A 57,671-nucleotide genomic window follows, 5' to 3' on the forward strand; every position below is an offset into this window, starting at 1 on the left:
AGGGAACGCTGCTTCGTTGCACAAGAGATCAGTGAATGGAGAGTGGACGAACTAGAAGATTGGCAGCGAGATCTTATCGAAAAAATAAGAGTCGGTGTTGAGCTAAAAGACGATGATATTGTTAAAGCAATGGGTTATTAAAATCTAAATCATGAGCCTCTTTAATCGAGGAATTCAACGATTTATGATAACAACAACAAGTTCCAAACTAAATAAAATTCTGATTTTATTTAGACTACTAATCGTCTGAAACAAGCAAATATTGCTTAAAACAGAGGATAACGATTTTTACGAAAAACAGAAAAATCATGTTTGCGAAAGGATAAGAATGAGTAAAATTTGTTATATTAGTTTACTGTAAAAATATTATGTGAACTAAATAAGAAGAAATCAAAAAGCAGAAGTTTTCTGCTGAAAAAAAAGAGAGATATCTTTGTGGGGCTGTACAGCTACCTTAAAGATATCTCTCTTTTTAAATCACATTACATTGGGTGGGATCTGTTGTTTATATTATCATGAAAAGAAACGAAATACACCAAATACTTTGCCGAGGATCTGCAGATTACCGGTGATGATGATCGGTTCCATATTGTCGTTCTCCGGCTGAAGTCGATAATAACCATTTTCTTTGTAGAAAGTCTTAACTGTTGCAGAATCATCGATCAGAGCAACTACCATGTCGCCGTTTTCTGCTGTTGCCTGCTGCTTTACAAGAACCTGATCTCCATCAAAAATACCTGCATTGATCATACTGTCGCCTTTGACAGTCAGCATGAAACTTTGTTCATTGGGCATATATTCAGCCGGGATCGGAAAGTAAGCATCGATATTTTCCACTGCCAGGATCGGCTGTCCGGCAGCAACAGTGCCTACAAGAGGAACATTGACAACCTCGCGGCGGACCAGATTGAAATTATCATCAATGATCTCGATCGCACGGGGCTTGGTGGCATCTCTGCGGATATATCCGTTTTTTTCCAGAGCTTCCAGATGGGAGTGAACGGAAGATGTGGATTTCAGGTTTACTGCTTCACAGATTTCACGGACGGAGGGCGGAAAACCTCTGTTAAGGATCTCATTTTTCATATAATCCAGTATTTCCTGCTGCTTTTTACTGATTCTGCCATATGTCATGTGTACTTACCTCCCTGGGTTGATTTTATCTGCTGTCGACCATAATATGACAGCATCACGAAATTATATTTTGAATAGTATAACATACTTTTGAAAAAATGGCAAACGGATATTCGGAAAGTATGTTCGCACGTTTTAAAGCTTGTATTCATTTAAATAAAATGTTACAATAAAACGAACTTTAAGAGATGAACGATGTAAAGGAGGCATTCATTTGCCGGATAATAAAGTACATTCCGGAAAAACTCCGGGATTCTTAGCAAAGCTTCGTAAAATTTTTGGTCTGAACATTGGAACTGTAATGTTCGGAGCAATTTTTATCTATATGATCTTTAGTGTGATTCTTTATCTTACAGCTTCTCATATGGAATCTTATCAGGTTCCCTCCGGTCCGTTATCCATGAATGAGACATACACAGGGCTGGCGATCATGACAGAGAACGTAGTGCAGGCAGATGCGGGCGGTTACGTTACATATTACGCAAGGGAAGGTACCAAGATCAATGCCAACGGTGCTGTCTACAGTCTGAACAGTTCAAGATCTGCAGACAATGTAACCTCTCTGAACAGAGAGGAGCTGGCGGATATACGCAGTAATATGCAAAGCTTTTCCAAAGGATTTGATCCCAGCAAATTCAACAGTGCCTATAGTTTTAAATATCAGCTCAATGGAAGCATCCTTCAGTATGCTTCAGACAGTTCGGGAGCTTCTTCTGCAAGCACGACGTCTGAAGATGGAGAGGAAGCCACAGTTACAACAATAGTTTCCAGTGATCCGAATATCCGCCGTGCGCAGACAGACGGGATCATCCTGTATTCTACAGATGGCTACGAAACCAAAACCGTTGATAATGTCACAGCTGCTGATTTTGATCAGAATTCCTATCAGGAAACGGATCTGAAAACAGATGGACAGATAAAGGCCGGAGATGATATTTATACGATCATTACAGATGAACGCTGGAGTCTTTTGATTCCTTTAAGTGAGAAGCAGGCTGCTAATCTGAAGGAGCGTACATCGATCCGTGTCAAGTTCCTGAAAGATGATCTGACGCAGACAGGAGACTTTTCGATCATGGAGATCGATGGGGCTAAATACGGTAAGATTGATTTTAATAAGGGACTGATCCGATATGCGTCAGACCGGTTTCTGGAAATAGAACTTGTCACGAACAATGTGACAGGTTTAAAGATCCCGTTATCTTCTATCGTAACGAAGGAGTTTTATGCAATACCTTCCAAATATCTTACGACGGATGATGAAACACAGCAATCCGGATTTATGCTTTCCGGAAGAAATAAAAAAGGCGACAGTACGACAACCTTTGTCAGTGCCGGTATCTATGGCCGTGATGAGATCACAGACAAAGAAACACAGGAAACAAGCTATATTTATTACGTAGACAAGAATAAATTTAAAGAAGGTGATGCTCTTGTTGAGCCGGATAGTGGAGAGAAGTTTATCATCGGAGATACAGAAGTTTTGGAGGGAGTTTTCTGTGTCAATCAGGGATATGCGGTATTCCGCCGGATCGAGATCCTGGATGAAAATGAGGAATATGCGGTTGTATCAAAGGAAACCTATAATGGGCTTGTCCGATATGACCGTATTGTGAAAAATGCAGATAAAGTAAGTGAACAGGATATACTTTACTAATTAAAGGAGGATTTATATCATGGTAGCGGAAAATTTGGCACAGGTGCAGAAAAATATTAATGAATCCTGCAATAAAATTAACAGAGATCCGAATGAAGTCACACTGATCGCAGTAAGCAAAACCAAACCGGTGGAAATGCTGAAGGAGGCTTATGATGCCGGAGCACGTGTCTTTGGAGAGAACAAAGTGCAGGAGATCGTGGATAAATATGATCAGATGCCTTCAGATGTCAAATGGCATATGATCGGACATCTTCAGCGTAATAAAGTAAAATATATTGTGGATAAAGTTGCAATGATCCATTCTGTAGATTCGCTTCGCTTGGCCGAGACGATTGAAAAAGAAGCAGCGAAAAAAGCGGTTATTGTTCCGATCCTTATAGAAGTAAATGTAGCGCAGGAAGAAAGTAAATTTGGTCTGAAACCGGAAGAAGTTTTACCGCTTATAGAACAGATCGCAGATTTTTCACACATTCGGATAAAGGGGCTCATGACAATTGCTCCCTATGTTGATAATGCAGAGGAAAATCGCGAAATTTTCCGTGAACTTAAGAAATTAAGTGTTGACATTGCTGCTAAAAACATTAATAATGTTACTATGAGTGTTCTGAGTATGGGAATGACCGGAGATTACATGGTTGCCGTGCAGGAGGGCGCTACGATGGTGCGTGTAGGCACTGGTATTTTTGGTGCAAGAAATTACGCATTATAAGACTAATAAGATTGGAGATTTAAAATGGGCGTTTTAGACAAGTTTTTAGATGCCATCAAACTGAACGACGATTATGACGATGACGAATTGTTAGATGATAGCCTTCTTGAGGATGAGGACGATTATGATGACGATTTCCTCGATGAAGATGATGATATGGAAGAGAAACCAAAGAAGAAATTTTTTGAGAAATTTTCCAAGAAAAAAAATGACGAGGAAGAGGATTTTCTGGAGGATGAGCCGGAAGATGAAACGGTTAAGGCACCTGTTGCTAAGTCATCTGCAAAGACAGCTGCAGCCAAGGCCCCGGCAAGGCAGGAACGTATTTCCAGACCGGCACCTTCTTCCAAGATCACCCCAATGCGTACAAGCAAGCGTTCTTCCCAGGCTGCAAATATGGAAGTTTGTGTGATCAAGCCTACAACCATGGAGGAAGCAAGAGAAATTGCGGATACACTGGTCGATAATTCTACCGTGATCCTGAATCTTGAAGGAATCGATGTGGAGCTTGCACAGAGGATCATCGATTTTACTTCCGGTGCATGTTATTCACTTGGAGGAAGCCTTCAGCAGGTATCCAGCTATATTTTTGTACTTGGACCATATAATGTAGATATTACAGGTGATCTTCAGAATATCCTTGGCGGTTCTGTGCCGTCTGTTAGAGTGGGTTATTAACCTCATGGATAAAGAAGAACTTTTTGTTAAGAGAATCCGTGAACTGGCAAATCTGGCCTATCAGAGAGATATTACCACATTTACGGATTTTCTTAATTTAAATGAACGGAATATTTTAAACAGTCAGAATTTTCATAAGCTGGGTGTTACAGCGGAAGGTTTTGGCGGATATGAGAATGCAGAGCGTCAGATGGTAGCCTTTCACCCTGATGCTCTTGCTTTTACATGGGATTATCCCATTGATTGTATCCGGCTTGAGCCAAAAGCAGTGAAATTTTCAGAAGATCTGACACATCGGGATTATTTGGGAGCGATCCTGAATCTTGGGGTTGACAGGAGTGTTGTTGGGGATATTCTTATAGAAGATCATACTGCGAGCTTTTTCTGTCTGCGTCAGATGACAGATTTTTTTCTGGAGAATCTGTGTCGTGTAAGACATACCACAGTTGTGGCGTCGAAGATAGAAGATCCGGGTGATCTTCCGAGGCCGGAACTGAAACCAGTTAGTGGAACCTGTGCGTCCGTACGCCTGGATTCTCTGATCGCACTGGCTTTTGGGACTTCCAGAAGCAGTATTGTGCATTGTATTGAAGAAGGGCTTGTTTTTGTAAATGGAAAACTGATCACATCCAATGGTTATGAGCCCAAAGAGGGAGACATCATATCCGTTCGGAAAAAGGGACGTTTTATTTATGATGGGGTATCCCGTCAGACAAAAAAAGGACGTCTTGGGGTACGGATTCTGCTTTATATCTGAACAGCTAGGAGGAAAACGCAATGACAGCATCAAAATTACTTGTAAAACGAGAAGGTGATTTTCATTATCCCATCTGTTTTGAAGAAGATTTTTCTAATCTGGCACAGGTTATGAAGGAAGAAGGACTTGTTGACAGAAAAATCTGCATTGTAACAGATTCTAATGTGGGACCACTGTATGAAGAATCTGTAAAACAGGTTTTAAGTGAGGTAAGTTCCGATATTTCTGTGTTCACCTTTGAGGCAGGAGAAAAAAACAAAAACCTTAATACCGTTTCGGCATTGTATCAGGCCCTGATCCAAAATGGTCTTGACCGAAAAAGTCTGCTTGTTGCATTAGGCGGTGGTGTGGTAGGCGACCTTACCGGATTTGGCGCGGCAACTTATCTCAGGGGGATTGACTTCATTCAGGTACCGACAACACTGCTTGCACAGGTAGACAGCAGCGTTGGCGGAAAAACCGGCGTAGATTTTCAGCAATACAAAAACATGGTAGGAGCTTTTCACCAGCCACGTCTTGTATATATGAATCTAAGCACTCTTTCTTCGCTTCCGGCAGAACAGTTTGCCTGCGGAATGGGTGAGATTTTAAAAACAGGATTGATCTGTGATGGAGATTTTTTCCGCTATGTATGCTGTGAGCAGAAAGGGATCAAAAAGCTGGATATGGAACGGATTGCCAGAATGGTACGCAGATGCTGTGAGATCAAAGCAGGCGTTGTGGAGCGTGATCCTAAGGAACAGGGAGAGCGTGCGCTTCTTAACCTGGGACATACTGTGGGGCATGCAGTAGAAAAACTTAAGAATTTCACCCTGCTCCACGGACAGTGTGTGGGAGTCGGACTGGTAGCTGCGGCATATCTTTCCATGAAACGAGGACTTCTGACCAAAGAAGAATATCAGGAAATCTGCCAGGGATGTTCGGATTACGATCTTCCGGTGCATGTAGATGGTCTTATCCCGGAAGAAGTTCTTTTCGCAACAAAGAAAGACAAAAAAATGGAACAGGGACATATCAGGTTTATCCTGATGGATGGTATCGGAAAAAGCTTGATCGACAAAACAGTTACCGATGAAGAAATGCTTTCCTGTATTCAGGAGATAACTCTATGATCAGTCGTGTTAACCATCATCAGAAAATGTCTTTTAGTAAGTGTATGTCGGGGGACATTTTTTTGCTGATCTTACTCGTGGCTGCGGATCAGGGAGCAAAATGGCTGTCATATCTGTATCTGAAAGGACAACCATCGGTTTCGCTGATTCCTGGCGTACTTGAACTCCATTATCTCTATCCGGAAAACAGGGGAATTGCGTTTGGAATGTTTCAGGGAAGTGTACTCTTTTTTGCCATTGTGAGTGTACTGTTTCTGGGAGTGATCCTCTATGCATGGATCCGTATTCCGAAAGAGCGGTTTTATCTGCCGTTGCTCACCATTGCTACAGTACTTGCAGCTGGTGCACTGGGAAATTTTATCGATCGTTTTTTCAGAGGGTATGTGATCGATTTTATCTATTTCTCCCTGATCGATTTTCCGGTATTTAATCTTGCGGATGTTTATGTGGTTGTAAGTGGAATTTTTCTGATCCTGTTTGTATGCACGAAATACAGAGATGATGATTTTGCGTTTCTGAATATCAAACAGTGATCCGGGCAGAGATATAATGCATTTGTCTGTTCTTGTAGGAGATATAAATGGAAATATATGATTATACAGTAGAAAAAGAAGAATCAGGTATACGAATCGACCGCTATCTTGCTGAGAAAGACAGCGGTCTTTCCAGGTCTTTCCTTCAGAAACTTCTGAAAGAAGGACAGATTACCGTGGGAGAGAAGGCTGCCAAATCTAATTATAAGGTCCGTGAAAATGACAGGATCCATCTGGAGATCCCGGATTCCAGTGAGCCGGATATCGTTCCGGAGGATATTCCGCTGGATATTCTTTACGAGGATGAAGATGTACTGATCGTTAATAAGCCCAAAGGGATGGTTGTACATCCTGCAGCCGGGCATTATCAGGGAACACTGGTCAATGCAGTTATGGCACATTGTGGTGACAGCCTTTCCGGTATTAACGGAGTGATGCGGCCTGGAATTGTCCACAGAATTGATAAGGATACCACTGGGGCACTATTGGTATGCAAAAATGATATTGCTCACCGGGATCTGGCAGAACAGCTGAAACGTCACAGTATCCGCAGACGCTACCGGGCAGTTGTGCAGGGAAATCTGAAAGAGGATGAGGGAACCATAGAGGGACCTATTGGACGGCATCCGACAGATCGTAAAAAAATGGCCATCAATCATAAAAATGGTAAAGATGCAATAACACATTACAAAGTGCTGGAACGTTTTGGCGAGGCCACGTATGTGGAATGTCGTCTTGAAACAGGACGTACCCACCAGATCCGTGTGCACATGGCCAGTATCGGACATCCGCTTCTTGGGGACACGGTGTATGGTTCATCCAGAAATCCCTATCATCTGGAGGGACAGGCACTTCATGCAATGATCCTTGGATTTGTTCATCCACGTACCGGGGAATATATGGAATTTACAGCCCCACTTCCGGAATATTTTGTTAAATTGCTGACAAAATTGCGAAAATAGCTGGAAAACTTGTGGAATATAGTGTATAATAACTATATTAAAGAGGAAGCGGAGTTAATATTTGCAAATTCGCTGAATCTGAGCAGAAAGGATGTGGCTGTTATGAGTAACAATACAACAAGTTCTATTATTACTATCGGTCGTAAATATGGCAGCGCCGGAAGACAGATCGGCCAGGAAGTTGCTAAATATTTTGGAATCAAATGCTATGATAAAGAGCTGCTGGAGCACGCAGCCAATGACAGTGGGATCTGCAAGGAGCTGTTTGAGCATCATGATGAGAAGCCAACAAACAGTTTTCTTTATTCTCTTGTAATGGATACTTATTCATTTGGGTATTCCTCAGCCGGATTTACAGACATGCCTATGAACCATAAGATTTTTCTTGCACAGTTTGAGGCAATCAAGAAGCTGGCTTCAGAAGGTCCCTGTGTAATGGTCGGCAGATGTGCGGATTATGCACTTGCAGATAATCCGGATTGTTTCAGTGTATTTGTTCATGCAAACCTTGACTGGCGTATCAACCGTATTGCTCAGAAATACAATAAAAATGCCAAAGAGGCCAAGGACATGATCAACAAGACAGACAAAAGCCGTTCCAGCTACTATAATTATTATACCAACAAGAAATGGGGATCTGCGGACAGCTATAATCTTTGTCTGGATAGCAGCAAGCTTGGCATTGATGGAACTGCGAAGGCAATTATCGAAGCCATTCACATTTATGACAGCCTGAAAAAATAAACATCAGATTTTTAGGCACCCTGCCATTTTATGGCGGGGTGTTTTCTGTATCAGCGCGATACCCTGAAGTCGGAATTTATCTTTGCAGGTTATTGGAAAATAATGTTTATGTTTTTTTTAGACACAAACCAGAGATGCTATGTTATAATCACCTGGTGGAGGAAATTACTATGAAAATTCGTTGGAACCATCGCTATGTGCAGTTAGGTGTGACTGCATTTCTGGTTATTGCTGCCAGTATTTTATTTTATTACGGGATTTTCCATATGAAATCTCTGATCACCGGAATTAAAACATTTTTCGGTATTATGGCGCCGATCATTTACGGAGCTGCCATAGCATATCTGCTAACTCCCATTGTTAATTTTTTGGAGAGGAAGATCATTTTTCCGATTTTTGAAAAAAGGAATAAAGCACTTCAGAAAAAGGGGAGGAAAGTAGTACGCTGGATCTGTGTGATCCTTTCTGTATTTCTTATGTTTCTGGTCATTTATGCCCTTGTCATGATGATCCTTCCTCAATTGATTCGAAGCATCATGAATATTATTTACAGTTTTCCTCATTACGTAAGTGTAGTGGAAAACTGGTTAAACTCCGTCGTGGAAAAGGGATGGAAACTGAATCCGGATATGATCAGCCAGATCAATCAATATTCCAGTAGATTACAGGAGTATCTGACAAATACGATCCTTCCCCAGATGCAGTTTATGATGAAAAATATATCCGCAAGCTTTCTGGATCTTCTTGTTTTTCTGAAGAATTTCCTTATTGGAGCGATCGTATCTCTTTATATACTGGCGGATAAAGAGGGATTTGTTGCCAAGGCAAAAATGGCTGTTTATGCAGTTCTTCCAACCAAATGGGCAACCTTTCTTGTTCATTCCATGCGTTTTACGCATAAAACCTTTGGTGGATTTATCAGCGGAAAGATCCTGGATTCCGCAATTATCGGTGTATTGTGTTATGTTGGAACATCGATCATCGGAACCCCATATGCGATTCTGGTCAGTGTGATCGTTGGTGTTACAAATGTTATTCCGTTTTTCGGGCCATATCTGGGAGCAGTTCCATGTATTCTTCTTATTTTGCTGGTAGATCCCATTCAGAGCCTGTATTTCCTGATCTTTATTCTGATCCTTCAGCAGTTTGACGGAAATATCCTTGGACCAAAGATCCTGGGTGAGTCGACCGGACTGTCCAGCTTTATGGTTATTGTTGCAATCATGGTCGGTGGTGGTTTATTTGGAGTTCCGGGAATGATCGTTGGAGTTCCTGTATTTGCTGTGCTGAATGCTGCCGTATGGAAGCTGATCGGACGTAGTCTTGATGAAAAAGATATGTCTGCAGATGCTGAGTTTTATAGAGATATTGATTGTGTAGACCCCGTTTCCGGAAAGGTCCTGCCAATGCCGGTGAAAAAATCCGTATCAAAAGCACAGGAAGTTACAGTAAAAGCGGAAAAAAACAGAATCTGGTCCGGGGCTTGGGATGAAATTAAACGAATGTTTACATTTTTAGTTAAATTTATTCAGGCGAAATATATAGGCTTTCGATTGAAGCAGAAAAACAGACGGAGACGGAGGAAGAACAGGTTATGAAATTTGTAATTCAGCGTGTAAATCATGCAGAAGTCAAAGTAGACGGAGAAATTGTCGGAAAAATTGGAAAAGGGTTTCTTGTTCTGATCGGCGTTGGCCGTGAGGACACCAAAGAGGATGCAGACTGGTATCTGAAAAAGCTTCTGGGACTTCGTATTTTTGAGGATGAAAATGGAAAGACCAATTTGTCCCTGGCGGATGTAAACGGGGAATTGCTTTTGGTTTCACAGTTTACCTTATATGCAAACTGCCGTAAGGGAAACCGTCCAAGCTTTATAGAAGCCGGTGCACCGGATGAAGCAAATAAATTATATGAATATATTATTTCGGAAGCCAGTAAACAGGTTCCGGTTGTGGAACACGGAATTTTTGGTGCAGATATGAAAGTATCTTTGGAAAATGACGGGCCGTTTACCGTTATTTTTGATGAAAATCTACGGAAGTAGCCGTTTGCACTACCCATCTATTTGAAAAACTCGGGTTTGTCGTATAGATATAGATGAGTGTAAAACCACTTCTTTTAACAGATGTTTCAGGTATTTCCTGCAAATTATGTAAAATTTATATATTAAGGAGTTTTTATGGATAACAAAATTACTTACCACGAACAAAATGACATTGACAATACTTTAAAACTCCGTGAGGTTTTAAAAACGCTTCCGCCATTTTGCAGGGATTATTTCCGGGCTATTGATGCAACGACTACAACCAAGACCAGAATTTCCTATGCATATGACATTCGTATATTTTTCCAGTTTTTACTGGAGCAAAATCCAATGTTCAAAGACAAAACCATGTCGGATTTTACAGTTGATGTTCTGGATCAGGTCAAAGCTGTTGATCTTGAGGAATATGAAGAATTTCTCAAAGTTTATAAATCCGCGGACTCTTCCAAAACGGAAACAAATGGTGAACGTGGCGTCAAACGTAAAATTTCTGCTTTAAGAAGTTTTTATGCTTATTATTATAAACATGAAATGATTACCACCAATCCGTCTGTTCTGATCGATGTGCCCAAGATCCATGATAAGAATATTATTCGTCTGGATACAGATGAGGTTGCCATGCTGCTGGATTATATTGAGCATTGCGGAGATACGCTGACCGGGCAGAAACGGATGTACCATGAAAAAACGAAGGACAGAGATCTTGCTATTGTTACTCTCCTTCTTGGTACCGGGATTCGAGTATCGGAATGTGTCGGACTGGATGTTGAGGATGTAGACTTCAAAAACAATGGAATCAAAGTTACCCGAAAAGGCGGAAATGAAATGGTTGTATACTTTGGTCCTGAAGTAGAAAAAGCGTTGAAGAAATATCTGGAAGTCAGGGAGAATATTACGCCTCTGGCAGGCCATGAGCACGCTCTCTTCTATTCTACCCAACGCCGCCGGATCGGTGTTCAGGCTATCGAGAATCTGGTTAAAAAATATGCCAGGGAGATCACAACTACAAAAAAGATCACCCCGCATAAGCTTCGCAGCACCTATGGTACTGCCCTGTACCAGGAAACCGGTGATATTTACCTTGTAGCGGATGTTTTGGGTCATAAGGATGTCAATACTACTAAGAAGCATTATGCGGCTCTGGATGATGCTAGACGGCGTCAGGCGGCCAAGGCGGTACGTCTTCGCGAGGACTGATGAATAATGGGACTGCGGAGCAACTGATTCGTTTGACATGCATTGCATATAAATATAGAGACAGTTAGTTCACATAATATAAATTATGTAAATCAACTGCCTCTATATATTTAATCAGATCAAGAAAATCTCAAATTCCCTGTAGGGTTCAAAAAACCTTAAGCAGTGATTATGGACATCTGTATTATATCCATGACCCAAAATCAAAATCCGTACTTAACTTATTTATCAAAATCTGTCTCGAATACACCCTCCGGAGTACGCATGGTAAGAACACCCAGATTAAATTCACTGTCCATAATTGAGATATGATATTCAAAGATCACATCATCATCAAATTTGGAAAGCAGCACATAGCTTCCATTCTCTTTCCCATCGATCTGATCGCAGATGTCGTCGTAAACGTCCTCTCCGGAAATCTTTCGCGGGTATCCGCTTGCTTTGATCTTCTCTTCGATCGCTTTATATAATTCTTCCATACTTTATCCCATATCCTTTCTGATATTAATTTGCTGATAAACCAGATATGTTTTTATCATACCAGATTTATCGGCAAAAATCAGCAAATATTTGGTTGTTTCTGATAAAGTTTCAGATAGAGATACCGATTATAGGATTTGCTGCATATGAAGGATTTTATTTCTTTTCGTAAAGGAATTCTTCCGGCAAAGTTACTTTGAAATCTTTTGCAAGAGCACGGAAGTCATTCGGTGTGATGGTCTGCAGTTTCTGCGGAGCCATGGATAAGATCTTAACCAGGATCTCTGCGGATTTTTCAACGGTATGAAGAAGTCCGAAGGTCAGGTCGAAATCCTCGCCTGAGCAGAACATACCATGATGCGCCCAGATAACCACATCATATTTTTTCATCAGTTCAGCAGTTTTGATCGCGATTTCTCTTCCGCCTGGAACCATCCATCCGATAACTCCCACACCATCCGGAAATACTACCGGACACTCTGTTGCAGATTCCCAGAGTTCACGGGTGAATACTTTGTCATCCAGAGGAAGAACAAAGGTAAGTGCAATGGTATTGGTGGTATGTGCATGATAAATAACACGATGTCTTCCGTTGGTAAGCTTTTTCTTTACTTCATGGTTCATAAGATGTGTCGGGAGCTCGCTGGTCGGTCTTCCTCCCTCTACAAGACCCCAGCGGATACGGTAATTGGTTCCTGTCTCGTCAAGCTCAATGATCGCAAGACATACTTCCGGGTCAACGATGATATTACGGAAGTATTTTCCACTTCCTGTTACCAGGAAAAACTCTCCTGCCAGTCCCGGAACCTCAACACCGATAGGGGTCCATTCTCCAGGTGCGTTCAGTCGTGGACGGATCATCTCTACTTCTTCTGCTTTCAGACGATAGCTTAAGTTTCCACCGTTTCTCTCGTGCCATCCCTGCTGATATCCATCGTCTGCCATTTTGATAAAACCCTGTACGAATTTAGATTCAAGAATTTTCATAATATATTCCCTCCGTGTTTAAATGTGGTTTGTTGTTGTGTTTACGATTGCTTTAATATGCTTTCTTGTTGTTTGTGACTTCATTATATGCCCGATTGTGTGGATTTGTAAAGGGCTTTTTTGAAAAAATATCAATAAATCCACATATAAAATACGAAAAATCTTGTAAACATTCAATAAACCACATAAAAATAAACACAAAACAACAAAAAACACAATTGGTCAATAGTAATGACATGTACATTGAATGTGGTTTGATGTTGCTTTGTGATATGGGATTTATAGTATGGTAGATAAACTTGGAACGCCGAAGAATTGTAAGAAAAGAAAAAACAGGAACATTTCCGTATTCTGTACCTTAGATACTCACACGAAAATATTCCTGCTGGTTTAAAAAAGATTTTTATTTAATTTTTTTCGGAAGCATACTGAGATAAGAAGTCTGTACAGTGTCCGACATGTGATATCCCAATATGGCAAGCAGATCTTCCATTTTGGATAAAATTTCTTTCCGCTCACTTTCCTGCTCTGTGATCACCTCAAGCTCCAGAAAGTCTCCAAGTCCCTCTACCTGATCCAGACAGGCGGTAAATCTGCCACATTTCATATACTTTCGCATTTTCATGACCGACGCTACCGGAGAAAAATCCAGATGGATGAGAATATTTTTAAGCACTTCTGCATCGGATACTTCTGTTTCCAGTTCCATTCGGGACATGGAGATTTTATCCAGTTTGGGCCCCTTAAAATTAATCTGAGTCTTAGAAATACCGGATCTGCAGTCTGTGCTTGTTCGGATACGCAGTGCTTCATCACGTTTTTTTACATCATGATAGACACTGTTAAAATAGGTATCTTCTTCCTGGATCTGTGCTGTCTCCTGAAATCCCTGCTCTGTCAGAAATTTCAGGGTTTCCTTAAGATTCTTTAATGGAAGCTTGATCTCAATTTCAAACTGGGCCATGTGATTACTTCAGAATTTCTGCTTTTTTGTTCAGAAGTGCTTCGCAGGCTGCACATGCTGGGCAGTCACAGTATTTTGCACCGGAAGCTTTGATCTCCTCAGCATGAGCCAGGATCTTTTTTGCGTCATCTGCGCCAAATACCTGTGCACCCATGTCAGAACCTGCAAAAGAGATCAGTCCGTCGATGGGCATGATATCTGCTTCCAGCTCTTTTACGTAAGCAGTTGCCGCATCTGCTTCTTTCTCAGTTCCTGCCGCATCCAGATAATTCTGTGCCGCTTCTTTTACTTCTTTGCATGCAGATGGTGCCTGAAGAAGATCCTGTGTTAATTCTTTAATTGTTTTTGCCATGATAATTTCTCCCTTCTGATCATAGCACTTCCAGAAATTACTGCATCAAGTTCAGCTGTGCAGAACATGAATGGTTGGAAGTGCTATAATAACAGATAAAATCTGCCTGTTATGTATTGATAACAATATCATACCACAACCCTGGATTATTTGCAGAAAATATTGAGACGTTTTTTATAAAGGCATGCAGGAACATCCGATTCCCAGTCCGTCCGGGCCAATATGGCAGGAAAGTCCAAGGGAAAGATCATCACACATCACATCCATTCCCGGAAAGCTTTCCCGGATCTGTGAGATCCAGTCTGCGGTAATTTCCGCAGTGCTGCTGGAGGCAGCCATAAGATATACTTTTCCAGCATCATATTCTTTTTTGAAAGTTGTTTCCAATTCTCTGTGCATAGCATCGATCATGGCTTTTCTTGATTTTTTCATGCCTCTGCATTTCTGGAAAACATCCAGCTTACCGGTTCCAAATTTCATAACCGGTTTGATATTGAGAAGATTTGCGGCCAGTGCTGTGGTGGTATTGATACGGCCTCCCTTTTTCAGATATTCCAGTGTGCTTAATCCGACATAGATCACGGTTTTTTCACGGGATGCTTCCAGAATATCCTTGATCTGCGGTGCTGTATATCCATCTTCCACAAGGTCTATCGCATCCAGAATGGAACGGTGAAGGGGTGTGGAAACACGCCCGTTGTCTACCACAAACACTTTGTTTTCGTATTTGGGTTCCTGAGACAAGGCGGCAGCAGTCATGCAGGAACCGCTTAAACTACTGCTCAACGGAATGTAGAGGATCTGATCATAAGATAAAAGCATTTCGTCCCACATTTCCATAACTTCCTGTGGGGAAGGCTGTGAAGTTGAAACATCTGCTCCTTCACGCAGCTTCTCATAAAATCCTGTTCTGGAAAAATCCAGGTCTTCATGAAACAGTTCTCCATTCAGATAAAAAGGCATGGGAAGGACATGAATATCCAGTTCCTCTGCTTCTTGTTTTAAAATGCCACTGTGGCTGTCAGCCATGATTCCAATTTTTTTCATTTTCCATTTATCTCCTGCGTAATTTATGAATGTGTTTCGCAACGCGGTTCTTTTTTATAAAGAGCTACACTTTCCCGGAAGCGTTTTTTGTTTAGCTCCCGCATCTGGGAAACCTCGTTTTTCTTTACGAAACCATGACTTTCCATAAAGGTTCTTTGATCCAGCTGGTCCATATATATGGAATAATCCGTATCCTTCTCTGTTGAAATCTGTTTGAGAAGCCCGGTACCGATTCCGTTTCTGCGGTAATCTTTGCTTACATAAAGAAAGAGGATATTTCCGGGAGTCGGTTTCTCCGGGGAAACAGTCAATTGTTTTTTCATATCCTGAAGTTTGTTAAAATGCTCCAGATTCTTCCGGCCTTCCTTAGTAAACTTCAGGCGCAGGAAATGATAGCCTTTTTTCAAACGGAAAACCGGGGCAAAATGGCCATGAGATTCTTTACCGGTAATGAGCACCCCAACTACCTGATCACGGTAGGTTGCCACGGTAACGCTATCTCTGTATATCATATAGGTGTAAAAGAAAAGTCTGGTCAGACGTTTTTCGGTATGTGTTTCCTCAAACTCCCAGCGGTCTTTATAATTTCTTCGGATAAATTCCCGGATTATTGAAAAATCTTCCTTTTCTGCTTTCCGGTAGGCAGGTGCTTTTTTTAATAACATAGTCCATATCTCCTGTATTTTTTCATAAATAACTATCCTATACTTTAAAAGATGATCTGCAACTTAACATCAACTGTTTCTCAACAATTGTTGAAGTTTATGAAAAAGTTTATATAAATAAAAAACAACGGAAGAACCTCATGAAAAATAAGGTGTCCGCTGTTTTTTGGTTTTATGGATATGTGTAAAATATTTGTTTTACAGTATAACAGTAAAACGACAGCCGCTTCCGGGAATATTTTCCACGGAAACGGTTCCCTTACACAGGTTCAGGATCTGTTTTACAAGGGCAAGTCCAAGACCGTTTCCCTCCTGTTTATGGGAACTGTCGCCCTGGTAAAATTTGTCAAAGATATGTTTCATGGAGTATTCACTGATCTGGGGGCCTTCGTTTTCTATGGAAAAACGGATCTTTTCTCCTTCCGGCATCATCCGGATATAGATCGTACCACCACAGGGACTGAATTTGATAGCATTGGAAAGCAGATTGTCCCATACATGACAGATGAGATTTTCGTTTCCAAGATACTCCACATCCATCATGTCCACATCAAATTCAATTTCTTTTTCTGACCATTTCGGTTCCATCATAACAATGGATTGTCGGATCTGCTCATCCAGACGGTACCAGTTCTGACGGGTCTGGATCGACTGGTGTTCGATCTTGGACAGCAACAGGATATTTCCTGCCAGGTGGGAAAGCCTTCTGGTGTTAAAAAGGATTTTGCTGATGTACTGCTCCTGCTCTTCTGATATAGGCATGTCATCATCCTGCAGCAGAGTTGCATAACCCTCAATAGCACTGATGGGAGTTTTGAATTCGTGGGAAACATTGGAAACAAAGTCTGTCTGCAGAATCTCCGTTGCTTCCAGTTCCTGGACCATCAGGTTGAAATTAGAATAAATATCCCGGATTTCCTTCATTTGCTTTTCCGTTTCCAGTCGGACGGAAAAATCGCCTTCAGCAACCTGTTGCATGGCTTTTTTCAGCTTTAGTACAGGACCGAAATACCGGATACTGAGAAAGTTGTTAAGGACACCCCCTGCGGTCACGCTGGCCAGGATGATCCATACGATGTTCGGAACAGCTGAAATATGCAGTACATCCATAACAAGCCAGGATATCAGAGATACACAGACAAGCTCCAACATGATCATAAAGATAAAACGTAAACGAATGCTTAAATTTATGAAGAGTTTCTTTTTCATGCCTTTACCACCTTATATCCAACTCCACGGATCGTCACGATCTTAAAATCCGGATTATCGCGAAAGCGTTCCCGAAGCCTTCCAATGTGGACATCTACTGTGTGGGCATCGCTTGCGGAATCATATCCCCAGATATCATCCATAAGCTGTTGCCGGGTAAAGATTTTTCCCGGAAAAGAAACCATCTTATATAAGAGCATGAATTCTTTCTGAGGAAGTACCATACTTTCCGAGGAGGTGGAGACCGTCAGGGAATCGCACTCCAAAATGGTATCTCCGATTCGCTGTTTCCGCTCATTGATCATCTGTGCTCTGCGGAGAAGTGCACCTACCCGCAAAACCAGTTCATTGATATTGACCGGTTTCACCATATAATCATCGGTACCGGACAGAAATCCCATACGCATATCATCAAAAGCATCTTTGGCAGTGACCATAAGTACAGGAATGGAATCTCCGGCATCTCTGAGTGAGCGGACCAGTTCATAGCCATCCATGTTGGGCATCATTATGTCCGAAATGATCAGATCGTAATAATCTTTTTCCAGGGCATCCAGCGCTTCCTGTCCGTCAGAGACCCCTTTTACTGTATAACCGTTTTTTAAGAGGACATGCCGGAAAAGCTGGCGGAGTTCCAGGTCATCTTCTGCAATGAGAATTTTAAACATTTTTACATCCCTATTCCTTGATCTTTTCAATGTCCATGTTTTCAGGCAGGATACAGCTTAAAACAATGGATATGATAAATACAACAGCAACTACATTTTGCGCAAAAACGGACTGTATGATCGACGGGAAAATATCCCAGATCCCGCTCTCACTTGCTGTGGTGAATCCGATTCCGACAGCAAGTGAAAGAGATAGGCGGCAGCAGTCCGATGTGAAACAAACTACTATTATAAGAAAAATTACGGAATAATCATAACATAGATTCGTTGTGGAAACCAGACGGATTTTGATGAATAAATGTAATAATAGATGAATTAGGTCATATTATGAATATTTATACACGAAAAAAAGAAATACCCTCTTGCATTTTCGAAACTTTTACTGTAGAATTATTAACCAGGTAAACACAAATGTATGCCATACCCGAACACTGATTACAAAGATGTAACCAATCTTAACTGTATCAGTGTTTTTTAATATACAATGGGGAAACGAGGAAAAAATTATGGAAAAAAAGCATGAAATGATGAGTCTGGAGGACTCCGAACAGCTGAAAGGCAGAATGAAATTCTTTGAAAAGGAACTGGTAGAGAATCATCACATCGATCCCAACCTTTATGTGGAATACGATGTAAAAAGAGGACTTCGTGATTCCGCAGGTAAAGGTGTTCTCACAGGTCTTACTGAGATTTCCGATGTTACCGGCTATAAGCTGGTCAATGGCAGACGTATTCCTGCAGACGGTGCATTGTATTACCGGGGAATCGATGTGCAGGATATCGTAAACGGACTGAAGGACAGACGTTTTGGTTTTGAGGAGACGATCTATCTTCTGATTTTCGGTAAGCTTCCCAGCAAGGAAGAGCTTTCCAGATTTCTTGAGCTTCTTTCTGACATGGAGGATCTGGGAGGACGTTTTGTCCGTGACGTTGTCATGAAGGGAACCAATGCCAATATTATGAATGCTATGGAGCGCTGCGTACTTGCTCTCTATACATATGATGATAACCCGGAAGATATTTCTGTGGAGAATGTACTCCGCCAGTCTCTGGAACTGATCGCTAAGCTTCCTGAAATCGCGGTTTACTCCTATCACGCATACCGTCATTTCCGTAAAGACGAGACACTTTTTATCCGCAATCCGCAGAAGGGGCTTTCACTTGCCGAGAATATCCTTCTGATGCTTCGTCCGGACGGCAATTATACAGAGCTTGAGGCCAAGGTCCTTGATATCGCACTTGTACTTCATGCAGAGCACGGCGGTGGTAATAACTCTACTTTTACCACACATGTAGTAACATCTTCCGGAACAGACAGCTACTCTTCTACCTCTGCATCCATCGGTTCACTGAAGGGACCGCGTCATGGTGGTGCCAACCTGAAGGTCCAGAACATGTTTACAGATCTGAAGGCCAATGTAAAGGACTGGGAAAGTGATGAGGAGATCACAGCATATCTGCAGAAAATACTGAATAAAGAAGCATTTGATCATGCAGGTCTGATCTATGGTATGGGACATGCAGTTTATACACTCTCCGATCCGCGAGAAGTGATCCTGAAACGTTTTGCACAGGCTCTTGCAGAGGAAAAAGGAATGATAGATGAATTTAAGCTCTATGATAAGGTTGAGGGTATTGCCGGAAAACTGGTCATGGAACACAGAAAGCTGTTCAAAAATGTTTGCGCAAATGTTGACTTCTACAGTGGCTTCGTTTACTCAATGCTTGGTATTCCGGAAGAACTTTTTACTCCGATCTTTGCCATCGCACGTATGCCTGGCTGGAGTGCACATCGTCTGGAAGAGCTGATCAGTGCCAATAAGATCATCCGTCCTGCTTATAAGTATGTGGGGCATCATGCAGATTTTGTACCTTTTGATGAGAGATAATAAACAGAATGATAAAAGCAGTGGGGATTTCTGACCTATTTAAGTTGGAAATCTCTGCTGTTTTTTTGTTCTCCTAAATTACAGAAAAACAGGATCATAACTATACATAATATATATTATGTAAAATAAATATCTGTTTTCACAAAAAAACAAGGCTCACCGCATAAGATATGATCGGATTGCCTTGTTTTTTGTGGAATCTTACTTTATTATTCTTTTCCTATCGGAAGCTCTTCAGCCAGTTTACAAGAGAATCATGCCAGATGTTGTCGTATACGGTCTTTTTCATCTGGTCATCTACGGGTCCGTTTCCTGCCATTTTTGCAAGGATAGCAGCCTGAAGTTCGCCTACTGTCATTTCTTCTGGTGTTTTGTGCGGATTTGGCGCAGTGACCGTTTCCGTTTCCTGTGTATTGGAGGATTCTGCTTCAGGAGTTGACGGAATATCCGCTGCGTTTGCTGTATTGTCAGAAGCTTTATCTGTATTTTCAGCGTTTGAAGCTTCTTTTTCCGGGGCAGCTTCTGTTACAGTGCTGTTTTCAGCCGCCTGCTCCTCTTCTGCCTCAGATGCAGCGTTTTCGTTCTCTTTTGTTGCGGCAGTTTCCGGAACATTAGTCTGAACCGGCTTATATTCCGGCATATCTCCTGCAGGAAGCCAGATCTCACCGCTGTTTGCTGCAACACGGACACGGATCCGTCCGCCCTGTGCGGAAACCTTCTGACCTGTGAGGGCACCTACGTATTCCGGAGCACTTCCTGTTGGAAGGTTCATCTCTGAATCACTGTCATCATTATTCACAGTAACGATCACTCGTATGCCTTCCAGATCTCTTGCAAAGGCAAACTGACGGTTTGTAAGAGCCAGTTCTGCGTAGGAACCGTAGCTTAATGCAGGAGTTCCCTGGCGGACCTTTCCGAGGGCTGCGATCAGTGCAGTACATGGGTTCTTTGTTGCAGCATCCGCATAATCGTTAAGATCAAGTGCCGGACGTAAGCTGGCATCGGAAAATTTTTCTTTTTTTCCGTCAATACCGAATTCTGAGCCGTAATAAATGCTTGGAACGCCAGGTAAAGTATAAAGAAGTACATGTACAGGAGCAAAATGTGCTTTGTTCTGCAATTTGGTATGAATTCGCTCTACGTCATGGTTGTCCACGAAATTGTAGAGGTCCAGATCTCCCATATTCTGAAGATATTTTACTGTATGAGCAATTTCAAAATAGTTGTGGTCATTATGTCCGCTGTAAAGTGCCTTGTGAAGGGCATAGTTAGTTACACTGTGAAGAGTCTGTCCGTTTACCCAACGGCTGTAATCTCCGTGAATGACCTCTCCCATAAGCCAGAAGTCTTTCTTAACCTCATCTGCGGTATGACGTAGAATACGCATGAAATCAAAATCCAGAACATCAGCGGCATCCAGGCGGATTCCATCAATATCAAATTCGGAAACCCAGAAACGGATCACATCACAGATATAGTTCTGTACTTCCGGATTGCGCTGGTTCAGCTTTACAAGAAGATTGTATCCACCCCAGTTTTCATAGGAAAAACCGTCATTATATTCGGTATTTCCGCCGAAATTTACATTACAGTACCAGTTAACGTAAGGGGAATGCTCACGGTTTTTCTGGATATCCTTAAAAGCGAAGAAATCACGGCCTGTATGGTTGAATACACCATCAAAGATCACGCGGATGCCTTTTTCATGGCAGGCTTTTACAAAATTGGTGAGATCTTTATTGGTTCCAAGACGGGAATCCAGTTTTTTGTAATCGGTTGTCTCATAGCCATGTCCGACACTTTCAAAAAGCGGCCCTATATATAAGGCAGTACATCCGATCTCTTTGATGTGGTCGATCCACGGCAGCAGTGTGTTCAGTCGATGTACAGGAGTTCCGTAATCATTTTCTTTTGGAGCGCCTGTAAGTCCAAGTGGATAAATATGGTAGAAGATTGCTTCGTTGTACCAGCTCATAATATTACACCTCTGTTCTAAAAATTTGCAATTTCCTGATAATTAGAGAAATTACACAAATATCTTCTCTATAATACCAGATTCCTATAATATAATCCAGAATAAATCAGCCAGTTTTTCAGCGAAAAATCCGGCATATTGCTAATTGCCGGATCTTATCGGATGGACATATGTTTATTCGTCAAATTCTGCAGTAACTATAAAGCCGCGTGGCGTATGCTCAATGCTTTTGATGATGCCCTCTTTGGATCTGATGCGGTCTGCGTTTCTGTAGCAGCCAGACATGGCTACTGCAGGCTCAATGATATAGCTGTAGTTCGTGGCAGAGAGAAATTCGGAGATCTTTACTTTATCGCCCACCTGTATCAGCCCCTGTCTTTCCATTTTAAATTTTTCTTCTCGCATAAACATGCCTTCTTTCTGTATAAATACGCAATGTGAATATATCTGTAAATACAATTAATTACATGTTTAAGATCTTTAAGAACCGGATGGGATCCGTACCAGAAGCTTCTGTCCGTCTTTTTCTACTGCTGTAAGAACGGGAATATGTTTTTTTCGCAGAGCATGAACGATGGGATACAGGGAAAACATGGCATTATCTGCAAAAACTGCTTCCGGTTTGTAGCGGAGGATTTCTTTAATTCTGTCTTTTATAAAGCTTTTCCATTCTGTCTTTTCCATGGAGAGTTCTCCGTAGATTCCGTTCAGAGTCAGCTCCGGTAATTGGGGAACCGGCAAATGTATGATCCTGGCAGAAGAAAGATCCGGAAGCTTTTGAAGTAGCATGTCTGTTTCTTTATTTCCGCCAAGGCTTACGATCACAGCTTCTTCATGGAAGGCGGCAAGACTGCTCCTGCAGGCAAGAACAGAATCCTCAAGGGTTCCGCAGGTCATGAGAAATCCTCCTTTATGACAAAAGGCTGCACTTTTAAGACCGGTTACCAAAGATAACTCCTCGCCTTCCAGGCCAAGCCAGGAAGAAGGAAAACTGCATTTGTAATTCATGGAATATTCTTTTTTCTGTGGCTGGATACAGTAACCGCCCCGGTTGGACGGAAAGATCACAAAAGCAATGTTGGTTTCCGAAAGGCGTTTTTGGCAGGGAATAAATTCCGGAAGTATAAGGATATTGGTATTTTCTGCCGGGGTATCACCCGAAGCGAGGGAAGCAGCATGTTCTGTAAGAACTTCTTCCACCCGTCTGTCTGCACGTTCATTTCCAAGGTAACGCTCGAATTTATTTTCCAGGATCATGCCTGCCACACTGACTGCCTGGAAAAAGGCTTCGTCATTACTGCTTTTGGAATCCCATCCCGGATTAAAATTGCCGATCAGTGTGGCAAGTTCATTTTTTTCACCGGTATTATCATTGATATCCAGAGGCTGGACAAAGGATTCATCGAATTTTAGTGCCAGCTCCTCACCTAGGATTTCCGGTCCAAGCTTTTCCCAGAGAAGGCCGAAGGCCGCATATGGGACGCCATTATCGCGGATACGGCTGTCTTTCTGATGATGATCATACTGTCCTCTGCCAATATCAAAAACAAGACCTTCATAGTTTTCAGGAACCTGGTTTCCACGTGTGATGGTGATCTCGGGATTCAGATATAAAAGCAGAGCGGCAGAAAAAACATCGTCTGCGTGAAATTTCCCGCTGTGGGTGAATGCGGATGCATTTTTTTGTTTGATTTTTTCCAGTAAATGATTCATATGAAACGCTCCTGTGTGTTTATTCTGCTCTTCAGTATACCACAGAAATGAAGAATAAACAAAGTTTCCTACAGTTAAAAAGGGATCCGTCCTGAGGACAGATCCCTTTAAAAATTTACGTTCTTTTATGCTTTATGTACAAAATAGGACGTTCATATTCAATTTTATTATAATGCGCAGATAATTTTATCCTGATATGCTTCCGGAACTTCTTCTTTATCCAGAGACATACTGATAATAAAGGAAACTTTGAAGGTCTCACCGATGGCACTTAACTGATCCAGTGTTTCGGTTGCATCCTTTCCTTCAAGCTTGGCTGTTGTAAGGAAACTGTCCAGATATACCTGCTCCAGATCATGATCCTGAGAGAGGATACCACAGATAAATCCTACAAACTCGTCCGCATTTTTAACCGGAAATCCGGAAACATCGATAAGGCGGACCTTGTTGTTCAGCTCATACATGTGCTTGGTGCTCTTGTCTAAGTAAACAATACTGCCGTTGGCGTCCTTAACAGCTCCGTTTACTTTGTCTAATAGTACTTTTGTTTTTCCTTTGCCTTTCTTTCCTACGATCAGTTCAACCATCCTGTTTTCCTCCTTAGACACATATAATAATTTTGAATAAAATTGCTATTGATATGCTTCAAATTATAGTGCATTGTGAATAAAATTGCAAGGGCTTTTTGAAAAAAACTGGTAATTTTAATCAAGCTTTACTGATCTCTTTCATTTTCCATTTGTGCTTTTGCTTTCCTTCCGATCCGGGCAGTGCTGTTCATGATACTGGCCCGGGTAACCTTGTCGTTTCCGTACTTCAGACGGATGGAATCCAGTGCTGCATCCAGTTTCTGCTGGCGTTCCTTCTTGTGAGTATCCTCAAAAAAGGACAGCTGTTCAAAGGAATCATCCGTAAGACCGGTCAGTGATACTCCCAGGAGCCGGAGTGGCTGTCTCATCCAGGACTCCTGAAAGAGGTTTTGGGCATTTCTGTAAATCTCTTCTGTGATATCGGTGGCATTTGGCAGTTTAGTCTGATGAGATTTGTTTCGAAAATCCAGGGTACGGAAGGTTACAGAAATGCAGGTGCATTTTTTCTTTTTGCGGCGCATGCGGGCGGCCAGAATATCGCATTGTTCCAGCAGGATTGGAAGTGCCTGCTCCAGTGAGACCAGATCATCGTTAAATGTAGTTTCCAGACTGAATCCTTTTGCTTCATCAGGTTTTGCTTTCACAGGGGAGTCATCAAGGCCACGGGCATACTGATATAACTGCTGTCCTGCTTTTTCACCGAGAAGTGCCTGTATCTTTGCTTTTTTTTCATGAGCCAGATCTCCGATGGTTCTGATCCCTGCATCCTGCAGTTTTTTTTCAGAGGATTTGCCAAGAAAAAGAAGCTCTCTCACTGGAAGAGGCCACATTTTTACAGGGATTTCTTCCGGAAATAAAGTATGCACCTTATCTGGCTTTTCGAAATCAGAGGCCATTTTTGCAAGAAGTTTATTGGTGGAGATGCCGATATTTACGGTAAAGCCGAGTTCTGTACGGATCTTATCCTTCAGCTCATGGGCAGTTGCCACCGGATCCGGGTAAATATAGGAGGTTCCGGTCATATCCAGAAAAACCTCATCAATGGAAAAGGATTCCATTACCGGTGCATAGGACCCACAGATTTTTTTGAAGGCTCTGGAACATTTATCGTATAATTCAAAGTCAGATGGAACGGCCACAAGATTCGGACATTTGCGAAAAGCCATAGCCATAGGTTCTCCTGTCTGGATTCCGTATTTTTTTGCAGGAATGGACTTGGCGACAACGATGCCGGTACGTTTACTGGGGTCTCCGCCAATACAAGAAGGGATGTCTCTCAGATCCGGAAGTCCCATCTTTACTCTTTTTGCTGCTTCCCAGGAAAGAAAAGCACTGTTTACATCAACATGAAAAATCAATCGTTCCATATAGGGTTCTTCTTTCAATTGTATAAAGTGTGTCTGTTATATCTATTTACAGATTTTTGCAGACAGCTGATCAAAAAGGTTTCGATATTCCTCTTCTACCTGTGAAAAAGGGTATTGCCGGTATTGGATCGGAACATGGACAACCGGTTTTGGAGTGTCCGGTGTTTCATTCAGAAGATATTTCAGGTCATACCAGAGCAGGTCATTGTCGATCTCCTTCAGCTTCTGCTCTTCTATGGCAGAAAGTCCGGATCCCAGATATTTCTGATAGATAATGTTTAAAAGAGCTTCCTCCTGTTTCCGATACTCAGGAAGACTTTTCTTAAATGGTCTTGGAACATCGGACATATAACATTCGCTGGCATCGTGAAGAAGGGACGCCAGTATAAGACGGCCGGAATAGCCACGTGCTTCGGCTTCTTTGGCACAGAGGATGCAGTGCTGCCCTACAGAGAAAAAAGTCCTTACATGACCATTTCCGCGGCATAGAAGAGAAAGTGCGTGTGCAATGTCCTCAATGCAGATCAGCTCTTCGTCCGGATGTGTCGGATCAAAATGTTTTCCAGTGTATGTGGTAATGCAGTCGCCCATAAAATGTTACGCCTTTCTTTAAGTTATGAATAAATATGATTATTTATTATAAACACCCAGAGAAAGTGTGTCTATATGATCGCGAAATAAATTTCGGGAACTGTTACAGAAAAACAAAAGAAATACATGGCTGTTTTACAAATATGAGTGATTCTGTGCTATAATACAAAAAAACGACAGGGAGATCATCAGCGATGAAACATATGGAAGAAATGAAGATTGCCGGATTAGCCATGGCATTATGTATCGTGATGCTGGGAATCTATATTGTCGTCCCAAAGGATGGAACGGTTTCTCATCTTACTGCTATTCCGGATAATAATGCGGCGGAGCCTGTTACAGATTCTACATCAGAGGGAACTGCTGATGCGGATTTTCCAATCTATACAGAGGACAGCTACAGCAGTGAGCCCGAGAGTTCTGACGATACTGGGGACGGAGATTCCTACACGGAAGAGCCGACTTATGATCCAGGTGATAATTCTTACGACGGCAATACGGATAGTGAAGCCAATGGAGCAGATACTTCAGATACATCTTCAGATGGAACCGATGAAGACGCAGGCAATTATGAAAATCCGGACAGTGGCTCCGGTGAAGTGGTCGATGACAATGATTACAGTGGTACTTCGGATACGGATCTTGATAGCAGTGAGACCGAAGATACCGGCAGTGATGGCACTGATGATATAGTAGAAATTAACTGAATGTAAAAAAAAGAATAAAAAAGCAGATCTGCGAAATAAAATTTCAAACAGATCTGCTTTTTTGTTTTTTGTATGGAATCCTGTCAGTTGATGTTCTGGAGCAAGGATGTCATTTCCTGATAAAGAACATCCTTTGAGGACGCACCCATGACGATGGAAATAAATGGCTTCCCATAAGCATTCTGGCTTAAAAGTGCCAGACAGTTACCGGCTTTATCGGTTGTTCCTGTTTTTCCTCCAAGGATAGTGACATCCTTAGGAGTTGCTGCCTCTCCGGTAAGATAATGATCTGTAGCGGGTAAGGTAGCACTTGCATCGGAGCCATCGGAATGCTTATAGCTAACTGTATAAGATGCCATTTGTGTGATGTCTGTAAACTCCGGATAATTCAAGGCTTCTTTCAGCATCAGATAAATGTCATAAGGCGTTGTATAATGATTTTCGTCCTGAAGACCATGGGGATTGGTAAAGTGAGTTCCTGTACAGCCAAGTTCTGCAGCAAAGCTGTTCATCATCTCTACAAATTTATCTGTTGATCCACCTATATGTTCCGCAATGGCAGATGCTGCATCATTGGCAGAATAAACAAGAAGACAATGAAGAAGCTGATCCATGGTAACCTGATCTCCCGCCTGGAAACCAGCTACCTGAGAACCGGATTCCAGGGTAACATTCTCCTGTGAGATCGTTACTGTATCGTCCATGTTTCCATATTTCAGTGCAAGCATAGCTGTCATGATCTTTGTGATGCTGGCAGGATAAACCTTGTTGTAGGCACCTTTTGCATAGAGTACCTTTTTATCACTGAGATTCAGAAGCACACCGGACTGGCTGTCATCCAGACTGACAGAATCCAGAGCAACATCTTTTGTAACAACACAGAGATCATGGGCGAAACCTGCCGCGCGCTGCTCTTCTTTGGAAGTCAGAGTATTATCAAACTCGGAGAATGCATTGAAAGAATTTGCAGGAGTAGAAAAATCTCCGCCCTTCAGCATGTAAACACCAAAACCGCCAGCTGTGCATAGTACGATCAGCAGAAGAAGGAGAAAAATGGTGTTGCGGATCCTTTTACGACGCATCCGTTTCATCCGGGTATTTTGAGCTTTACGTCTGGCAGAAACAGTTCTGTCAGACGGCATGGAAGTTGTTTTTGTCCCCTTGGAAGCTGTATGTGCAGCCCGGGAAGCCTGACCTCTGGAAGGATTGCCAGAACGTATATGATTTTTTACAGGTTCTTTACGTGTCATAAGTATTCCTCTTTCCGAAAGTAGGTATCCGATTTCTGACCTTTTTTCTGTAATTCTTTATTATATGCACTGCTCTGCAGTCCTACATTGAGAACAAGTCCCATACCCATAAACAGACTGATCAGAGAAGTAAGACCATAGCTTACAAAAGGAAGCGGAGTACCTGTGTTTGGTGCAAGGCCGGTAGCAACACAGATGTTGATGAAGCTCTGTATGGAAACAATGCTTCCAACACCGCAGCATATGATCTTACCGGCAAGATCCTTGGCCCGCAGGCTCATACGGATACATTCAAAGGTGATCAGAAACAGCAGCAGTACGATCAGAGTACAGCCGATAAATCCGTACTGCTCTCCAGCCACCGCAAAAATAAAGTCGGTCTGATTCTCAGAAACAAAGTTTCCATCATTTACGGATGTAACACTGGTGTCATTACTGAAAGCACGTCCCACAAGCTCTCCGGAGGCGATGGCTGTTTTTGAGTTGTTCTGCTGTTCAATATCATCTGCGTATTCTTCGTTCTCCGGATACAGGAATGACATGATACGGTTTCTCTGGTAATCCTGTATCAGTTTCTGATCCGGCTGCACGATAATGGACAGAAAGATGATGGCCAGAGGAATCGCGATCAAGGCTACACCTCCGATGATCTTATAACTAAGTCCTGCGATGTAGATCAGAATACAGAACAGGACTGTTACGGTGATGGTGTTTTTCATATCCGGCTGTACATAGATCAGCATCAGTGGGATGACCAGAAGGACAGCTGATTGTATCAGAGTCTTTAAGGTATTCAGATCTTCCTCATGATCCATAAAAAATTTGGCAAAAAACAGGATAATGATGATCTTTGAAAGCTCGGTAGGCTGGAAACGGATAAAACCTAAATCCACCCATCTGGCAGCACCATTGGCGCTGGATCCGAAGAACCGGACAGCCAGAAGCATAACGATATTAAATCCATACATGATCCATTGAAAATTCAGCAGCCAGGAATAATCCATCAGTGAAAGGATCAGCATAAAGACTACACCGATGATCACACCCAGAAGCTGACGTGTGCGAAGGTAGTCGGCAGCTGTTCCTACAAGCTGAATTCCAATAAAGCTGATCGCCAGGAGAAAGATCACCAGTCGAAAATTGTAAAACCGCAGCTTATACTGTTTAATCATAAATTATGCATCTCTTTTCTTAAGTACGGGTATGACTGCATGCAGAACAGGTGGTTCCTGTGTGATCTGTATGGTCACCCCTGGTTCATCAATTACAACGTATTTTTTTACGGCATGTATCAGATCGTTCCGTAAAAGCTTCATCATCTGTGGAGAACAGTCTATGCGTTCCGATACAAGAAGAAGCTTCATCCTGTCGCGTGCATAGCCTGCAGAGTGGTTTTTCCCGGAGAAAAATCCCATAATCATTCCTCCTGTGATGAAAAATGTCAGACAGCAAAGCGTCTGTTATTTTCGAAAAATGCTGCCAAGACGGTGGAATACACCATTTTTTCGACGCACAGTAACATAAGGGACCTCTTCGCCCATAAGCCTCCGGCAGATATTGCGATACTCTTCTTCTGCCTGGGAATTTTTTCCGGATAAAGGTTCTCCCTGATTTGTGGAGATCACGATCTGTTCATCATCCAGGATCGCACCGATCAGATCTACAGCCAGGATTTCCAACACATCTTCTACGGACATCATATCACCTCTGGCGATCATTTCCGGTCGAAGCCGGTTGATGATCAGCCGGATATCACGGAGCCCTCCGGACTCCAGCAACCCGATGATACGGTCTGCATCCCGGATCGCGGAAACTTCCGGTGTGGTCACGACCAGTGCACGGTCCGCTCCGGCTACTGCATTTTTGAATCCCTGTTCAATTCCTGCCGGACAATCCAGAAGGACATAATCGAATTCTTCCCGGAGATCATCGGTAAGCTTGATCATCTGTTCCGGAGATACGGCAGTTTTGTCCTTGGTCTGGGCAGACGGAAGAAGATACAGTTCTGAATGCCGACGATCCCGGATCAGTGCCTGTTTCAGGCGGCAGCTCCCATTGATCACATCAACCAGATTATAAACAATACGGTTCTCCAGTCCCATGACAACATCCAGATTTCGGAGTCCGATATCGGTATCTACAACTGCAACCCTTTTTCCCATGGCAGCCAGTCCGGTCCCGATATTTGCCACGGTGGTGGTTTTTCCAACACCGCCTTTTCCAGATGTAATGACAATGACTTCACTCATGTTTTCTGATTCCTCCTATAAAATGTTCCACACTTCTGGTATCCTCATAAAGTTTGTTTAGTCATTCGATACATTACTGGTATCGCTTGCTGCATAGCCAGTGAGAATGGTGCTTTCATCTGCAAGTCCGAAAATGTATTTAAAGATATCATTAGCTGCAAGGCAGGCATTACCGGATGCATATCCGTTTGCGATTCGTACAGATATTGCGTACTTGGGATCAGAAACAGGCGCATATCCGATAAAAAGTGCATTGTTCGGATGATAATAGTCAATCTCGGCAGTACCGGTTTTTCCTGCTACTTCAACTCCAAGTCTGTTAAACTGATCATGAGTCTGCACCACACGATACATACCGTCATGGATGTCATCCCAGATATTGCTGGAAAGATCCAGCTGTCCAGCTGTTTCGGAAGGATATTCCTTTATAAGTTTTCCTTTGGAATCCGTCACACGGTCCAGAAGGGAAAGCTTATAGATCGTACCGGAAGTGGCGATCGTTGACGCATAACGTGCAAGCTGGCTGGTCGTAAACGCATTGGTACCCTGTCCAATATAGGAAGGGACGGCGTTTTTGTCAGAAACCTGCGGAGAAGCTTCGGAAATTTCAATGCCGGTTTTCTGATCCAATCCCATGAGGGAAGCATATTTCTGAAGCATTCCAAGACTTCTGGCTTCAGAAAAGTTACCTTCGGAATCTTTACCAAGTTCGAAACCAATCGTAGTGAAAAATACGTTACAGGACTGCTCAATGGCTTCACGGATATCAAGAGAACCGTGGCCCTGTTTATTCCAGCAGTTGATCGGAGGTGTTACAAGGTCAAAGCTTCCTGTACATTCAATATATGTGCCATCATCTATTACGCCCTCAGACATGCCGGCAACAGTAGATAAGATCTTTAAGGTAGATCCTGGAGCCGTCTTCTGCTGTGTTGCCTTGTTGAAGAACGGGCTGGAAAGATCTGTGGAAAGCTTTGCATAATAATCAGTATCCATATTGTTGGTCAGACGATTATTATCATATCCCGGATAGGAAACACATGCGAGAACATTTCCGGTTGTAGTATCTGTGATCACCGCAGATGCAGAGCACGGAGCCAACGCAAGCTGGGCCGGTGTGATCTCAAGATTTGCGATCTTGCGATACATGAAGGTGTAGGCATCAAGACCACCGGAGGCCATTGTCTGATACAGCTCGTCTTCTTTGGAAAGAACGCCCTGTTCATAGAGAACAAGACACAGATCTTCTCCACTGATGGTGTCTTCCTGAAGCATATATTTATACAGAAGCTTTGAAAAGCCTGTATCTGTTTTCAGGTAATCAATGATATAGGCGGTAAGAGCCTGATAGATCTCTTCAGAATCCAGATATTCTCCGGAGGTTGAGATCTGGGAAATATCGATCCAGTTCTGACTGGCAGCGTAGTTCAGATAATCCTTCAGACTGATACTCTGATCATTTTTCCAGGCTTTGTATGTTTCATCCGCGGTATCAATGGAATCACTTTTCAGTACCTTCAAGGTATTGGTAAGAAGATCATCACAGATATAGGTAAGATATTCCTGCATCTGCGTATCTTCATCCTTATAGGCTGGAGGATTGTCGCCTGTCAGCCTGTTACTTATTGTATCAAAAACCTGTTGCTGTTTTTGCTGAAATTTGACGTATAAATTTTTTTCTGTGTCGGAAGCATCTGCATCACTGAATTTATTGATATCGATCACACTGTTTGCGATCAGTGCATTGTATACATCATAGATTGGGATGGTGATCTTACTTGCATCTTTCTCTGCTTCATAATCAAAGCTTTTATTCGGTGTCAGTTTAGAGAGGACAATACCAGCAACACGCTGTTCCAGGATCTGGTAAATACTCTTCTGCCAGTCGGAATCAATGGTCAGATAAACATCGTTTCCGGCCACAGGATCAACAGTTTTAGAATTGTCGATGTCAAGGACTTTACCAAGATTATCAACTGTGACCGTTTCTTCTCCGTCTTTTCCCTGAAGTTCAAGCTCCATATACTGTTCGATTCCGGCTTTTCCAACAACCGCATCATTGGAATAATCAGGATTATCCTTACGAAGGGTTTCCAATTCCTCAGAAGAGGCCTGGCCTGTGTAACCGAGGATCGGCGCCATACTCTCATCGTCCACATATTTTCTGGTGGAATCTTCTACAATGTCAATACCCTGGAGAGCGGCCTGATTTTCTTTTATGGCTGCCACAGATTTTTCACTGACATTTGTTGCAATGGTCACCGGCATATATTTCTTGAAACTGTTGGTGTTCAGCTGATAGCGCATGATCGCAATTTCGAGGATTTCCTGTTTGGTAAGCTCTTCCGGAAGAGAATGTGCGGCAAGTTCTTCCGGGGTGTAGGCATCTTTTCCGTAAAGAACGATAGAAAATCCGCTGCTTCCGGTAAGATGATCCATGATCTGGGCTGCGGTTGCGTTTTTCTGCTCCTCACTGAGATCATCAATCTGTGCTTCTCCGTAAATATCCGCACGGAAACGGTTAAGAGTAAATCCTTCATCTACATCAAAAGCATAGTCGCCATGATCATTGACGGTAATATGAAAATTATCAGATAAGCTGTCCCCGTTTTTGGAAAGGATCTGTAATACCTGGTAGGCGATACCGTTCAGAGTCAGATTCTTTTCTCTGGTGCTGTTGTATGTACCGCTATCTTCGAATGTGACAGAATATGCAAGTACATTGGAGGCGACAACTGTGCCGTTACGGTCATAAATATTACCACGGGTGCTTTTGATCACGCGTGTTTTGGTGGTACGTGTCTGAAATTTACTGATGTAATCCTCTCCTTGTATGATCTGCAGACTGAAAAGCTGCCGGACCAGGACAGATGACAGAAAAATAAATACGATCACAAGAACTGTAGTACGTTTCAGACGGATTTTTTTGATGATTTTTTTTATTTTAATTCCCAAATAGACTCACTTTCTTTCCTTACAGTATCCATTAAGTGGTAGTTGATCCAGTAAAATACCCGGTATACGATGATGGTGAGAAAAACCGTATATACAATCTCGGGGATAATGATCCTGTATATGTAGGTCCAGAATCCAAGACGGCCTCTGAGCAGAAACTGGAGGCCATACACAGCCAGATTATAAAGAAGATCTGTTCCTGCTACAAGAAAAAGCGGAACTTTCAGATCATCATCATAAAAACTGCGGAATGCATAGCCGCTGATAAAACCTATATACATATAGATCAGTGCATAAAATCCAAACAATGATCCATAAAAGAGATCGACAAAAAGCCCGGAAAAAAATCCAGTCCACAGACCGACTTTTCTTCCACGCATAAGTCCCATGGATACACACAGGATCAAAAGCAGATTTGGAGTGATGGATCCAATGGAAATACGGTCCATTACTGTGCACTGAAGGAGAAAACAGACAATGATAGTGATAAATAATATAATCCTATTTTTCATTGGACGCATCCTCCGATTTGTCTATCGCGTCCTGTTTATTGGTGGTGATCACAAATACATCTTTCAGATGACCGAAATCAACCGGTGTAACGATCGTACCTGTTTTTGTCAGGTTATTGGGATCCTGCTGGATCTCACTGACATAACCAATAAACAGTCCTTCCACATATTTTTCACTGATGTTCGAGGTGACAATACGTTCTCCGACTGTTACCTTGTTATCCTGATCGTAAAGCTGCTCAAAGCTTAATTTGCCTTCATCGATCAGTTTCAGATCTCCAGTGACAACGCAGTTGTCGGAAGTACTGACTGCCATGGCACTGACATTGCTGCTGTCATCGATGATGGAACGGACAGTAGCCCAGGAAGGTCCCACTTCTGTAACGATACCCACAAGACCCTTTCCGGCGATCACGTTGTTATCAACCCGGATCCCGTTATTACTGCCTTTGTTGATCATAAAGGTATCATACCAGTTTCCGGGATCTTTGGAGATTATCCTTGCGGCAACCTTGGGATAGTCGGTATATTCCTGATCAAGATCGTAAAGTTCCTTCAGGCGTGTGAGCTCTGTCTGGTCCTGGATCAGGATGTTATTCTGTTCCGTAAGACTGTTGATCTGACTTTTCAGCTCTTCGTTTTCCTGAAGCACGTCCTGTTTATCACGAAGATTGTTTTTTACATTTCCAAATATATCGCTGACACCGGCGATCCCCTTTTCAAAGGGAACGATAAGAAAACCGGCTGCTTCCTGAAGTGGTGCGGAAGAGGTTCCGGAGGCTGCTGTAGCTACGATGCAGCTTCCACAGAAAAATGTCATGATTACCAGAAGATGTTTACTTTTTAAATTAAAATGAAAACGCACTTTTTTTCGGATGTTTTTCATTATATATGCCCCTTTACAGTTTTTTCTGCTTTACCGGCTGGGCCCATTTGCGCAGGTTTCTGTCGCGGATGATCTTTTCCAGGCCGTATGCTGCAGAAGTTTCATACAGATCAGAAAGATTAAAGGCAAATCCGGTATAGCTAGCCAGATAGTTATCTATATAAGGAAGCCGTGTGCTGCCGCCGGTCAGATAAATGCCCTCTTTTGCGATATGATAAGCGATCTGTGGCGGGGTACGTTCCAGAAAAGATTTCATTTCTGCTGCGATCTGGTTCACACAGTTGGCGATCCCTTCATTGACAACGTAGGCAGAAATAACTTCTTCTCGTGGAAGTCCGGAAATACTGTCGATCCCGACTACTTTTCGGGCTTCTTTTTTCTGATCATTCAGTCTTCCCATAACTACTTTCAGACGTTTTGCAGTTCGTGTTCCAATCTGAAGATTATAATGTTTTCGGATTTCGCTGCAGATAGATTCGTTCATCTGTCTGCCTCCGATGGGGATCTTACGGCTGATGATGATCTTGCCGTCGGTTATGATGGAAAACTCTGTACTCTGTGCACCGATGTTTACGATCATGCTGCCCTGATTCTTTTCAGGGTCGATTCCCATGGCAATGGCATCTGCAATAGGGGACTCCACCATAAAAACACGGTTTTTCCGCAGCCAGTGACCATTGACCAGATGATAGTATGCCCTCTTTTCGATAGCAGTCATATCAAGTGGTACGGAGAAATACATGTCTGCTCCGAGACCGGATGTATGATCGATTTTTTTTATCATGCTGTAAAGGACGATCTCTTGCAATTCCAGATTTGCCAGCATACCGAAAGCCATAGGAGAATTTACGGAAATATCTGCAGGTGATTTTTCAAACATTTCATAAGCTTCGTTCCCTATGGCAAGGATCCGGCGTCCTCTGTAGGCTACCATGTTCTTTTCTATGTAACTTTTGTTTCTGAAAAATGAATAGACTTTTACAGAGCTGCTTCCAAGGTCTACTCCGTAATTATTTCTAAAAAGCATAAATCTGTCCCTTCACTTAAGTATATTCATCAAAAATCCCTTTTTCGCGGAAACTGACATACCTGTGATCACCGATGATGATATGATCCAGAAGATGGATGCCGAGGAGTTCACCACAATGATAGATCCGTTCCGTAACATCCAGATCAGCCTGGCTGGGGGAGGGATCGCCTCCTGGATGATTGTGGACCAGGATCAGGTTCACCGCCCGATACTTTACAGCTTCTACAAAGACTTCTCTTGGTGTGATCAGTGTGGCATTGACTGTACCGCGGCTTAAAAGCTGTTCCCCCGACAAATGGTTATGTCCGTCCAGCATCATGCAGTAAAGCAATTCCTGCTCTTCATGCCGGAGCCGCTCCATATAATATTTCGCAATGGTTACCGGATGGTGAAAAGATAATTCCGGTTTTGCAGCTGCGGTTGCCATACGCTTGGAAAGTTCCCCGATACATTTCAGCTGTATGGCTTTTACCTTACCGATCCCATGGATCTTCATCAGTTCTTGCATGGAAATATGAAACAGTCCAAGCAGGCCACTGTATCCGGTCTGTTTCGATAAATTCAGGATTTTATCTGCCAGAGTCAGGGAACTGGATCCCTGTACGCCACAGCGCAGGATCACGGCAAGAAGCTCTCGATCGCTTAAGGACTGTTCTCCTTCCCGCAGACATTTTTCATACGGACGCTGATAATCTGGCATTTCCATTATAGTATCTTTCATATGATTTCCCTTTTCGCTCTCGAAGAAGGGGATGCAAAATTGCAGAAGTTATTTTAGCATAAAAAAGCAGGGATGTACACTCTATCCCGGAAATTTCCACTTTTTTCACATTTTGTTTACAGGCAGGGCATAAACAGAAGCGACTGCTTCTGCCACCTTGATCCCGTCCATCGCTGCGGATGTAATGCCTCCGGCGTAACCGGCGCCCTCTCCGCAGGGGTAGATTCCTTCTATATTGGAAGTGAGCTTTTTCGGTTCCCGAACGATCCGTACAGGAGAAGAGGTACGGCTTTCTACTCCTTCCAGCAATGCATCCGGTCGGTCAAAACCGGAAAGCTTTTTTCCAAAAGCATGGATTCCTGCTTCAATGGAATCGCCGATCTCTTTTGGGAAAATACTGCGGACATCGGTAAGTGTATAAGCTCCTTTGATACAGGGGATCACATCTCCAAGCCTGGTACTTTTCTGATGGGTACAGTAATCTTTGAAAAGCTGTACCGGAATTTTTCCTTTTCCGGCTTCCCAGGCAGCGCGCTCCAGTTTTCGCTGCAGAGCGATTCCGCCGAGAACTCCCTCTTCAGGAAAATCAGAAGGGTTTACCGTAACGATGATAGCACTGTTGGCATTATGGCTGTCACGTGCCTGATAGCTCATACCATTCACTGCAAGCATACCTTCTTCAGAAGATGCATTTACAACATATCCGCCGGGACACATACAGAAAGAATAAACGCCACGTCCGTTTTCCAGTGTATGGGTAACCTTGTAGCTGGATGCACCCAGACGGTCGTTTTCCGGTTCCCCGTAAAGATCCTGGTTGATCATGGTCTGCGGATGTTCCACACGTACCCCCACTGCAAAAGATTTCGGCTCCATGTTAATATTGTGTTTTTCCAGCATGGCAAACGTATCTCTGGCGCTGTGGCCGGGAGCAAGAATGCAGATTTCTGCCGGTATTTCCTCTTTTGCATTGACAATGACTGCAGTAAGCTTCCGGTCACGGATCATCAGATCAGTTACTGTGGAACGAAAACGGAATTCCCCGCCCATTTCTTCAATCTGATGACGCATAAACTGAACGATACCTACAAGCTGATCTGTGCCAAGATGAGGCTTTTGCTGGTAAAGGATCTCAGAGGGAGCTCCTGCCTCCACAAATCGGGAAAGAACTTCCCTTCCTCTTCCAAAAGTATCTTTTACCAGAGTATTCAGCTTTCCATCGGAAAAAGTCCCTGCACCGCCCTCTCCGAACTGTACATTGGAATCCGGATCCAAGATGCCGTTTTTCCAGAAATTTTCCACGGTTTTCTGGCGTTTGTCTGCTTCTTCTCCCCGTTCCAGTACCAGTGGACAGTACCCGGCTTTGGCCAGGTACCAGGCACAGAATAATCCTGCAGGTCCGCTTCCGATCACTATAGGACGATGGGACAGAGCTTCAGAGCCAGATGAGGAGAAATGATATTTTTTCTCAGAGGTTAACATAATATTTTTATCGTGAACCTTTTTGAGAACACGGGATTCGTTATCCAGTTTAATATCTACAGTGTAGACAAATTTTTTGTCCTCTTTGTGCCGGGCATCCAGAGATTGTTTTCGGATCTCATAGGTGAACGGCTGATTTCCAAGACGAAGCATTTTTGCTATTTTTCGGTGAAGCTGCTCTTCTGTATGAGTGATGGGAAGCTTCAACTGTGTGATCCGGATCATTGTTATTCCTCCTTTGCTGCCCAGATACCGGCGGTAGCTCCACTTGACCATGCCCACTGCAGGTTGTATCCACCGCAGGTGCCGTCAATATCAAGGAGTTCTCCGGCAAAATAAAGGCCTTTATGAAGTCTGGATTCCATGGTTTTACTTTGAACTTCAGAAGTATCCACGCCGCCGGAACAAACCTGTGCCTGTTCGAAGGAAAGGCCGTTTTTTACCGTGAGACGAAAATCGGTGATCCCGCGGATAAGATCCTTCTGTGCACATAAAACACGGATCAGTTTTTCAGGAAAAAGTCCGATGAGAAGTTCTTTTTCTGTTTTGTAAGGACAGGCTGTTTTTCTCTGTTCCAGGTATTCTTCCAGCTCTTTCCGGTTCAGTTCCGGAAAAAAATTTATGGAAAGCTCCACATTTTTGTTTTCATGGACGGCACGGATAGCATAGCGGGAAATCTGGAATACCGGGATCCCGGATACACCGTAATCGGTAAGCTGCAGTTCTCCCTGCTGGGAAACTGTCGGTGTGCCGTCTATATAAAGTGTTATCTTACCTTCTGTCCGTACACCACTCCAGCCGGAAAAAGAATTTCCCTTACATTTCAGAGCTGTCAAAGCTGGAAGGGGTTCGATCAGATGATGTCCGAGACTTTTTGCAATTTCATATCCGCTTTCGCAGGAACCTGCAACGGAAGACGCACGGGAACCATTTGCAAGGATCACGGCATCACCACTGTAGGTCCATCCGTCCGTATGGATCTTCCACTGTCCGTCTGCAAAAGACACGCCGGTAACGGTCTGATTGGTTTTCAGCTTTACCTTCAGGCTGCGTGCCTTCATGACAAGAACATCTACCACACTCTGTGCCTGGTTGCTTCGGGGATAGATCCATCCGCTGCGGTCTGTGGTACAGATTCCCAGTTCCTGAAAGAATTTCAGAGTTTTTTCCACAGGAAACTGTGCCAGGGCATCTTTGGCAAATTCAGGATGAGATCCCCGGTAAGCGTTTTCATCCTGATTCAGGTTCGTCATATTACAACGGCCGTTTCCCGTAGCACAGATTTTTTTGCCGGGACGGTCATTTTGTTCCAGAACCGTAACTGCAGCTCCGTATACAGCAGCCTGAATAGCTGCCATAAGACCGGAAGCCCCGGCTCCTATGACAAAGATCTGTTTTTTTAAGTCCGGTCCTTCGGATTTTTTCATAATCTCACAAGTTCCTTATCAACCATATACTGAAGAGATTTCAGGATTCCCAGCTTTGCATGCTCCCAGGTGAGACCACCCTGGAAATAAACTGCATAAGGCGGTTTCATAGGACCATCGGCAGAAAGCTCGATGGAAGAACCCTGGATGAAAGCCCCTGCTGCCATGATCACCTGGCTGTCATATCCCGGCATATCCCACGGCTCCGGTGTTACAAAGCTGTCTACCGGTGCAGCAGCCTGGATACCCTGGCAGAATGCTACAAGACCCTCCGGTGTTCCGAGAGTGACCGCCTGGATGATATCCTGACGTGGTTCTGTGCTGTTCGGTACCACCGGGAAACCAAGTTTTTCGTAAATGTTTGCTGCAAAAACGGCGCCTTTTAAAGCTCCTTTGGTAACCATCGGTGCAAGGAAAAATCCCTGGTACAGAGAACGGTTTACACCAAGGGTTGCCCCCACTTCCATGCCCAGTCCCGGGCAGGTCATACGGTAGGAAGCGTTTTCCACACAGTCTTTTCTTCCGGCGATATATCCGCCGATAGGGGCAAGACCGCCGCCTGGATTTTTGATCAGGGAACCCACCATGATATCTGCACCTACATCACTTGGCTCTATGGTATCTACGAACTCACCGTAGCAGTTATCTACCATGCAGATCACATCCGGTTTGATCTTCTTTACAAAAGCGATCAGCTCACCGATCTGTTTTACAGAGAAGGAAGGACGAGTCTGATAGCCTTTGGAACGCTGGATGGTTACCAGCTTTGTTTTTTCATTGACTGCTTTTCTGATGTTTTCATAATCAAAGGTACCATCCTCGAGAAGATCCACCTGACGATATTTTACGCCATATTCCGCAAGGGAACCATTGGACGGGCGGATACCGATCACTTCTTCCAGGGTATCGTAAGGCTTTCCTACAGGGGAAAGAAGCTCGTCACCGGGGCGCAGGTTTCCGAAGAGAGCAATGGCAAGTGCATGAGTTCCACAGGTGATCTGCGGGCGTACCAGGCAGGCTTCTGTGTGGAAGGTATCGGCATAAACCTGCTCCAGAGTTTCGCGGCCAAGGTCGTTGTAGCCATAACCGGAGGAAGCTCCGAAACAGGCCTCACTGACACGGTTCTTCTGCATGGCGCGGATAACCTTCATCTGGTTGTATTCTGCAGTCTTATCAAATTTCTCAAAACGTTCTTTCAGGGAATCTTCCACAGATTTACCGAAATCGTAAACTGCAGAAGAGATTCCAAGCTGTGCATATAATTCTTTCATGATCATTTTTCCTTTTTTATTTTATTTGGCAGGGAGGATTCCCTTTTCCCTGCATACAGAAAGCATGTAGGAAAGGATCCTGCTGTCATCGTAATCAAAGTTATCTTTATCTACCCAGGTTACTTCGCCTTCTCTGCGGAACCAGGTAAGCTGACGTTTGGCAAAGTGTCTGGTGTCACGTTTCAGGACCCTTACGGCTTCCTCATAAGAATAGTTTCCGTCCATCCAGTCCAGGATTTCCTTATAGCCAAGCCCCTGCATGGAAACCATTCCCCTGTGGCAGCCCATCTCCCGAAGCTTTTTAACTTCTTCTGTCAGACCGTTTTTCAGCATTTCGTCCACTCTTGTGTCAATGCGTTCATAGAGAAGTGGGCGTGGTGCGTTCAGGACGAAATAAGCCAGTGCATAGGGACTGGTATGCTCCTTCTGTTCTTCATTATGTTCGGAGATCCTGGTACCGTTCTGTTTATAAAATTCCAGGGCACGGATCACCCGCTTGACATTGTTCTCATGGATATCTTCGGCTGACTTGGGATCGACCTTGGCAAGCATGTCATGGAGAAATGCAGGCCCCTTCTGCTCTGCCAGCTCTTCCAGCTCCCTGCGGTAATGTTCATCCTGGTCGGAGCTGGTAAAATCAATATCTCTGGTCACAGACTGAATATAAAATCCTGTGCCGCCTACCAGGATCGGAATCCGGCCTTTGTCATAAATTTTGTCCATGGCATCTTTTGCCATCTGCTGAAAAAGGACAATGTTAAAATCTTCTGTTGGCTCCAGTACATCCACCAGATGATGTGGGACGCCATCCATTTCTTCCGGCGTGATCTTGGCGGAACCGATATCCATATGGCGGTAAACCTGCATGGAATCCGCGGAAATGATCTCTCCGTTTACTGCTTTTGCAAGTGCAATGGAAAGCTTTGTTTTTCCCACGGCAGTAGGTCCGGTAAGGACGATAAGAGGTTTTTTCATAGATTTTCTCCGTTTATGATAGGTATCTTACACGATACGTTTAAATTTTTTTTCAATCTCTGTCTTACTCATGGCAATGATGGTTGGCCTTCCATGAGGACAGTTATAAGGATTTTCCAGTGTCAGAAGTTCATCGATCAGCTTGTCGGCTTCCTGGGGTGACATGGAATGATTGCCTTTTACAGCAGCTTTGCAGGCCATAGTTGCAAGCCTTGCGGTAAACAGTTCAAATGCATCTTTGGAGCCGTCTGCAGTGAGATGGTCCAGCATTTCCAGAAACAGCTCTTCCTCTGTCATTCCCAGAAGACTGGATGGCACCGCACTGATACTGTACTCTCTTCCCCCAAAAGGTTCGATCTCAAAACCGAAATCCCGAAAATATTTTTCGTTTGCTTTTAACAGGTTTTCTTCCTCAAGGCTGAGTGAAACGATCAGCGGAGGGCTTACGTACTGAGACTGGATATTCTGAGACTGGAACAGCTTTACGAACCGCTCATAATATACTTTTTCATGGGCCGCATGCTGGTCAATGATATAAAAATTATCTTCGAACTGTACCAGCCAGTAGGTGTCAAACAGCTGTCCGATCAGCCTGTGGCGGCTTCTGGATTCCGGGGCAAGAAGCCGTTCTTCGAAAAGTTCCAGCTGTTTTGGCGTTTCCTGTTCCAGGGATTTGATCGGCTCGCTGTTTATCTCAGGAGATGTCGATTCGGCAGGTTTTTCAGATATCACTTCTGGATCAGCTGTTTCTACAGCGGAAGTCTCTTTTTTTCCGTCCTTCAGTGTGCCGGAAAACATTTCCTCTTCTTCTTTTGTAAAGGGCTGAGATCTATATACGGGATTTTCCCGCAGAGAACCCATATGCCTGTATTTATCTGTAAAAGAATCTGAAGAACTGTGAGCTGTTTCAGCTGAGCCATAGGAGGCTGTACTATTTGTCAACTTATTATAAGGTATCGATGAAACCGGCGATGTATGTACTTCAGAAGCTGTCGGTGCAATATGGGAAGCTATATTCGCCGTCCGGTTCTGGTGTCCGTACATCTCCTGCCGTCTTTTTACCTCGAAAGGTTCCGGAACATTTCCTGGCTTCATCTGCTCGTTGTGAGATGTCGGTTCGTCTTTTCCCACAGATACCTGCGGGATTAGTTCTCTGTGAGTCAGTACCTTACGAACAGTTTCATAGATAGCCGTATAAACTTCGGTTTCTCTGGCAAAACGCACTTCTCTTTTTGCCGGATGTACATTAACGTCCAGGTCATTACCATCCATTTCGATCCGAAGGGAAACAAATGGAAATTTATGCTGCATGACCAGTCCTTTATACCCATCCTCAATAGCCTTGGTAATGATCTTGTTTTTTACATACCGGCCATTGATATAATAATTCTCAAAAGTGCGGTTTCCTCTGGAAATCTCCGGTTTTCCCACAAAGCCTTCGATCTTCATAAAATCATTTTCATAGGAGACTTCCAGAAGTGCTTTGGCGATCTCCCGTCCGTAAACGCTGTAGATCACATCCTTTACGCTGTAATTTCCGGAACTGGAAAGTTTCACCTGACGATTCTGGATATATTTAAAGGAAATTTCCGGATGGGAAAGCGCCAGCTGTTCCATCAGCGTATTGATGTAACCGGCTTCTGTCATGTCGGATTTCAGAAATTTGCTTCTTGCAGGTGTGTTGTAAAAAAGGTTCCGGATCAGGAAGGTGGTTCCCTCCGGTGCGCCCATCTCCTCCAAAGACTGTTCTTTTCCACCTTCGATCACATAGCGGGTACCGCTGATGGCAGAAGGAGTTTTTGTGATCAGTTCTACCTGGGAAACTGCGGCAATACTGGAAAGAGCCTCGCCACGAAAGCCCAGGGAGGCAATATGTGTCAGGTCTTCCACTTTTTCAATCTTGCTTGTAGCATGACGTAGAAAAGCAAGGGGAACCTGTTCTGCTTCCATTCCGGAGCCGTTATCTGTGATACGGATCAGCTTTTTTCCACCATCTGTGATCTCTACTGTGATGGCGGTAGCTCCTGCGTCAATAGCATTTTCCACAAGTTCTTTTACAACAGAAGAAGGCCGCTCCACAACTTCACCTGCTGCGATCTTATCAATGGTATTCTGGTCTAAAACTGCAATTTTTCTCAAGGTATCACCACCGGTTCTTTATTTTGTTCTGCAGATTATAGAGAATATTCAGGGCCTCCATTGGAGTCAGGTTGCCAATCTCCAGGCCTTTGATCTCTTCGATGATATCATTATCCTGCACCGTGTCAAAGAGTGACATCTGTGCCATATCCACCTGATCATAGGTGATCTTCTGTTTCTTTTTCGGAGCAGTCAGGTCTTTTACCGCTGCGGTGATATCTGCGTCACTGAGCTCTTCCACAAGTTCCTTGGCACGCTGGATCACGGAATCCGGAACACCGGCAAGCTTGGCCACCTGGATACCATAACTCTTGTCAGCGCCACCTTTTACGATCTTACGAAGAAATACGATATCGTCACCCTTTTCTTTGACAGCAATACAGTAATTGTTGACACCGGAAAGTTTTCCCTCCAGTTCGGTAAGCTCATGATAATGGGTCGCAAATAAGGTTTTGGCACCGCAGAGCTTGGTATTGCTGATATGTTCGATCACTGCCCAGGCAATGGAGAGGCCGTCAAAAGTACTGGTTCCACGTCCGATCTCATCCAGGATCAGAAGGCTACGGGAAGTGGCATTGCGAAGAATATTGGCAACCTCCGTCATTTCCACCATAAAGGTACTTTGTCCGCTTGCAAGGTCATCAGATGCACCTACACGGGTGAAGATCCGGTCAACCACACCGATGTTTGCACTGTCTGCCGGAACAAAGCTTCCGATCTGTGCCATCAGTACGATCAGGGCTGTCTGGCGCATATATGTGGATTTTCCGGCCATGTTTGGTCCTGTGATAATGGAGATCCGTTTTTTGTGGTTGTCAAGATACGTATCGTTTGGAATGAACATATCATTTTCGATCATCTGCTCCACAACCGGATGACGGCCGTTTCGGATATCAATGAGGCCTGTCTCATTGATCTTTGGCCGGACGAAATTATTCCTCTGGGCAACCAGTGCAAGAGAAGCGAAAACATCCAGTGCAGCCACTGCTTTTGCAGTGCGCTGGATACGGACAACTTCCGCTCCAACCTGATCACGGATACTGGAAAACAGTTCAAATTCCAGCGCATAAAGCTTATCCTCAGCTCCAAGGATCAGATCTTCCAGATCTTTCAGTTCCTGAGTGATATAACGCTCTGCATTGGTAAGGGTCTGTTTGCGGATATAATCCTCCGGCACAAGATCTTTGAAAGTATTGGTAACTTCCAGAGAATAACCAAATACACGATTGTACTTGATCTTCAGGCTTTTGATACCGGTACGTTCCCTCTCTCTTGCCTCCAGCTCAGAAAGCCATTTCTTTCCATCTGTCCGGGAACGGCGGAATTTATCTACATCTTCATTATATCCTTCCCGGATAATGCCACCGTCTTTCTGGGCAAGAGGCGGATCATCGGTGATAGAGTTCCGGATCAGCGAGGTAATGTCTGTCAGAGGATCCATATCTTCGTTGATCTTAGTAAGCAGTGGAGATTTGAATTCTGCCAGGACCTGTTTTATATAAGGAAGCATTTCCAGAGAAGAGGCAAAAGAAACCAGATCTCTCGGATTAGCGGATTTGTAACTGATACGGCTGATCAGACGTTCCAGATCATAGATCGGGTTTAAATATTCCCGGATCTCATCCCGTTCCATGGGTTTTTCATTCAGTTCTTCCAGAGCACCCAGTCTCTTTTCGATTTCCTCTGCATCGATCAGAGGCTGTTCCACATAAGACCGAAGTGTTCTGGCTCCCATAGCTGTTTTGGTCTTGTCCAGTACCCAGAGAAGAGAACCTCTTTTCTGTTTTTCGCGCATGGTTTCCACAAGCTCCAGATTACGACGGCTGGAGCTGTCGATAAGCATGTATTTCTCGGCAGAGTAAGGGCGGATACTTGCCATATGGGAAAGTGCTGTTTTCTGTGTTTCCTTCAGATACAGGAACAGTGCACCGGAAGCAATGATCCCGCTGTCATAATCTCCGATCCCGAGACCTTCCAGATTTCCGACGTGAAAATGCTCTTTCAGGGTTTTCTGGCACAGCTGGTCGTCAAAGTACCAGGGATCCAGAGCAAATACACAGATTCCAAGACGCCCCTTCAGATCCGCTACATCCACACCGCTTAAAAGAAAGGCGTCATTGCAGATGATCTCTGCAGGTGTAAATTTATTGATCTCATCCAGAAGCTTCTGAGGTTTATCCAGTTCTGTGAGAAAACAGTCACCGGTTGTGATATCTGCAATTGCACAGCCAAAATGCTCTCCAATGGAGACGATGGACATCAGATAATTGTTTTTGGACTCGTCCAGTGACATGGTATCCAGAGTAGTTCCCGGCGTGACAATGCGGACAACCTCTCGTTTAACAAGACCCTTGGCTTTTTTCGGATCTTCTACCTGTTCGCAGATGGCAACCTTATAGCCCTTTTCGATCAGCCGGTTGATATAAGTTTCCGCAGCATGAAAAGGAACGCCACACATGGGCGCTCTCTCTTCCAATCCGCAGTCTTTTCCTGTAAGTGTGATCTCCAGTTCCTTGGATGCAGTCAGCGCATCATCAAAGAACATTTCATAAAAATCGCCCAGACGGTAAAAAAGGATACAGTCGCTGTACTCTTCTTTGGTCTTTACGTATTCTTTCATCATCGGTGATAATGTACTGGTATCAGCCGGAAACCCAGTGTTTATGCGGGTTTCAGATGCCTTATATTTTTTTTTGACCCACTTTTGACCCATTTTTTTCTCTTCTTCAGTGTTTCTTGCTTTTTCCAAATATTTAAACCTCTTCCTAAATTGTCATTTTATCAGTAAAATTAGCTTTCTTTTCCATACTTTTCTTCATAATTTCTTATCGTGGTTGCTTTAAGATTCCGAACCTTATAAAGTTCCATCCATTTCTCATACCATTTTGAAACGGACATACTCGAATCAAAGCCTGGAATACCTGGGAGAACTTCCGCCAAATACATGTTTCTTTGCTTTTTCACCTGCTGAAGATTTGTTCCATAGATAGAAAAAGGCGGTTGCCAGATCCCTTAATTGTGATTCTGGCTTCTTACCGCCCATCTTTTCTTTGTCGGATTCCCTTACCTATTTCTTTTCCTCTTAGATTTTTTCCATAACATTACCATCCTTTTTCTAATAACAATAGATGATCATGCATGGCACTGGACTTAATTTTAACACAACCCCAAAAACCTTTCAAGACTGCCGATCTATCCATTTCTGAAATTTTTTCTTATCAATCAGGGTTCTTCGCCCAATTCGTACCATGAAGGTATTATTCTTCATAAGAATTCTCATGGTTTTCTCTGAAAGACCTGTGCGTTCACAGGCTTCCTTGACTGATATAAGAATCTTATCGTTATCTGCTGCTTGTATTTTTTATGTATCATATATATTACAGCCAATATCTGAAGGCAGATGATATTGGCTGTTCCTCTCTTCGATTAAATTATTCTTTTGTCATCTGATTTTAATTTCTATTTTTCCTTCCACTAGGCTATATAAATCCAGAGGATCTTCATCACTTTCATAAACACGTCCTACGCCTTCTCCGTAAGTATCTTCTGTTCCAGTTTCATATTTTTTATATGTTGTTCTGTTTTTTTCTTCTTTATTTACATATAATTCTAATGTCACCGTTTTAGCATCTGGAGAAATTCCTTTATATTTTGTATTATTTCTGCTTTCTTCAAACACAGTCTCTGTGTCTCCATAATTTGTCATTCTATAAAGCCCCTGATTTCCTTTATCGTCGGTTCCTAGTAAATAATAATCTTCATATTCTTTATTATCCAAATTTCCATAAATTGTACTTGCCAAATCGTTTAAGCTCATTTTTGAAATCGTCAGATTTTGATTTGGAGATATCTTTATTTTTTTATTCACATTTACATTTATTGTATTCTTCTCTAATTCTTCCCAATTTGATGAAAATTCAAAAATATAGTCATCCGTATCTTCTGTATCTGCAGTATCCATTTCTGTTGGATCAAATAACCATACTTTCATTTTTATATCTGCTGTATTATCTTTAATAGTTGTATCTTCCAACCTATAATGACAAACCTGACCATCTGCTCCGTTCTCCTTTTTCTCCAGAGCATATGTTCCATCTAACTGTGCCGCTTTTCCATTTATCTCCACTTCTGTTAGTAGAATAGTCTCTTTTTCTTTTGAATCATTTATATTATCAGATATTGCCACCCATAAATTCTCCTTATCAGCAGCAATTTCATCTAACGTAATAGAAATTCCATTTTTAGTAATCGTTTTTCCAACACTATCTATATATGATTCTACATTTTCATTAATCCCCAATGCAGTTTGAATCCACGAAGTAATCTGTTCCCAGGCCGCCTTTATCTCATGCGGATGTCCCAAACCTCCTATCAATAATGCTATTACAACTCCTGCTGCTGCAATCTTTGCTAATTTAAATTTCAAATTAACATTTCGCTTTTTCCATGGCAAGGAAGCTTCGTAAACAAATTTTTCATCTATTTCTCCCATCAGATCCAAAAAATTGTTTTCTTTTTTCATATGATTTCTTTCACCTCTTCCCATAATCTGTTTCTGCTTCGAAAAAGACTGGATTTAATTTTAGTCTCAGAGCATCCATGTCTTTTTGCAATGTCTTTAATATTATCCATATACCAATATCGCCTGACAAAAATATCCCTGTCTCCTGCTTTTAAATCACTTAAAAATTTTTCTAAAATATTCAAAATTTCCTTTTTCTTTATATCCTCTTCCACATAATCCTTTATTGTATTTTCCAGTTTTTCCACTTCACCACAAATATCCATCATATGTGTATCTGCTCTTTTTGAAGCATTTTTCTTTCTGAAATTGTCCAATGCCAAATTTCTGGTTATTTTTCCAAGAAATGCAGATAATTTTGTTGGCGTTTTGGGCGGAATCTTATTCCACGTTATCAGCCACGTATCATTTACGCATTCTTCTGAATCTTCTGTGTTATATAAAATATTCCATGCAATCTTAAAGCAAAATTTTTCGTACTTTACTTCTACCTGGCGAATTGCATCTTCTGATCTTTCTAAAAATAAATTTATAATATGTATATCTTCCATATCACATTTCTCCCCTGTATATTAGTGTTTTTATGCAGATAGGTTATTTGCAGTGTGCCATATTAATGTTTTCTATTATATAGAACGTATTTTTTTCTGTTTGGTTGCACTTTTTTTATAAATTTTTTTGTTACCATAATTCCATTATCACTATAACATATTATCTAATCATTCTTCTCTCCCTGGTCAACTATTAATATCGTAATCTGCTTCTGCAAATAAAGCTACATGCCAAAAATGAAAAAAAGGAGCTGCCATTCAATGTGCATTCATGAACGGCAGCTCCTTTTTAAATCATTTTTATTTAACAACTACTTTTACTTTTTTGCAACTATTTCCAGATTTCACTGTGATATAGGCTGTTCCCTTTTTCTTTCCAGTGATCACACCACTGGAACTTACCGTTGCAATCTTCTTATTCGAAGAACTGTAGGTAACCTTCTCCTGGGAAGTGATCGGGCTGATGACTGGTTTCGACGTAAGTTTTTTTATTCCTTGCAACGGTCACGCTTGATTTCAGTCCGGTGATCTTTGTTGTCCTTACCGTTGTTTTCTGCACAGTAATGGAAATGACCTGTTTTTTGCCGCTGGCCAGTGTAATGGTCACTTTGATTATTATTTGAATTCCAGCCCTCAGCCTTTTCATTGACAGAGGGCTAATTTGGGCTTAACAATTATTGAGCATCCCTTAACTGATCTACAATGCTGCATTTCGCTGCATTATCATACATCATGCAGGGAATCAGCCACCCAAGCAGAAGAAATACCGGAATTGTCAGCAGGACAGGCAGAACGGTGAACCGATACTCAAAGAACCAGAACATACTGCCCAGCATTTTCCCCGCAAGAGGTCCCACCGCCAGTGAAAGCACAAAGGCCACCGATACGGAAGACATTGCGTAAAACAACCCCTCGTAGATCAGCATGGTTTTGAGCTGTCGGGGCGTCATTCCTACAGCCTGAAGCACCGCAAATTCCCGGCGGCGGGAAAGAATACCGGTCATCATGGCGTTGAAGAAATTTAAGAGTCCCACCAGCCCAATGATAGCACAGAGGATACCACCGATCAGAAGGAACATCTGCCGGAACTGAGCAAACTCAGAGCGAACCGTGGCTTTGCTTTCATACATCAAGGGCGAAAACTCACCGGCCGTGAGCTTTGACAGATATTGCTCTGCTTCGGCCTCGTCAGCTTCGTCCGCTGTGTCGAACAGGTAGAGCATCGGAACGACTGCACCACCGCTGTCCCTCTGTGCGGTGTCCACAGGCAAAACTGCGTTATATCCAATACCACCATAACGATAACCCATGGAGTTCGGAAGTTCTACCAAGGCGCAGACCGTGTACTCTACATCTCTGGCTCCATACAATTTTGCCTGAAAGTACTCCTCCGGTGTATCTTCGGTGAGTTCCCCGGTGCGGCTGTCGATATATTTCACATCGTCCGCATAGGTAACGGTGATCGTGTCTCCCACCTTGGGGTAGTATTCAAGATTGGGCAGATTACCGTAGTCATCTAAGGAAACCGCAATGGCAATGGCGTTATTGTCCGGCTCCAACATGGGAGAAATATCTCCGTCGAATACTTGCAGCTTGTCAAACAGACTGTTATCCAGAGCCTCGATTCTGGTATCTCCCATCACCATATTGCCCCGGTGCTCCAGACGGCTCATATGGCTGTCCAACTGTTCGGCGCTTTCGTACCTTGCATAGTCCTGCCGCAGAGCATCCTCCGTCATCCACAGGTAGGCGGGTTTTCGCACAGCATATCCCGTGCCGGAAAGACTGGCCTTTGTGTTTGCTGCGATCTCCTCAATCTGTTCTGGCGTGATGAATTCATCTGCCGGGTTGTAACGGAAATAGTCGGGAGTGCTGACGATAAAATCGGCGCAGGTCATGGAGGATACATACTTCTCCATGCTGAAGCCTCCCACAAAGGCACACAGCGCATTGAACAGTGTCACCGACAGTGCCAGAGACACGACCACCAGCACCGTCTTTTTCTTGTTTCGTCCCAGATTGGCAAAGGCCATCTGATGGAGCTTGGCTCCCCGGGTGCTGCGCTGTTTTTTCTTAGTCTGTATCGCATCCGTATATTTGGTAGCCTCTACCGGAGAGACCTTAGCTGCCATTTTTCCGGGCTTGGAACAGGACAAAAGCACCGTCAACAGGGCAAACAGCATGGAACCAAGGAAGATCACAGGCGAAGTGCTGATGGTGGTGATGCCTGCATCCAACTGGGTGGAGCGCAAGACAACAGGTACCAGAACAGCGCCGATGCCGTAGCCCAGCAACAGTCCTGCCGGAATGCCGATCAGACAAAGTAGAAGTGCCTGCTGGCGAATGATACGTTTGAGCTGCCGGGGCGTTGTGCCAATGGTTTTCAGAAGTCCGTAAAACCGGATATCCCCTGCAACAGAGATCTGAAAAATGTTATAGATGATAAGATACCCCGTGAAAATCACCAGCAGCAAAAAAGCTGCTATGGCGATCATCAGCTCTGGATCGAGCTGTGACTCCAGCTGGGATGAGGTATATCCCCAGTTGACGCCGATCCGGACGCTGTTGGGATCGGTATAGCTGTCCCATGTGTAGCCAAGATCGGTATCCACCTGCTCCATCTGCCCTTGAATATTTGTGCTGGAGGCCAGCATGACATTCAAATCGGTGCGGAAAGGCTGTAACCCTGTTTTCACTGCCTGCGCTTCGATGTCATCTGCGTAATCACGGCTGATGTTGATGTAGTGAACAGGCATTAGTTCATCATATTCCCAATAGCCCACCAGCGTAAAGGTATCTGTTACAGTAAAGGCGGTTTGATCCTTGTCCGTGATGGAATAGGAAACCGTGACCTCGGCGCCCAGCTCCGGCGTTACGCCAAGCAGCTGCAACGCTGCCGTATCCATGGCTACTTCTTTGCCACTTTCGGGCATCCGCCCGGTAGTAGGGGTGGCATAGCTCCATTTGGTGCAGTTGGCATCCATGTAGCTGATCTCTGCAGGCGTTTTGGAAAAGACACCATCCACAGTGATGCCGATCACCTTCCGTGCCCCCGCAGCCTTCACCTTTGGATGAGCAGCGATACGTTCCGCCTGCTCGGGGGAAACATCTTTAAAGGTACCGTGTGCATAGCCACCTACCTGCCGAAACTGGTAGGTTTCATAACTGGCGTTCAACGACAAGACAATGGTGAACATGGACGTAAATAGCATCGTTGTCAGCGCAATGGCAAAAATGGCGATCAGATTGCGGCGGCGGTTCGCATAAAGGGATTTTAAGCTGAGCTTTCGAATACATTTTCTGTTTTTGACATTCATCGTAGCCACCTCCCGTTAGTTCTGGGAGACGATCCGACCATCTTCGATACGGATAATGCGGTCTGCCATCTGCGCAATTTCTTCGTTGTGAGTGATCATTACGATTGTCTGGGCGAACTTTTGACTGGTGACTTTCAAAAGGCTCAATACATCCTGGCTGGTTTTGGAATCCAGATTGCCGGTGGCTTCATCTGCCAGAATGATAGCGGGTGCTGCCGCCAGCGCACGGGCAATGGCTACTCGCTGCTGTTGACCGCCTGAGAGCTGATTGGGCAGGGCATCCAGACGGTCGCTCAGTCCAAGCGTCTGCACGATCTGCTGCACAAAAGCCTTGTTTACCTTTCCGCCATCCAGTTCAGTGGGTAGAATGATATTTTCATATACATTCAGCACCGGAACAAGATTGTAGCTCTGAAATACAAAGCCGATTTTCCTGCGGCGGAAGATGGTCAGCGCTTCCTCCTTCAGGGAGAAAATATCCTGTCCGTCCACTATGACCGTGCCGCTTGTAGGGCGATCCAGCCCACCCAGCATGTGTAACAGCGTAGATTTGCCGGAGCCGGATGTGCCGACTATTGCAACAAATTCGCCCTTCTTCACACTTAAATCAACTCCATCCAACGCATGAACTGCGTTATTGCCGGAGCCATAAATTTTTTTCAGGTCTTTTGCCTGTAAAACCTCCATAAATGAGTATCTCCATGAAAAAATCTGTATGTATGAAAGGAAATGATCCTTTGATACATACAGATTATCGCATAAGATTCTTTCCACATTCTTTCCTGCGGAAAATGAAATCTAACAATTTTGATAGAATTGTTGTTATTTCGGCAGAAATATGGAAAACGTACTTCCTTTTTCCGGAACGGAAGCAACCTTGATATAACCACCCTCGCCGGATATGATCTGTCGGGCAAGGTATAAGCCGATGCCAACCCCTTCTTGTTCCTGAACAGCATTTGAACGATAAAAACGGGAAAATATCTTTGCCTGCTCGTTTTCCGGGATACCTGAACCGGTATCCGATATATCGATCCTTGTAAACATTTCGTAACTTACGGTAGAAATCGTGATTGTTCCATGCTCCGTATATTTGATGGCATTGTCTACAATATTAGCCAGTGCTTCCGCTGTCCATTTGAAGTCAAATGTAGCGGAAATATCTGTATCGTACAGATATATGGATAATCCTTTTCCAGAAGCCTTGGCGGCATATTGTTCTACTACGCTTTCAAGCAGCGGCTGAAGTGATGCTTGCTGAGGGGAAAGTGAAATGATCCCATTTTCCAGTCTGGAAAGTTTTACGAGAGAATCAATCAGAAATCGTAGCTTTTCCGATTGTTTGTACAGTGCCTCCACGTTTTCCTTTGCCGATGCAGGCAGAGTTTCCTTCATCAAAAGCTCGCTGTATAACAGCAGGTTTGCAATCGGCGTTTTCGTCTGGTGGGAAATGTCCGCAATCAAGGATTTGATTTTGTCTTTTTCCTGTGCCATATTTCGAGAAGATGCTTCTGCGGCAGAAAGATAGTGTGCAAACTTTGTTTCCAAAGCAGACAGCTGGCTTTCATCAAAAGTTGTTTCAGAAAAGGAGCCGGTCATGGCGGCGTCCAGCATCCTTTCGATTTCTTCCATCGCTTTTATGACCTTTCTCCGCTCCCATAATACAACAGCTGCTGCCGCCAGAAAACACAGCAGTATGATCGCGATGCCGCTTTTATTCATCTTTTGTCACCCAACTATAACCGATTCCATAGACGGTTTTAATGTATTTCTGTGCCCCAAGCTTATCCCTCAGACGCTTGATCGTAACAGACAAAGCATTTTCATCCACATATTCAGCACCATCTGTCCAGATCCTGTCTACAAGGTCTCCACGGGTCATGGTTCGACCACGATTTTCAACAAGCAGACGCAGTAATTTTTGCTCTGTTTTACTCAATTCCACTTTTGAATCTCCCACATAAAAGGTCATAGCCTCAAAGTCAAAGTGAAAAAGATCAATATGGATCGGTGCATTTTTATGGCTTGACGTTTGCTTTCGCAGTTGGGTATTCACCCTTGCCCGCAAAACCGAAAGAGAAAAGGGCTTGGTAATGTAATCATCAGCGCCCCTCTCCAGTCCGTCCACGATGTCCAGATCGGTATCATTGGCAGTCAGCAGAATAACAGGAATCCCGGGTGTGTTTTCCTTGACCTCCCGGAGCAGCTCAAGCCCACTGCCATCCGGTAGATTGATATCCAACAGGATCAGGGATACACCGCCGCAAAGCAGCTGCTCCTTCGCCGTTTTCAGGTCTTGGCAGGAAATAATCTTCCGATCATCTACTTTCAGTGCTTTGCATAAACCTTGATTCAAACCAATATCATCTTCAACAATCAATAATTGCTCCATATATCTCACTCCCTCGTTACTCAAAGGTATTCGGCAAAGTTAATAACAAGACACAAAAATAACCGCCCCAGCAAAACTGAACGGTTATTTTCAATCAATTAAGTATGTGGACTAACCGTTTATCGGCAGCACACTTTTTCTATAATCATATTAGCACGCATATGTGACAATGTCAAAAAATTTCTTCATTCTCTTGGTTATTAATCTCCTTGATCAGCTGTACTGCCTTCTCTGTATCATCGGTTTTCACGAATATATCCACGCCATATATTCCAAATCCGGGTGCCCCATGCATTGCAACATTCGCACCTGCTTCCTGGGAAAAAGCTTCTATTTCACTTTGCTTTAACATTTCTACGAGCTGTTCTGTCTCTACTATATTCTGTGCATTATAAATCTTTGTCCATTCTGTCTTAGATTGGGAAGTTTCTTTTCTCTCCTGAACATTTGGTGAATTCTGATTTCTTTTTCGATTAATAAATGCTAAGGTCCTAAGAATAATAAATGACACAATAGTAATACCTATCAGAAATCCCAATGCCAATCGTGTTATCTGTGTTTCTGTAGCTCCCATTCTAAATAAACATATACCATAGATGACTGTAAAAATTCCTGCACATATTACACTGGTGAGAAAATTTCGCCATATAGCAGCACTTTTTGGCAGGCATTTATCCCATATTCCATTATACACCATAATAGCTACATATAGGATTCCTCCTACTAAGACAGTTACTATCTCTCCCAAAACCAAACGAGTATCCACCATTAATAGCATCTGAATAATAATCGCTAACACACCAATCACAAACATTGATGCAAATGCAAGATTTCCAGCCTTTAATGCTTTTTGTTTCACCCATTCTTCATACACCGCAACTTTGTCCAGTGTTTCTTTCATATCTTTATTCATAGTCTGGCTCCTTTCTCCATCCAGGAGCTCTCTCATCTCAACATCGTAATATTCAGCAAGTTGAACAAGTACACTGAGATCTGGCATATTTATTCCTGTTTCCCATCTGGAAACTGTTCTTGCAGATACCCCAAACTTCTCGGCAAGCTGTTCTTGCGTAAGATTCTTTTCTTTACGACATTGCTTTAAAAAAGCTCCAATCTTTTTTGTATCCATATCTCTACCTCTCTTCCACTTACAGCTTACCAATATGCACCAAAATTACCACGACATAAAACGAGAATCCGTTAATTTTCAACCGGACATCTTATGTCTGGAATAAATAAACGGTATTTTCATACCGAAAACAAATACCTATAATCATTCCAACATTCAAACAAGAAGTATCTCTCGCCCAATGCGCTCGGTCATATGTGAGAATGTCACAATTTTTTTAAACTCAATATTGCAAGACTGCTGGCATTGTTATTTCTTCTCATTCAATAATTCTTTTACTCTTTTAACCGGAAATCTATCTTCAATATCAACTACTTCAAACAGATTTAATGGCAATTCCTTTTCACCAATCAGGGAAAGGTATTCATTAACAGCTCTACGATCAACCATAATCTTTCCATGTCCTGCCCAATGACGATTGCTCTCTTCCTTTTTCAGTCCGGAAATCCAATATTTATCACCATTCTCAATATCTATATAATTTGCATAGTTACCGATATTTTTCTGAAAGGCATGGTCATTAAAATAGATTGTTTTCTTACTTTTTGAAGTTTTGACATATCCAATCCATGCCGGACCATCATCAGAATATCCCGTTTTTAATTCAATATACATCAAATTGTTAATCATTCTTATTCTCTCCTGATTCCAAATTTTGCAACATCTCAACTAACTGGAAGTTATTACTTTCTGCATAGCGTGTTTCCCAAAATGATAATTACCGCGACATCAATCAAAATAATTCCCAATGCAATATATACAAAAAATGCAGGCAAAATATTTTCAAGCACGCCCATAATTAATGCAAGAATTGCTATAATAGACATTCCAATTCCCATTGTTCTGCATAACTTCTTTTCATCATATTTTTCCTTTTCTTCTTTTGTAGCTGTATTATATCCAGAAATAAACCAGCTTCCGTGTCCAGAAAGTAAAGTTATAGAAAGTGCAGCAAATATTACAAAGACAATCCACACTATCCAATCAGAACCTGTTGCTAAATCTGCTAATTTCATCTATATGCTCCTTGAATTCCAATTTTCTAAACTCTCAATTCCATCTTCTTGCCATTCAAACAAGAAGTATCTCTCGCCCAATGCGCTCGGTCAATCCCGATTTGAGTTAAAGCCCAAGAGGCTTTTAATGCCCCTTATGCTTTTCTCTTTTCTTTTGCTGTTTCAATTCAAACATTCGCTGTTCTTTCGCCTCTTTTTTCTTGCGATTTCTCTCTTTACGCTCCTGTTTGTTATGTTCCTGCTGTAACTTCAATGCTTGCTGCGATTTTGTGCCAATACCTGTCCCTATTGTCTGCTTTTTTACTTCTCGATGCATCCGTTTCGGATTTCTTTTTATATCCTTTACAACAGTTTCAACAGCCGGACTGAATTTCAAACTGAAATAGTATTGTTGAATATATTCCTGCACTTCGTAATCTTTTGGTTCTGCACCAAATATTACCTTCGCTACAGATAATTTACCATCCTCAATACGCTCGAATACGCCTACCCAAAATGGTTCTTCAAAATATACCGTCAGTTTTCCATTTGTTTTGTCCATAAAAATCCCTCCTAAAATGAATTGAACAAAGAATGGACAACCCGGAGGGGCAGGTTACTTACCCTATTTACATAGGACGGCTGGGCTACATACCAGCTCTAGCATATCTTAAAAATATGCATTGCGTTTTTATCTTGTTTTTATCATATAAAGTGCAATATCACACAATATATCCTTACAATTTATATATTCTAATTTCTATAGTAAATCTATACAATCATCTTTTCCATTGATAGTACGAGACGATTTTAACATAATACTTTATCTGCTTTCAACACATAATCATGGGAACATATAATTCTGCTTCTCTGAATGATATCACCTCTAACAGAACAGTTTCCTTTTGCACAGCCTTCTATCGGTGTAAAATTTTCGCAGGAACCACATTTTCTGCGTTCCTTTTTCATTCCACGTCCATCGCACCGGATCATTTCATAACCAACAATGTATTTTTGCAATTCATCTTCCGGGATTGTCTTTTCGAGCTTTTCCCCTGCATCATTTCTCAGTTCAAAATGAATATCCTTGCCATTTATGTCTGCTTGCAAGGCTATATTATTATTTAAGAGACC

At 42.9% G+C, this 57,671-nt stretch carries 56 protein-coding genes and 1 pseudogene (1 of these 57 running past the window's edge); 13 read left to right on the forward strand and 44 right to left on the reverse strand.

Going from position 1 to position 57,671, the window contains the following annotated elements; translation table 11 throughout:
- Positions 1-513: 513 nt before the first annotated feature.
- A complete protein-coding gene (lexA, locus tag LKD46_RS11495; protein WP_015525162.1) occupies positions 514-1,134 on the reverse strand; it encodes a transcriptional repressor LexA in 621 nt (206 codons plus the stop codon).
- 214 nt (positions 1,135-1,348) lie between these two features.
- Here lexA and LKD46_RS11500 point away from each other — a divergent pair, with 214 nt between their 5' ends.
- The 11 genes from LKD46_RS11500 (at position 1,349) to LKD46_RS11550 (ending at position 11,530) form a co-directional block, all read left to right on the forward strand.
- Positions 1,349-2,791 (forward strand): biotin/lipoyl attachment domain-containing protein, encoded by a 1,443-nt coding sequence (locus LKD46_RS11500; RefSeq protein WP_022427267.1) that lies wholly within the window; start codon positions 1,349-1,351, stop codon positions 2,789-2,791.
- Between the two features lie 19 nt (positions 2,792-2,810).
- On the forward strand, positions 2,811-3,503 hold the full coding sequence (locus LKD46_RS11505; protein ID WP_015525161.1) for a YggS family pyridoxal phosphate-dependent enzyme: 693 nt from the start codon (positions 2,811-2,813) through the stop codon (positions 3,501-3,503).
- A 24-nt stretch (positions 3,504-3,527) separates the two neighbouring features.
- The gene (locus LKD46_RS11510; RefSeq protein ID WP_021652063.1) at positions 3,528-4,181 is read left to right on the forward strand and encodes a cell division protein SepF; all 654 of its coding nucleotides are present in this window, start codon (positions 3,528-3,530) and stop codon (positions 4,179-4,181) included.
- 4 nt (positions 4,182-4,185) lie between these two features.
- Positions 4,186-4,938, forward strand: a complete 753-nt coding sequence (locus tag LKD46_RS11515) for a YlmH family RNA-binding protein (protein WP_021652062.1) — start codon at positions 4,186-4,188, stop codon at positions 4,936-4,938.
- A 20-nt stretch (positions 4,939-4,958) separates the two neighbouring features.
- The gene (gene aroB, locus LKD46_RS11520; protein ID WP_227574165.1) at positions 4,959-6,050 is read left to right on the forward strand and encodes a 3-dehydroquinate synthase; all 1,092 of its coding nucleotides are present in this window, start codon (positions 4,959-4,961) and stop codon (positions 6,048-6,050) included.
- Between the two features lie 62 nt (positions 6,051-6,112).
- A complete protein-coding gene (gene lspA / locus LKD46_RS11525) occupies positions 6,113-6,583 on the forward strand; it encodes a signal peptidase II (RefSeq protein WP_242872557.1) in 471 nt (156 codons plus the stop codon).
- A gap of 47 nt (positions 6,584-6,630) precedes the next feature.
- The gene (locus LKD46_RS11530) at positions 6,631-7,545 is read left to right on the forward strand and encodes an RluA family pseudouridine synthase (protein ID WP_110103146.1); all 915 of its coding nucleotides are present in this window, start codon (positions 6,631-6,633) and stop codon (positions 7,543-7,545) included.
- Positions 7,546-7,647: 102 nt separating this feature from the next.
- Entirely contained in the window at positions 7,648-8,289 is a 642-nt protein-coding gene (locus LKD46_RS11535; RefSeq protein ID WP_022427272.1) for a cytidylate kinase-like family protein, read from the forward strand.
- A 170-nt stretch (positions 8,290-8,459) separates the two neighbouring features.
- Positions 8,460-9,887, forward strand: coding sequence for an AI-2E family transporter (locus LKD46_RS11540; RefSeq protein ID WP_110103145.1), 1,428 nt, complete (start codon positions 8,460-8,462; stop codon positions 9,885-9,887).
- A complete protein-coding gene (gene dtd / locus LKD46_RS11545; protein ID WP_092069999.1) occupies positions 9,884-10,333 on the forward strand; it encodes a D-aminoacyl-tRNA deacylase in 450 nt (149 codons plus the stop codon). The genes LKD46_RS11540 and dtd overlap by 4 nt, the downstream gene beginning before the upstream one ends.
- Positions 10,334-10,468: 135 nt before the next feature.
- A complete protein-coding gene (locus LKD46_RS11550) occupies positions 10,469-11,530 on the forward strand; it encodes a tyrosine-type recombinase/integrase (RefSeq protein WP_022427274.1) in 1,062 nt (353 codons plus the stop codon).
- A 221-nt stretch (positions 11,531-11,751) separates the two neighbouring features.
- Here LKD46_RS11550 and LKD46_RS11555 read toward each other — a convergent pair whose 3' ends face one another.
- The 9 genes and pseudogenes from LKD46_RS11555 to LKD46_RS16765 form a co-directional block, all read right to left on the reverse strand.
- Entirely contained in the window at positions 11,752-12,009 is a 258-nt protein-coding gene (locus LKD46_RS11555) for a hypothetical protein (protein ID WP_015525151.1), read from the reverse strand.
- Positions 12,010-12,166: 157 nt separating this feature from the next.
- Entirely contained in the window at positions 12,167-12,997 is an 831-nt protein-coding gene (gene rhaD, locus LKD46_RS11560; RefSeq protein WP_110103144.1) for a rhamnulose-1-phosphate aldolase, read from the reverse strand.
- A gap of 403 nt (positions 12,998-13,400) precedes the next feature.
- Complete coding sequence (cyaB, locus tag LKD46_RS11565; RefSeq protein WP_110103143.1) at positions 13,401-13,961, reverse strand: class IV adenylate cyclase; 561 nt, start codon at positions 13,959-13,961, stop codon at positions 13,401-13,403.
- Positions 13,962-13,965: 4 nt separating this feature from the next.
- The gene (locus LKD46_RS11570) at positions 13,966-14,313 is read right to left on the reverse strand and encodes a hypothetical protein (RefSeq protein WP_015525145.1); all 348 of its coding nucleotides are present in this window, start codon (positions 14,311-14,313) and stop codon (positions 13,966-13,968) included.
- Between the two features lie 174 nt (positions 14,314-14,487).
- Positions 14,488-15,360, reverse strand: coding sequence for a DegV family protein (locus tag LKD46_RS11575; RefSeq protein WP_059085859.1), 873 nt, complete (start codon positions 15,358-15,360; stop codon positions 14,488-14,490).
- Between the two features lie 23 nt (positions 15,361-15,383).
- The gene (locus LKD46_RS11580) at positions 15,384-16,025 is read right to left on the reverse strand and encodes a GNAT family N-acetyltransferase (protein ID WP_059085858.1); all 642 of its coding nucleotides are present in this window, start codon (positions 16,023-16,025) and stop codon (positions 15,384-15,386) included.
- A gap of 198 nt (positions 16,026-16,223) precedes the next feature.
- Entirely contained in the window at positions 16,224-17,234 is a 1,011-nt protein-coding gene (locus LKD46_RS11585; RefSeq protein WP_059085857.1) for a HAMP domain-containing sensor histidine kinase, read from the reverse strand.
- Positions 17,231-17,902 carry a response regulator transcription factor gene (locus LKD46_RS11590; RefSeq protein ID WP_059085856.1) on the reverse strand — a complete coding sequence of 224 codons (672 nt, stop codon included), beginning with the start codon at positions 17,900-17,902 and terminating at the stop codon, positions 17,231-17,233. The genes LKD46_RS11585 and LKD46_RS11590 overlap by 4 nt, the downstream gene beginning before the upstream one ends.
- A gap of 10 nt (positions 17,903-17,912) precedes the next feature.
- A pseudogene (locus LKD46_RS16765) lies at positions 17,913-18,098 on the reverse strand (purine permease); the annotation flags it as partial.
- 310 nt (positions 18,099-18,408) lie between these two features.
- Here LKD46_RS16765 and LKD46_RS11600 point away from each other — a divergent pair.
- On the forward strand, positions 18,409-19,791 hold the full coding sequence (locus tag LKD46_RS11600) for a citrate/2-methylcitrate synthase (protein ID WP_022427281.1): 1,383 nt from the start codon (positions 18,409-18,411) through the stop codon (positions 19,789-19,791).
- A 220-nt stretch (positions 19,792-20,011) separates the two neighbouring features.
- Here LKD46_RS11600 and LKD46_RS11605 read toward each other — a convergent pair whose 3' ends face one another.
- The 6 genes from LKD46_RS11605 to LKD46_RS11630 form a co-directional block, all read right to left on the reverse strand.
- Positions 20,012-21,766 carry an alpha-amylase family glycosyl hydrolase gene (locus LKD46_RS11605; RefSeq protein WP_110103142.1) on the reverse strand — a complete coding sequence of 585 codons (1,755 nt, stop codon included), beginning with the start codon at positions 21,764-21,766 and terminating at the stop codon, positions 20,012-20,014.
- 174 nt (positions 21,767-21,940) lie between these two features.
- Positions 21,941-22,171 (reverse strand): hypothetical protein, encoded by a 231-nt coding sequence (locus tag LKD46_RS11610; protein WP_015525138.1) that lies wholly within the window; start codon positions 22,169-22,171, stop codon positions 21,941-21,943.
- Positions 22,172-22,246: 75 nt separating this feature from the next.
- Positions 22,247-23,479, reverse strand: coding sequence for an MYG1 family protein (locus LKD46_RS11615; protein WP_110103141.1), 1,233 nt, complete (start codon positions 23,477-23,479; stop codon positions 22,247-22,249).
- 167 nt (positions 23,480-23,646) lie between these two features.
- Positions 23,647-24,066, reverse strand: coding sequence for a hypothetical protein (locus LKD46_RS11620; protein ID WP_021652042.1), 420 nt, complete (start codon positions 24,064-24,066; stop codon positions 23,647-23,649).
- Between the two features lie 128 nt (positions 24,067-24,194).
- The gene (locus LKD46_RS11625; protein ID WP_227574166.1) at positions 24,195-25,436 is read right to left on the reverse strand and encodes a DNA polymerase Y family protein; all 1,242 of its coding nucleotides are present in this window, start codon (positions 25,434-25,436) and stop codon (positions 24,195-24,197) included.
- Between the two features lie 42 nt (positions 25,437-25,478).
- Positions 25,479-26,027 (reverse strand): hypothetical protein, encoded by a 549-nt coding sequence (locus tag LKD46_RS11630; protein WP_015525131.1) that lies wholly within the window; start codon positions 26,025-26,027, stop codon positions 25,479-25,481.
- A gap of 194 nt (positions 26,028-26,221) precedes the next feature.
- On the opposite strand from LKD46_RS11630, the gene LKD46_RS11635 reads away from it, so the two are divergent.
- The gene (locus LKD46_RS11635) at positions 26,222-26,734 is read left to right on the forward strand and encodes a hypothetical protein (RefSeq protein WP_114001620.1); all 513 of its coding nucleotides are present in this window, start codon (positions 26,222-26,224) and stop codon (positions 26,732-26,734) included.
- A gap of 83 nt (positions 26,735-26,817) precedes the next feature.
- Here the strand turns inward: LKD46_RS11635 and LKD46_RS11640 are convergent, their stop codons facing one another.
- The 28 genes from LKD46_RS11640 to LKD46_RS11775 form a co-directional block, all read right to left on the reverse strand.
- Complete coding sequence (locus LKD46_RS11640; protein ID WP_015525129.1) at positions 26,818-27,984, reverse strand: D-alanyl-D-alanine carboxypeptidase family protein; 1,167 nt, start codon at positions 27,982-27,984, stop codon at positions 26,818-26,820.
- Entirely contained in the window at positions 27,981-29,156 is a 1,176-nt protein-coding gene (locus tag LKD46_RS11645; protein WP_015525128.1) for an FtsW/RodA/SpoVE family cell cycle protein, read from the reverse strand. Before LKD46_RS11645 ends, LKD46_RS11640 begins: the two co-directional genes overlap by 4 nt.
- A gap of 3 nt (positions 29,157-29,159) precedes the next feature.
- Entirely contained in the window at positions 29,160-29,399 is a 240-nt protein-coding gene (minE, locus tag LKD46_RS11650; protein WP_015525127.1) for a cell division topological specificity factor MinE, read from the reverse strand.
- A 45-nt stretch (positions 29,400-29,444) separates the two neighbouring features.
- Positions 29,445-30,233, reverse strand: a complete 789-nt coding sequence (gene minD, locus LKD46_RS11655; RefSeq protein ID WP_015525126.1) for a septum site-determining protein MinD — start codon at positions 30,231-30,233, stop codon at positions 29,445-29,447.
- A gap of 57 nt (positions 30,234-30,290) precedes the next feature.
- The gene (locus LKD46_RS11660) at positions 30,291-33,188 is read right to left on the reverse strand and encodes a penicillin-binding transpeptidase domain-containing protein (RefSeq protein ID WP_110103139.1); all 2,898 of its coding nucleotides are present in this window, start codon (positions 33,186-33,188) and stop codon (positions 30,291-30,293) included.
- A complete protein-coding gene (mreD, locus tag LKD46_RS11665) occupies positions 33,173-33,700 on the reverse strand; it encodes a rod shape-determining protein MreD (protein ID WP_021652034.1) in 528 nt (175 codons plus the stop codon). Before mreD ends, LKD46_RS11660 begins: the two co-directional genes overlap by 16 nt.
- Complete coding sequence (mreC, locus tag LKD46_RS11670) at positions 33,690-34,586, reverse strand: rod shape-determining protein MreC (protein ID WP_022427290.1); 897 nt, start codon at positions 34,584-34,586, stop codon at positions 33,690-33,692. The genes mreD and mreC overlap by 11 nt, the downstream gene beginning before the upstream one ends.
- 13 nt (positions 34,587-34,599) lie before the next feature.
- Positions 34,600-35,613 carry a rod shape-determining protein gene (locus tag LKD46_RS11675; RefSeq protein WP_021652032.1) on the reverse strand — a complete coding sequence of 338 codons (1,014 nt, stop codon included), beginning with the start codon at positions 35,611-35,613 and terminating at the stop codon, positions 34,600-34,602.
- Between the two features lie 16 nt (positions 35,614-35,629).
- Positions 35,630-36,337 (reverse strand): RadC family protein, encoded by a 708-nt coding sequence (gene radC / locus LKD46_RS11680; protein ID WP_022427291.1) that lies wholly within the window; start codon positions 36,335-36,337, stop codon positions 35,630-35,632.
- 105 nt (positions 36,338-36,442) lie between these two features.
- Positions 36,443-38,044 carry an NAD(P)/FAD-dependent oxidoreductase gene (locus tag LKD46_RS11685; protein ID WP_118607985.1) on the reverse strand — a complete coding sequence of 534 codons (1,602 nt, stop codon included), beginning with the start codon at positions 38,042-38,044 and terminating at the stop codon, positions 36,443-36,445.
- 2 nt (positions 38,045-38,046) lie between these two features.
- Entirely contained in the window at positions 38,047-39,246 is a 1,200-nt protein-coding gene (locus LKD46_RS11690; protein WP_118607984.1) for a BaiN/RdsA family NAD(P)/FAD-dependent oxidoreductase, read from the reverse strand.
- Entirely contained in the window at positions 39,243-40,517 is a 1,275-nt protein-coding gene (locus tag LKD46_RS11695) for a methionine gamma-lyase family protein (protein ID WP_118607983.1), read from the reverse strand. Before LKD46_RS11695 ends, LKD46_RS11690 begins: the two co-directional genes overlap by 4 nt.
- Before the next feature lie 21 nt (positions 40,518-40,538).
- Complete coding sequence (gene miaA / locus LKD46_RS11700; RefSeq protein ID WP_059085844.1) at positions 40,539-41,492, reverse strand: tRNA (adenosine(37)-N6)-dimethylallyltransferase MiaA; 954 nt, start codon at positions 41,490-41,492, stop codon at positions 40,539-40,541.
- Between the two features lie 27 nt (positions 41,493-41,519).
- A complete protein-coding gene (gene mutL, locus LKD46_RS11705) occupies positions 41,520-43,631 on the reverse strand; it encodes a DNA mismatch repair endonuclease MutL (protein ID WP_092070037.1) in 2,112 nt (703 codons plus the stop codon).
- A gap of 4 nt (positions 43,632-43,635) precedes the next feature.
- Entirely contained in the window at positions 43,636-46,254 is a 2,619-nt protein-coding gene (mutS, locus tag LKD46_RS11710) for a DNA mismatch repair protein MutS (protein ID WP_227574175.1), read from the reverse strand.
- A gap of 555 nt (positions 46,255-46,809) precedes the next feature.
- Positions 46,810-46,989 (reverse strand): helix-turn-helix transcriptional regulator, encoded by a 180-nt coding sequence (locus LKD46_RS16870; protein ID WP_110103134.1) that lies wholly within the window; start codon positions 46,987-46,989, stop codon positions 46,810-46,812.
- A gap of 84 nt (positions 46,990-47,073) precedes the next feature.
- Entirely contained in the window at positions 47,074-48,177 is a 1,104-nt protein-coding gene (locus LKD46_RS11720) for a DUF4179 domain-containing protein (protein WP_227574167.1), read from the reverse strand.
- Positions 48,150-48,704, reverse strand: a complete 555-nt coding sequence (locus LKD46_RS11725) for an RNA polymerase sigma factor (RefSeq protein ID WP_015525029.1) — start codon at positions 48,702-48,704, stop codon at positions 48,150-48,152. The genes LKD46_RS11720 and LKD46_RS11725 overlap by 28 nt, the downstream gene beginning before the upstream one ends.
- Positions 48,705-49,004: 300 nt before the next feature.
- Positions 49,005-49,205, reverse strand: a complete 201-nt coding sequence (locus LKD46_RS11730; protein ID WP_226845428.1) for an Ig-like domain-containing protein — start codon at positions 49,203-49,205, stop codon at positions 49,005-49,007.
- A gap of 173 nt (positions 49,206-49,378) precedes the next feature.
- The gene (locus LKD46_RS11735) at positions 49,379-51,745 is read right to left on the reverse strand and encodes an ABC transporter permease (RefSeq protein ID WP_227574168.1); all 2,367 of its coding nucleotides are present in this window, start codon (positions 51,743-51,745) and stop codon (positions 49,379-49,381) included.
- Positions 51,746-52,036: 291 nt separating this feature from the next.
- Positions 52,037-52,708, reverse strand: a complete 672-nt coding sequence (locus LKD46_RS11740; RefSeq protein WP_173759226.1) for an ABC transporter ATP-binding protein — start codon at positions 52,706-52,708, stop codon at positions 52,037-52,039.
- Positions 52,709-52,843: 135 nt separating this feature from the next.
- Positions 52,844-53,743, reverse strand: a complete 900-nt coding sequence (locus tag LKD46_RS11745) for a sensor histidine kinase (protein WP_227574169.1) — start codon at positions 53,741-53,743, stop codon at positions 52,844-52,846.
- Positions 53,736-54,413: a response regulator transcription factor gene (locus LKD46_RS11750; protein ID WP_161208810.1), complete on the reverse strand. Its 678-nt coding sequence runs from the start codon at positions 54,411-54,413 to the stop codon at positions 53,736-53,738. Before LKD46_RS11750 ends, LKD46_RS11745 begins: the two co-directional genes overlap by 8 nt.
- Before the next feature lie 172 nt (positions 54,414-54,585).
- The gene (locus LKD46_RS11755; protein ID WP_161208812.1) at positions 54,586-55,542 is read right to left on the reverse strand and encodes a helix-turn-helix domain-containing protein; all 957 of its coding nucleotides are present in this window, start codon (positions 55,540-55,542) and stop codon (positions 54,586-54,588) included.
- 249 nt (positions 55,543-55,791) lie between these two features.
- Entirely contained in the window at positions 55,792-56,172 is a 381-nt protein-coding gene (locus tag LKD46_RS11760; protein ID WP_059085804.1) for a hypothetical protein, read from the reverse strand.
- Between the two features lie 53 nt (positions 56,173-56,225).
- Positions 56,226-56,558, reverse strand: a complete 333-nt coding sequence (locus LKD46_RS11765; protein ID WP_059085803.1) for a DUF3784 domain-containing protein — start codon at positions 56,556-56,558, stop codon at positions 56,226-56,228.
- Positions 56,559-56,682: 124 nt separating this feature from the next.
- Positions 56,683-57,099 (reverse strand): YjdF family protein, encoded by a 417-nt coding sequence (locus LKD46_RS11770; RefSeq protein WP_015525019.1) that lies wholly within the window; start codon positions 57,097-57,099, stop codon positions 56,683-56,685.
- Between the two features lie 248 nt (positions 57,100-57,347).
- Positions 57,348-57,671 carry the 3' portion of a hypothetical protein gene (locus tag LKD46_RS11775; protein WP_110103126.1) on the reverse strand. It continues 81 nt past the right edge of the window, so the window shows 324 of its 405 coding nt (coding positions 82-405); the start codon falls outside the window, past its right edge — the gene reads right to left on this strand; the stop codon is at positions 57,348-57,350.

Source organism: Blautia fusiformis (genome assembly GCF_020686995.1).
GTDB lineage: Bacteria > Bacillota > Clostridia > Lachnospirales > Lachnospiraceae > Blautia_A > Blautia_A fusiformis.

Bases quoted from the DNA above. Each gene is read 5' to 3' on its own strand.
- lexA (WP_015525162.1), bottom strand. From the start codon at position 1,134: ATGACATATGGCAGAATCAGTAAAAAGCAGCAGGAAATACTGGATTAT.
- LKD46_RS11505 (WP_015525161.1), top strand. From the start codon at position 2,811: ATGGTAGCGGAAAATTTGGCACAGGTGCAGAAAAATATTAATGAATCC.
- LKD46_RS11510 (WP_021652063.1), top strand. From the start codon at position 3,528: ATGGGCGTTTTAGACAAGTTTTTAGATGCCATCAAACTGAACGACGAT.
- LKD46_RS11515 (WP_021652062.1), top strand. From the start codon at position 4,186: ATGGATAAAGAAGAACTTTTTGTTAAGAGAATCCGTGAACTGGCAAAT.
- aroB (WP_227574165.1), top strand. From the start codon at position 4,959: ATGACAGCATCAAAATTACTTGTAAAACGAGAAGGTGATTTTCATTAT.
- LKD46_RS11530 (WP_110103146.1), top strand. From the start codon at position 6,631: ATGGAAATATATGATTATACAGTAGAAAAAGAAGAATCAGGTATACGA.
- LKD46_RS11535 (WP_022427272.1), top strand. From the start codon at position 7,648: ATGAGTAACAATACAACAAGTTCTATTATTACTATCGGTCGTAAATAT.
- LKD46_RS11540 (WP_110103145.1), top strand. From the start codon at position 8,460: ATGAAAATTCGTTGGAACCATCGCTATGTGCAGTTAGGTGTGACTGCA.
- dtd (WP_092069999.1), top strand. From the start codon at position 9,884: ATGAAATTTGTAATTCAGCGTGTAAATCATGCAGAAGTCAAAGTAGAC.
- LKD46_RS11550 (WP_022427274.1), top strand. From the start codon at position 10,469: ATGGATAACAAAATTACTTACCACGAACAAAATGACATTGACAATACT.
- LKD46_RS11555 (WP_015525151.1), bottom strand. From the start codon at position 12,009: ATGGAAGAATTATATAAAGCGATCGAAGAGAAGATCAAAGCAAGCGGA.
- rhaD (WP_110103144.1), bottom strand. From the start codon at position 12,997: ATGAAAATTCTTGAATCTAAATTCGTACAGGGTTTTATCAAAATGGCA.
- cyaB (WP_110103143.1), bottom strand. From the start codon at position 13,961: ATGGCCCAGTTTGAAATTGAGATCAAGCTTCCATTAAAGAATCTTAAG.
- LKD46_RS11570 (WP_015525145.1), bottom strand. From the start codon at position 14,313: ATGGCAAAAACAATTAAAGAATTAACACAGGATCTTCTTCAGGCACCA.
- LKD46_RS11575 (WP_059085859.1), bottom strand. From the start codon at position 15,360: ATGAAAAAAATTGGAATCATGGCTGACAGCCACAGTGGCATTTTAAAA.
- LKD46_RS11580 (WP_059085858.1), bottom strand. From the start codon at position 16,025: ATGTTATTAAAAAAAGCACCTGCCTACCGGAAAGCAGAAAAGGAAGAT.
- LKD46_RS11585 (WP_059085857.1), bottom strand. From the start codon at position 17,234: ATGAAAAAGAAACTCTTCATAAATTTAAGCATTCGTTTACGTTTTATC.
- LKD46_RS11590 (WP_059085856.1), bottom strand. From the start codon at position 17,902: ATGTTTAAAATTCTCATTGCAGAAGATGACCTGGAACTCCGCCAGCTT.
- LKD46_RS11600 (WP_022427281.1), top strand. From the start codon at position 18,409: ATGGAAAAAAAGCATGAAATGATGAGTCTGGAGGACTCCGAACAGCTG.
- LKD46_RS11605 (WP_110103142.1), bottom strand. From the start codon at position 21,766: ATGAGCTGGTACAACGAAGCAATCTTCTACCATATTTATCCACTTGGA.
- LKD46_RS11610 (WP_015525138.1), bottom strand. From the start codon at position 22,171: ATGCGAGAAGAAAAATTTAAAATGGAAAGACAGGGGCTGATACAGGTG.
- LKD46_RS11615 (WP_110103141.1), bottom strand. From the start codon at position 23,479: ATGAATCATTTACTGGAAAAAATCAAACAAAAAAATGCATCCGCATTC.
- LKD46_RS11620 (WP_021652042.1), bottom strand. From the start codon at position 24,066: ATGGTTGAACTGATCGTAGGAAAGAAAGGCAAAGGAAAAACAAAAGTA.
- LKD46_RS11625 (WP_227574166.1), bottom strand. From the start codon at position 25,436: ATGGAACGATTGATTTTTCATGTTGATGTAAACAGTGCTTTTCTTTCC.
- LKD46_RS11630 (WP_015525131.1), bottom strand. From the start codon at position 26,027: ATGGGCGACTGCATTACCACATACACTGGAAAACATTTTGATCCGACA.
- LKD46_RS11635 (WP_114001620.1), top strand. From the start codon at position 26,222: ATGAAACATATGGAAGAAATGAAGATTGCCGGATTAGCCATGGCATTA.
- LKD46_RS11640 (WP_015525129.1), bottom strand. From the start codon at position 27,984: ATGACACGTAAAGAACCTGTAAAAAATCATATACGTTCTGGCAATCCT.
- LKD46_RS11645 (WP_015525128.1), bottom strand. From the start codon at position 29,156: ATGATTAAACAGTATAAGCTGCGGTTTTACAATTTTCGACTGGTGATC.
- minE (WP_015525127.1), bottom strand. From the start codon at position 29,399: ATGGGATTTTTCTCCGGGAAAAACCACTCTGCAGGCTATGCACGCGAC.
- minD (WP_015525126.1), bottom strand. From the start codon at position 30,233: ATGAGTGAAGTCATTGTCATTACATCTGGAAAAGGCGGTGTTGGAAAA.
- mreD (WP_021652034.1), bottom strand. From the start codon at position 33,700: ATGAAAAATAGGATTATATTATTTATCACTATCATTGTCTGTTTTCTC.
- mreC (WP_022427290.1), bottom strand. From the start codon at position 34,586: ATGAAAAACATCCGAAAAAAAGTGCGTTTTCATTTTAATTTAAAAAGT.
- LKD46_RS11675 (WP_021652032.1), bottom strand. From the start codon at position 35,613: ATGCTTTTTAGAAATAATTACGGAGTAGACCTTGGAAGCAGCTCTGTA.
- radC (WP_022427291.1), bottom strand. From the start codon at position 36,337: ATGAAAGATACTATAATGGAAATGCCAGATTATCAGCGTCCGTATGAA.
- LKD46_RS11685 (WP_118607985.1), bottom strand. From the start codon at position 38,044: ATGATCCGGATCACACAGTTGAAGCTTCCCATCACTCATACAGAAGAG.
- LKD46_RS11690 (WP_118607984.1), bottom strand. From the start codon at position 39,246: ATGAAAAAATCCGAAGGACCGGACTTAAAAAAACAGATCTTTGTCATA.
- LKD46_RS11695 (WP_118607983.1), bottom strand. From the start codon at position 40,517: ATGAAAGAATTATATGCACAGCTTGGAATCTCTTCTGCAGTTTACGAT.
- miaA (WP_059085844.1), bottom strand. From the start codon at position 41,492: ATGAAAAAACCTCTTATCGTCCTTACCGGACCTACTGCCGTGGGAAAA.
- mutS (WP_227574175.1), bottom strand. From the start codon at position 46,254: ATGATGAAAGAATACGTAAAGACCAAAGAAGAGTACAGCGACTGTATC.
- LKD46_RS11720 (WP_227574167.1), bottom strand. From the start codon at position 48,177: ATGGGAAGAGGTGAAAGAAATCATATGAAAAAAGAAAACAATTTTTTG.
- LKD46_RS11725 (WP_015525029.1), bottom strand. From the start codon at position 48,704: ATGGAAGATATACATATTATAAATTTATTTTTAGAAAGATCAGAAGAT.
- LKD46_RS11740 (WP_173759226.1), bottom strand. From the start codon at position 52,708: ATGGAGGTTTTACAGGCAAAAGACCTGAAAAAAATTTATGGCTCCGGC.
- LKD46_RS11745 (WP_227574169.1), bottom strand. From the start codon at position 53,743: ATGAATAAAAGCGGCATCGCGATCATACTGCTGTGTTTTCTGGCGGCA.
- LKD46_RS11750 (WP_161208810.1), bottom strand. From the start codon at position 54,413: ATGGAGCAATTATTGATTGTTGAAGATGATATTGGTTTGAATCAAGGT.
- LKD46_RS11755 (WP_161208812.1), bottom strand. From the start codon at position 55,542: ATGGATACAAAAAAGATTGGAGCTTTTTTAAAGCAATGTCGTAAAGAA.
- LKD46_RS11760 (WP_059085804.1), bottom strand. From the start codon at position 56,172: ATGATTAACAATTTGATGTATATTGAATTAAAAACGGGATATTCTGAT.
- LKD46_RS11765 (WP_059085803.1), bottom strand. From the start codon at position 56,558: ATGAAATTAGCAGATTTAGCAACAGGTTCTGATTGGATAGTGTGGATT.
- LKD46_RS11770 (WP_015525019.1), bottom strand. From the start codon at position 57,099: ATGGACAAAACAAATGGAAAACTGACGGTATATTTTGAAGAACCATTT.